Source organism: Streptomyces lydicamycinicus, from assembly GCF_000829715.2.
Classification (GTDB): domain Bacteria; phylum Actinomycetota; class Actinomycetes; order Streptomycetales; family Streptomycetaceae; genus Streptomyces; species Streptomyces lydicamycinicus.
On sequence record NZ_BBNO01000004.1, the window covers coordinates 565459 to 623129 of the forward strand.

The window sequence follows — 57671 nt, forward strand, 5'->3', positions numbered from 1 at the left end:
GCGCGGCCGCCGCGACCACCAGCTTGAAGGTGGAGCCGGGTGGCAGCGGCTGCCGCAGCGCCCGGTTGACCTCGGGGTCCTCGCTGTCGCCGGACATCTTCCGCCACGCCTTCTGGTCGGCGCCGTCGGAACCGGCGAAGGTCCCCGGGTCGTACGACGGGGTGCTCACCATGCCCAGGATCCGCCCGGTGGCCGGGTCCATGGCGACGGCGGCGCCCTTCTTGTCGCCCAGCGCCCGGTAGCCGGCCTTCTGCACCGCGGCGTCGATGGTGGTGGCCACGTCGCCGCCCTTGGCCCGTTTGCGGGTCAGCGCGTCGGCGGGGGTCTGGAGCCGGCTGTCGGAGCCGTCCAGGAGGTCGCCGTAGAGGCTCTCCAGCTGGTTGCTGCCGAAGATCTGCGAGGTGAAGCCGGTGACCGGCGCGTACAGCGGGCCGTCCTTGTAGGTCCGCTTGTACTTCAGCGTGTCGGAGGTGGCGGCGGAGCCGGTGACCGGCTCCCCGTCGACGAGGATGTTGCCCAGCGGCGCCGAGTACTTGCCGATCGTCACCCGCGGATTGTGCGGGTCCTCCTTGTAGTCGCCCGCCTTCGCGCCCTGGAGCCAGGTCGCCCAGCCCATCAGCGCGACGATCAGGGCCAGACAGAAGACCGCGGCCCGTCGCAGGGGTTTGTTCATCGGGCGCGGCTCCTCAGGTACGGGACGTGCGGGGCTGCCGCCACTACGGCATTCCGGACCACCGTGCCTCGGCCAGATGAGAGCGCGATGAGAACGCCCCGCCCGCCGCCCGGACCGCCGCCCGAGCCCCGCCCACCGGGGCCCGCCCTGCGCGGACGTGCCCAACAACGGCGCAGGCCCCCCGCCCGTACGGACGAGGGGCCTGCGAGGTCTGCCGCCGTTACGCCTTCGGCAGGGCCGCCAGCTGCGCGGTGATCCGGACGATGTCCGCCTCCGCGGCCTCCAGCCGGCCGCGGATCTTGTCCACGACCTTCTCCGGCGCCTTGGCCAGGAACGCCTCGTTGCCGAGCTTGGCGGTGGCCTGCGCCTTCTCCTTCTCGGCCGCGCCCAGGTCCTTCGTCAGGCGCTTGCGCTCCGCCTCGACGTCGATGGCGCCGGACAGGTCCAGGGCGACCGTGGCGCCCCCGACCGGCAGCGAGGCAGTAGCGCTGAAATCGTCACCGGCCGGCTGAAGCCGCAGCAGCGAGCGCATCGCGGCCTCGTGCGCGGCCAGCGCCGTACCGGACAGGTCCAGCCGCGCGGGGACCTTCTGGCCCGGCTGGAGCCCCTGGTCGGAGCGGAACCGGCGGACCTCGGTCACGACCTGCTGAACGGTCTCGATCTCCCGCTCGGCCGCCGCGTCCCGGAAGCCGGAGTCCTTCGGCCAGTCGGCGATCACGACCGACTCACCGCCGGTCAGCGCCGTCCACAGGGTCTCGGTGACGAACGGCACGATCGGGTGCAGCAGCCGCAGGGTGACGTCCAGGACCTCACCCAGCACCCGGCGCGAGGCGTCGGCGGCCGGGCCGCCCGCCATGAAGGTGGTCTTGGACAGCTCGACGTACCAGTCGAAGACCTCGTCCCAGGCGAAGTGGAAGAGGGTGTCCGACAGCTTCGCGAACTGGTAGTCGTCGTAGTACGCGTCGACCTCGGCGACGACCGAGTTCAGCCGGGACAGGATCCACCGGTCGGTCGCCGACAGCTGCTCGGCGGGCGGGAGTTCACCCTCCACCGTCGCACCGTTCATCAGCGCGAACCGCGTGGCGTTCCAGATCTTGTTGGCGAAGTTGCGGGACCCCTGGACCCAGGCCTCGCCGATCGGGACGTCGACACCGGGGTTGGCGCCACGGGCGAGCGTGAACCGGACGGCGTCCGAACCGTACTCGTCCATCCAGTCCAGCGGATTGACCGCGTTCCCGAAGGACTTGGACATCTTCTTGCCGAACTGGTCGCGGACCATGCCGTGCAGCGCGATGGTGTGGAACGGCGGGGTGCCGTCCATCGCGTACAGCCCGAACATCATCATCCGGGCGACCCAGAAGAAGAGGATGTCGTAGCCGGTGACCAGGACGGAGTTCGGATAGAACTTCTCGACGCTCGGGGTCTGCTCGGGCCAGCCGAGCGTGGAGAACGGCCACAGCCCGGAGGAGAACCAGGTGTCGAGGACGTCGGTGTCCTGGTGCCAGCCCTCGCCGCTCGGCGGCTCCTCGTCCGGTCCGACGCAGACGACCTCACCCTCCGGCCCGTACCAGACCGGGATCCGGTGGCCCCACCACAACTGCCGCGAGATGCACCAGTCGTGGAGGTTGTCGACCCAGCCGAAGTAGCGGGACTCCATCTCCTTGGGGTGGATCTTGACCTTGCCGTCGCGGACCGCGTCACCCGCGGCCTTCGCCAGCGGGCCGACCTTGACCCACCACTGCATCGACAGCCGCGGCTCGATGGTGGTCTTGCAGCGCGAGCAGTGCCCGACGGAGTGGGTGTACGGGCGCTTCTCGGCGACGATCCGGCCGTCGGCGCGCAGCGCACCGACGATCGCGGAACGGGCCTCGAAGCGGTCCAGGCCCTGGAAGGGGCCGTGCGCCGTGATGACACCGCGCTCGTCGAGCACGGCGAGGTTGGGCAGCCCGTGCCGGCGGCCGATCTCGAAGTCGTTCGGGTCGTGGGCCGGGGTGACCTTGACCGCGCCGGTGCCGAACTCCGGGTCGACGTGCTCGTCGGCGACGACCGGGATCCGGCGGCCGGTCAGCGGCAACTCGATCTCGGTGCCGACGAGATGGGCGTACCGCTGGTCCTCCGGGTGGACGGCGACCGCGGTGTCACCCAGCATCGTCTCGGCCCGCGTGGTGGCGACGACGATGGACGAGTCGCCCTCGCCGTACCGGATGGAGACGAGCTCGCCGTCGTCTTCCTGGTACTCCACCTCGATGTCCGAGATGGCGGTCAGACAGCGCGGGCACCAGTTGATGATGCGCTCGGCGCGGTAGATCAGCTCGTCGTCATGGAGCCGCTTGAAGATCGTCTGAACGGCCTTGGACAGGCCCTCGTCCATCGTGAACCGCTCACGCGACCAGGCGACACCGTCGCCCAGGCGCCGCATCTGGCCGGAGATCTGTCCGCCGGACTCGCCCTTCCACTGCCAGACCCGCTCGACGAACGCCTCACGGCCCAGGTCGTGCCGGGAGACGCCCTCCTTGGCGAGCTCCCGCTCGACGACGTTCTGGGTGGCGATACCGGCGTGGTCCATGCCCGGCTGCCAGAGGGTCTCGTAGCCCTGCATGCGCTTACGGCGGGTGAGCGCGTCGATGAGGGTGTGCTCGAAGGCGTGCCCCAGGTGCAGGGAGCCGGTGACGTTCGGCGGCGGGATGACGATGGTGTACGGCGGCTTGTCGCCCTTCTCGTCCGCCTCGAAGTAACCCCGCTCTACCCAGCGCTCATACAGCGGCCCCTCTACATCGGCCGGCGTGTACTGAGTCGGCAGTTCGGGGGCGCTGTGCTTGCTCTGCTGAGAGTTCTCGGTCACGCCGGACAGTGTACGGGCGCGGATGTAGCAGCTTCGAATCGGTTTCGCCCCCGGGGCAACGGCTGTCAGCGGCGTCGTACAGGATGTCGGCAGCGCTTCAACAGCACCCAGAACTTCACACGCAGAACTCAACTGAATTCAGTTGTCACGAGGGGAACCGCTCCATGAGCTTCAACCAGCCGCCTCCCGGCCCGTACGGCCAGCAGCCCCCGCAGCCGGGCCCGTACGGCCAGCCGCAGCAGCCACCGGCCCCCCAGCCTGGTTACGGCTACCCGCAGCAAGGCGGCCAGGTGCCTCCGCAGCAGGGCTACGGGTACCCCCAGCAGGCCGGCCAGGCGCCCCCTCAGCAGGGCTACGGCTACCCCCAGCAGGCCGGCCAGCCCTACGGCCAGCAGGCCCCGTACGGCGGCCAGCAGACGCCCTACGGCGTGATCCCGCAGGGCCCGGAGGAGAGCGGCGGCAACGGCAAGAAGATCGGCCTGATCATCGGCGCGGTCGCGGTCGTCGCGGCGATCGGTGTGGGCGCGTACTTCGTCTTCGGCTCGGGCGGGGATGTGAAGCCGTACACCATCTCGCTGCCGGAGAAGCTGCTGAGCGCGGAGTACAGCAAGGTGCCGGACCGCGCCGGCGGGAAGCCGCAGAAGGACTTCTCCGACGACAAGGAACTGCGGGCGATGGGGATCACGGACGCCACCGCCGTTCAGGGCGGGTACATGAACGCCGCCAAGCAGCAACTCGTGGTGGTGGGTGTCTACGGCACGGTGAACGACCCGGAGACCGCCGTGGACCAGACGTTCGCCAAGCTCGAGGAGAACCAGAAGAAGGACCCGAACGCCTCGCGCGCCAAGATCGAGACGGTCACGCCGGTCACCGAGTACTCACCGGAGGGCTTCGACGGCGCCGTGATGAAGTGCAAGGTGCAGAAGGCGACGGTCACGATGAGCGGCGTCAGCGCGTCCCAGCAGGTCTCCGTCTGCATCTGGGGCGACAACAGCGCGATCGGCATCGTGCAGTCCCAGCCCGCCCCGGCGACCAATGGTCCCGCCGGCTCCGAGCCGCTGACCGCCGAGCAGCTCTCCGAGAAGACGGCCAAGCTCCGCGACGAGGTCCGCAAGGAGAAGTAGGCACCGCAGCCGCCCCGGAAGCCGAGGCGCTCGACCAGCACCCCGCGTCGAGCGCCTTTCGCTTGCCCGGCGGCCTGTCCTGCGGCGTGCCCCCCCCCGCTCCCGTGCATGCGGCCTCTGGAGCGGCTCGGCGTCAAGGCGTCTCATGCCGAGGAAGCCTGCAACCGCGCGCAGTCCTGACACGCCGCATCAACACACCACCGCCCGGCAGCGTTCCCGCTGCCGGGCGGTTCGGTATCAACTACGAGCGCGTCTTACGCGCTCTTCTCCTGCGGCTCCCCCGACTCGCCGCGGTTGCGCGGGACCAGGGTCGGGTTGACGTTCGAGTGGACGACATCCTCGGTGATGACGACGCGGGCCACGTCCTTGCGGGACGGGATCTCGTACATCACCGCCTGGAGGACCTCCTCCATGATGGCGCGCAGACCGCGGGCGCCGGTGCCGCGGAGGATGGCCTGGTCGGCGATGGCCTCCAGGGCCGGGCGGTCGAAGTCCAGCTCCACGCCGTCGAGTTCGAAGAGCCGCTTGTACTGCTTGACCAGCGCGTTGCGCGGCTCGACCAGGATCTGGAGCAGGGCCTCGCGGTCGAGGTTGTGGACCGAGGTCAGGACGGGGAGACGGCCGATGAACTCCGGGATCATCCCGAACTTCACCAGGTCCTCCGGCATCACGTCCTGGAGCTGGTCCTTGGACTCGATCTCCCGCTTGGAGCGGATCGTGGCGCCGAAGCCGATGCCCTTGGCGCCGGACCGGGCCTCGATGATCTTCTCCAGCCCGGCGAAGGCACCGCCGACGATGAAGAGGACGTTGGTGGTGTCGATCTGGATGAATTCCTGGTGCGGGTGCTTGCGGCCGCCCTGGGGCGGGACCGAGGCGGTGGTGCCCTCCAGGATCTTCAGCAGCGCCTGCTGGACGCCCTCGCCGGAGACATCGCGGGTGATCGACGGGTTTTCGCTCTTCCGGGCGACCTTGTCGATCTCGTCGATGTAGATGATGCCGGTCTCGGCCTTCTTGATGTCGAAGTCCGCGGCCTGGATCAGCTTGAGGAGGATGTTCTCGACGTCCTCACCGACATAGCCGGCCTCCGTCAGCGCCGTGGCGTCGGCGAACGCGAAGGGGACGTTGAGCATCCGGGCGAGGGTCTGCGCGAGCAGCGTCTTGCCGGAGCCGGTGGGGCCGAGCAGCAGGATGTTGGACTTGGCGAGCTCGATGCCCTCATCGCCGCGGCCGGGGCCGTTCTCGCCCGCCTGCACACGCTTGTAGTGGTTGTAGACGGCGACCGACAGCGCCTTCTTGGCGGGGTCCTGGCCGACGACATAGCCGTTCAGGAATTCGTAGATCTCCCGCGGTTTGGGGAGCTCCTCCCACCGCACCTCGGAGGTCTCGGCGAGCTCCTCCTCGATGATTTCGTTGCAGAGGTCGATGCACTCGTCGCAGATGTACACACCAGGTCCCGCGATGAGCTTCTTCACCTGCTTCTGGCTCTTCCCGCAGAATGAGCACTTGAGCAGGTCGCCGCCGTCACCGATGCGTGCCACGAGGTGCTTCCCCTTCGCCTGGGATCCGTATTGCTCCACGGACCCGGGTGCTTGCCTATCGACGGTACCTTGCCGGGCCCCCCGTACGGGCCCCCCTTGGACGGACTCGGTTCACTCCGTCCCGAACCGGTCCAAGGGGGCAACGCTCCGGCTCATTTCGCGAAAGATCGCTAGCCGATCGAGACCGACGACTTCCGCGTCGAGACGATCTGGTCGACCAGACCGTACGCCAGGGACTCCTCGGCAGTCAGGATCTTGTCACGCTCGATATCGTCCCGGATCTTCTCGATCGGGGTGGTGGAGTGCTTGGCCAGCAGCTCCTCCAGCTGCGAACGCATCCGCAGGATCTCGTTGGCGGCGATCTCCAGGTCGGAGACCTGACCGCGGCCGGTCTCGCTGTACGGCTGGTGGATCAGGACCCGGGCGTTCGGCAGCGCCATCCGCTTGCCGGGGGTGCCGGCGGCGAGCAGCACGGCCGCGGCGGAGGCCGCCTGGCCCATGCAGACCGTCTGGATGTCCGGCTTCACGAACTGCATCGTGTCGTAAATGGCGGTGAGCGCCGTGAAGGAACCGCCCGGGGAGTTGATGTAGATCGAGATGTCCCGGTCCGGGTCCATCGACTCCAGGCAGAGCAGCTGCGCCATGACGTCGTTGGCCGACGCGTCATCGATCTGCACGCCGAGGAAGATCACGCGCTCCTCGAACAGCTTCGCGTACGGGTCGTACTCGCGCACACCCTGCGAGGTGCGCTCGACGAAGCGCGGGACGATGTAGCGGGACTCGGCGCGCGGGCCGGAAAACTCGGACTCGGCGCCCTGCGAGAGGCCGCTGCCGGGGAAGTTGTTCATCGTGGTGTTCACCGTCCTGGTGGCGATCAAGTGGGCTGGGGGCTGAAGGGCGAGTGGTACGGGGCCTCAGGCGCCCGTGCCGCCCCCGCCCGGAACGCCGGCGGCGGAGGTCATGACATCGTCGATCAGGCCGTATTCCTTGGCCTCATCGGCGGAGAACCAGCGGTCGCGGTCGGAGTCCTGGGTGATCCGCTCGACGGTCTGACCGGTGTGGAAGGCCGTCAGCTCCGCCATCCGCTTCTTGGTGTGCAGCAGCCGCTCGGCGTGGATCTTGATGTCGGACGCGGAGCCGGCCAGACCCGCGGAGGGCTGGTGGATGAGGATCTCGGCATTCGGCAGCGCGAAGCGCTTGCCCGGGGTGCCGGCGCTCAGCAGGAACTGTCCCATGGAGGCGGCGAGGCCCATCGCGATCGTCACCACGTCGTTCTTGATGTACTGCATGGTGTCGTAGATCGCCAAGCCGGCCGAGATCGAGCCGCCCGGGGAGTTGATGTAGAGGAAGATGTCCTTGTCCGGGTCCGCGGCGAGGAGAAGCAGCTGCGCGGTGATCTTGTTGGCGATGTCGTCGTCGACCGGCTGGCCGAGGAAGATGATCCGCTCGCCGAGCAGCCGGTTGTAGACCTGGTCGCCGAGGCCACCGAAGGTCGGCTCAGCGGCGGCGGAAGGCATCGGGATCGTCACGTGTCCACCTGCTCGTTGTCGGACGGCTCCAGGCCGTCTCAGCGTCGTCTTCTGGGGCGCGGGGATCGGCGCCGTGTGTCGCCCCGGCGCGGTTTCAGGGACTCCCCTGCCCTCGTATCTACGGACCCTAACGCGCAGGTCGGACAACGCCATCCCGCATCGATAACTGTTCGCTGTGAGCGCAGGCTCACCGGTCCGGTACGAGTACGGGCCCGAACACGCGGACGTGCGTGTTCGGGCCCGTGATCAGCGGTCTTCGCGCGAGGCGACCGGGGCTCAGGCCTCGGGCTTCTCGTCGGCGGCCTCGACCTCGGTGCCCTCGGCCTCGGCGACGACGGTCTCGGCGGTCTCGTCCTCGTCGTCGAGGTCGATGACCTCGCCGTTGCTGTCCTTGACCGTGGCGGCCTCGACGACGACCGCGAGGGCCTTGCCGCGGGCGACCTCACCGACGAGCATCGGCACCTGGCCGCCCTCGACGACGGCCTGGGCGAACTGGTCGGGGGACATGCCGGAGGACTGCGCGCGGCGCATGAGGTGCTCGGTGAGCTCCTCCTGGCTGACGTTCAGCTTCTCCTTGTTGACCAGCTCGTCCAGGATGAACTGGGTCTTGATGCCCTTCTCGGCCTGCTCCTTGGTCTCGGCGTCGAACTCTTCCTCGCTCTTGCCCTGGATCTCCAGGTACTTCGCGAGGTCGAGGCCCATCTGGCCGAGCTGGTGGTTGACCAGGTTGTGCTTGCGGGTCTCGATCTCGTCCGCGAGCAGCTTCTCCGGCATCGGCACCTCGACGAGCTTGAGCAGCTCGTCCAGGACCTTCTCCTGCGCCTGGGTGGCCTGGTCGTACTTCTTCATCTGCTCAAGGCGCTTGCGGCTGTCCGCGCGCAGCTCCTCGAGGGTGTCGAACTCGCTCGCCAGCTGCGCGAAGTCGTCGTCCAGCTCGGGCAGTTCGCGGGACTTGACCTCGGTGACCTCGACCTTGACCTCGGCCTCCTTGCCCTCGGCGGAGCCGCCCTTGAGCTCGGAGGTGAAGGTGGCCTCGCCGCCGGCCGCGACGCCGGTGACGGCCTCGTCGATGCCGTCGAGGAGCTCACCGGAGCCGACGGTGTAGGTGACGCCCTCGGCGACACCGTCCTCCAGGACCTCGCCGTCCACCTTGGCCTCGAGGTTCAGCGTCAGGACGTCGCCGTCCTGGGCGGCGCGCTCGACCGGGGCGGTCGTGGCGAAACGCTCCCGCAGCTGCTCGACGGACTTGTCGATGTCCTCGTCCGACACCTCCACGGCGTCGACCTCGACCTCGATGCCGGAGTAGTCCGGGATCTCGAGGGCGGGACGGATGTCGACCTCGGCGGTGAAGGCCAGCAGCTCGCCGTCCTTCAGCTCGGTGATGTCGACCTCGGGCTGGCCGAGGACGTTGAGCTCACCCTCGTTGACCGCCTCGGTGTAGAACTTCGGGAGCGCGTCGTTGACGGCCTCCTCCAGCACGGCACCGCGGCCGAACCGCTGGTCGATGACGCGCGCCGGGATCTTGCCCTGGCGGAAGCCCTTCACCGTGACCTGCTGGTTGATCTTCTTGTACGCCGCGTCGAGGCTGGGCTTGAGCTCCTCGAAGGGCACCTCGACAGTGAGCCGAACCCGAGTCGGGTTCAGGGTCTCCACGGCGCTCTTCACGGTTCGGTCTCCTTGGGGCTGACTTCTGGGGTTCTGCTTGAGATCTTCCCGTATCCGGCTGTTCCGGTACCGGCCGATCACGCCCGGTACACAGACACACGGGCACGCAGCTTGCATAGTAACCGCAAGGAGGATGACGCCCACAACGCGATCTTGAACAGCGGCCGATCATGCGGCGGCGCGAGAGTGGGCCGGGGTGGTGCCCGACGGTGCCGTCGGGCTGACCTGTCTACTGGTCGGGGTGGCCGGATTCGAACCGACGACCTTCCGCTCCCAAAGCGGACGCGCTACCAAGCTGCGCCACACCCCGTCGGTGCGACACGTAGGGTACATGGCCGACGGCGCTCCAGCTGCCAGTTATCGGGGCGCCCGGTGGCGGGACATGGGGGCGTACGCGGCGACGCGCACCGTCCTCGGGAAGGGATGTGCGGCGCACCGCCGCGACCCGCTAGGATGCACTGCGTGCCGAGGTCCGAGCGACCTGTGGCGCTTGCGCGGGCGTAGCTCAATGGTAGAGCCCCAGTCTTCCAAACTGGCTACGCGGGTTCGATTCCCGTCGCCCGCTCGTATGAGGAAACCCCAGGCCGGACGGCCTGGGGTTTTCCGCTTTCCGGAGAGCGCCGCCGGATGCCGGCACACCTCTTCGCTCCGCGGTCGCGGGTCAATAGGGTGGTCCGCATGGAGATCTGGCTCAATCCCGCGTGTTCCAAGTGCCGTTCCGCCGTGGAGATCCTCGACGAGGCGGGCGCCCACTACACCGTGCGCAAATACCTGGAGGACCCGCCGAGCGCCGGTGACCTGCGGGACGTGCTGACGCGGCTGGGCCTGGAGCCCTGGGACATCACCCGGACCCAGGAGGCCGAGGCCAAGGAGCTGGGGATCGGGGACTGGGAGCGCACCGACGCCGCGCGTGAGCGGTGGATCGCGGCGCTGGCGGCACACCCCCGGCTGATTCAGCGGCCGATCATCACCGCGGACGACGGTTCGGCGCTGGTCGGACGCAGCGAGGACGCCGTACGCGAGGCGGTGGCGCGGGCCGGGGGCGAGACCTCGTAGGACGGGGACTTTGCGCGGCGCCTGGCGGAGGGCCGGCGGACCACCTAGAAGGTGATGTGGTTGATGGTGTCCGCCAGGGAGTTGAGGAACTTGTTGATCGACGGCGCCACGCCCGTGGAGGCGAGGAAGAAGCCGAACAGTATGGCGACGAGCGCCGGGCCCCCCTTGATCGACTTCCCTCTGATCAGCACGATCAGGATGATCCCCAACAGCAGCACAACTGACAGCGAAAGAGCCACAACTGATCACACCCTCGGTCGGAACGCCTCACCGGCCCGGGGGCATGCCGCGCACACCCCCCTGCACTCATCGTGCCACCAACTCCATGCCCATCGCAGGCCGGTGACGAATCATCGGCCAACGCTTTGCCCGATTCCGGCCGCTGGTGGCCGAGGGGTTACCGCGGGGTGGCGTACAGGTGGCGAGCGGACGACGGTGCGGGGGCCGCGTGGGGCCGGGACGTAGTTGGTACGAGGCCGGGGAATTTCCCCGCCTGACACCTCGTCGGTAATTTCTGCCGATCATTCCTCGGCGGCATTCTGATCATTTTCCCGGCCCGCGGGAATAGGGAATTCGTGGCATCCGTCACTGCTTTACGGGCCACTTCGAAGGCTTATTAGCATTCGGACATAAGACTAAGGAATGGGACATTCCCTCAGAGTCGTTTGCGGGGGATACGACCCGATTTGACGGGATGAAAGGGGGCGAATCGGGCAGCGTGGTGGAGGTTCTGCCCCGGCGATTGCGGATTTTATCCGGGCGCCCTCCGGAGCGGCACCCAATGAAATAACGAAGGGGCCGCACACGGTTTTACGCGCCCGCCGACCGCCGCTATCGTGCCTCAAATGTTTCCCGCTGCCCCGACACCCCGACGCGCCCTGCCCCCTGCCCAGCGGGCGGCGGGTACGGACCGGACCGGGCCCACGGCTCAGCCGTCCGGCGTGCCGGAGGGCGCGGCGGTGCCCGCCCCGAAGACCGGTGGCCGTAACCCGTTCTTCGACAACGCGAAGTACCTGGCCATCGTGCTGGTGGCGATGGGGCACGCATGGGAGCCGCTGACCGACAAGAGCCGGGCGGCCGAGGCGTTCTACATGACCGTCTACACCTTCCACATGCCGGCCTTCATCATCATTTCCGGTTACTTCTCGCGCAGCTTCGACATGCGCAAGGACCGGTTGCAGCGGCTGGTCACGGGGGTCGCGGTCCCCTACATCCTCTTCGAGACCGCCTATGCCTTCTTCAAGCGCTGGGCGGACGACGATCCCGGGCACCCCATCAGCCTGCTCGACCCGTGGTTTTTGACGTGGTTCCTGGTGGCCCTGTTCATCTGGCGGCTGACCACCCCGCTGTGGCAGATCGTGCGCTGGCCGATTCCGCTCGCGGTGGCCATCGCCGTACTCGCCTCCGTGTCACCGGACATCGGTGACGATCTGGACCTCCAGCGGGTGCTCCAGTTCCTGCCGTTCTTCGTCCTGGGGCTGGCGCTGCGGCCCGAGCACTTCAAGCTGGTGCAGCGGCGGGCGGTGCGGATCGCCTCGCTGCCCGTCTTCGCCGCGGCGCTGGTGATGGCCTACTGGGCGGCGCCCCGGATGTCCTCGGCGTGGTTCTACCACCGGGACAGCGCCCAGGAGCTGGGCACCACCTGGTGGATCGGCGCGGTGATGACGCTGGCGCTCTTCGGCTGCTCGATGGTGATGGTGGCCTGCTTCTTCGCCTGGGTGCCGACGCGGCAGACCTGGTTCACGGTGCTGGGCGCGGGAACCCTCTACGGCTATCTGCTGCACGGCTTCCTGGCCAAGGGCTCGCGGTTCTGGGGCTGGTTCGACGACTACGCCTGGCTGCACACCCCGCTCGGCGAGATCGCGGTGACGCTGATCGCCGGCGGCATCGTGACGGCCCTGTGCACCCCGCCGGTCCGCCGGGTGTTCCGCTTCGCCATGGAGCCGACGATGGCCTGGGCGTTCCGGAAGGATCCGGCCGATACGGCGCGGGCCCGCGTCAGCGCCTGAGAGCCCGCGCTTTCCGGCCGGAGCGTGACGCGGTCGGTTCACGCCATGCCGGGGGCGGCGCACCGGTCCCCGCGGCGCGCTGGGAACGGCCGCGGAAACGGCCGAAGTACGCCCTCGGGGAGAGCGGCCGACGGGCCGCGGCCCCCTCCGGCACCGTCCCCGTTACGTGTCCCGGCAGATCAGCAGCAGCGCCCGGTCGTCATTGACGTCCTTGGCGACGGCCTCGATCAGATGCCAGGCGGCGCCCGCGAAGCCCCCGGCGACATAGCGGTCGGCCTCGCCGGTCAGCCGGTCGATGCCCTCCGCGATATCGCGGTCGGCGGCCTCGACCAGGCCGTCGGTGAACAGCATCAGCACGTCGCCGGTCCGCAATGTGCCCTTGACCGGGTGGAACTGGGCGCCGTCGTAGACGCCGAGCAGCGGCCCGTCCCCCGCCTTCTCCTCCCAGCGGCCGGTGCCGGCGCTGAGCTGGAGGGCCGGCAGATGTCCCGCGGAGAGGAGTTCGTAGTCGCCGGACTCCAGGTCGAGGACGAGGTGGATGGAGGTCGCGAACCCCTCGTCCCAGTCCTGGCGCAGCAGATAGCCGTTGGCGGCGGGCAGGAAGCCGTGCGGCGGCAGCGAGCCGAGCAGGCCGCCGAAGGCGCCGGACAGCAGCAGGGCGCGGGAGGCCGCGTCCATGCCCTTGCCGGAGACATCGGTCAGCACCACTTCGAGGATGGTGCCGCCATGGGTGCGGGAGGCCACCACGAAGTCGCCGGAGAAGGACTGTCCGCCGGCCGGGCGCAGCGCCATCTCGTGGTGCCAGCCCTGCGGCAGCTTGGGCAGCTTGCTCTGGACGCGGATGCGTTCGCGCAGGTCGAAGAGCATGGTGCCGCCGCGCCGCCAGGGCACCCCGACCCGGCTGCGGAACTGCGCGATGAGCAGCCCGAAGAGCCCGACCGCGGCGACGACCAGGACGGTGCCCGGAGTGATCCGTTCCGGCCCCTCCTCGTACGGGCCGAACAGCGCGGACTCGACGACCAGCGCGGTCGCCGAAGCGCCGTACAGGACGAGGAGATTGGCCGGCCGCAACAGCAGACCGCCGGCGATGACCGGGAGGACCAGCGCCGTCGGGGCGATCCATTCCGGCCACCAGAGTGTGCCCGCGGCGATGGCGGGTATGGCGATGAGCAGGGCGGCCAGCGCGAACCGGTCGGAGCCCTCGCCGCGGAAGTAGTCGACACCGGCCTTGCGCACGCCGATGCGGGCCCGGTGCAGTCCTTTGTGCATCCGGGCCGTCAGGGTTTCCGTTCCCTGGCCGCTGCTCATTGCTCTGGGACCTTATCCACCCGTTCGGCGGTGCGTCGATTCGCCGCACGTCGGCCCGGAAAATTCCCGGGAAACCCCGTTCGAAATGCGGTCGCGCCGCTATGGAGCGTGCGCTAGGGATGTCGTATGGCCACGGAATTACGGATGTTGCGGGACGTCGAATGGGACGCCTGGTCGGACACGCTGAACCGGGCGTTCGGCGAGCCGCCCCCGAGCCCTGAGCAGCGGGCCCTCAGGCGGGAGCTCACCGAGACCGGCCGCTCGTTCGGCGTCTGGGACGGCGCGGACTGTGTCGCCACGGCGGGGGCGTTCTCCTTCGGGCTCACCGTGCCGGGCGGCGCCGAAGTGCCGGTGGCCGGCGTGACGATGGTCAGTGTGCAGCCGACGCACCGCCGCCGCGGGCTGCTGCGGGCCATGATGCGGCACCAGTTGGCGGATGTCCGGGAGCGCGGGGAGCCGCTGGCGGTGCTGACCGCCTCGGAGCCGGCGATCTACGGACGGTTCGGCTACGGTGCGGCGGCCCTGGACATGCAGCTGACCGTGGACACCCTGCGGCTGGCCGCCCCCGAGCTGCCCGGCACGGACGAGGTGCGGCTGCGGCTGGTGGACCCGGCGGCCGCGCTGGCGGAGTGCGAGCGGGTCTATGCCCGGCTGGTGCCCGCCCGGCCGGGGATGCTGGCGCGGCGGCCCGGCTGGGACCGGCTCGCGGTGCTGGACCTGCCGGGCGAGCGGGCGGGGGCCGGGGAGCTCCAGTGTGTGCTGGCCGAGGTGGACGGCGAGGTGCGGGGCTATGCGCGCTATGCCGTCAAGGTGGTCTGGGAGGACGCCGGACCTGCGGGCGTGGTGCGGGTGCGGCACGTGGAAGCACCGGATCCGGTGGTGTACGCGGCGCTGTGGCGCTTTCTCTTCGGGATCGATCTGACGTCGTCGGTGACGGTGCGCACCCGGCCGGTGGACGATGCGCTGCCGCATCTGGTCGGGGACATGCGGCGGTGCGTTCCCGTGCTGCGGGAGTCGCTGTTCGTCCGGCCGGTGGAGGTGGGCGCGGCGCTGGCGGCGCGGACGTACCGGACGCCGGTGGACGTGGTGCTGGAGGTCGCCGACCCGTTCTGCCCGTGGAACGAGGGCCGCTGGCGGCTGACCGGCGACGCGACGGGCGCGGTCTGTGCGCGGACCACGGACCCGGCCGAGCTGGCGCTGTCCGTACGGGAGCTGGGGTCGGCGTATCTGGGCGGGTTCACCCTGAGGTCGCTGGCGGCGGCGAGCGCCGTCCGGGAGCTGCGGCCCGGTGCGCTGGCGGCGGCTTCGGTGGCGTTCGGGTCGGACGTGGCGCCCTGGTTGCCGCACGGGTTCTGAGGCCCCCCGTCCCGTGCGGCCACCAGGGCGGCAACGGGACCGTCAGCCGCCGCCGGTGCCCGGCTGGCAGCCCGGGCACCAGAAGAGGTTGCGGGCGGCGAGGCCGGCGGTGCGGATCTCGCTGCCGCAGATGTGGCAGCCCTGGTGGGCGCGGCGGTAGACGTAGACCTCGCCGCCGTGGTCGTCGACCCGGGGCGGGCGGCCCATGGCCTCCGGCAGATGCTCCGGGCGGACGGTGTCGATCCGGTTGTGCCGGACGCCCTCGGCCATCAGGAACACCAAGTCGGCCCAGAGGGCGTCCCATTCGGCGCGGGTGAGGTCACGGCCGGCGCGGTAGGGGTCGATCCGGTGCCGGAAGAGGACCTCGGCGCGGTAGACGTTGCCGACGCCGGCGATCACCTTCTGGTCCAGCAGCAGCGCCGCGATGGTCGTCCGGCTGCGGGAGATCCGCTGCCAGGCGCGGCTGCCGTCGTCCTCGGGGCGCAGCGGGTCGGGGCCGAGCCGGTCGTGTATCGCGTGCTTCTCGGCGTCGGTGATCAGTGCGCAGGCGGTGGGGCCGCGGAGGTCGGCGTACGCGGTGGCGTTCACCAGCCGCAGGCGCACCGTGTCGGTGGGCGGCGGGGCGGGGGTCGCGCCGAAGCCGAGCTTGCCGAACAGGCCGAGGTGGACATGGACCCAGCGGTCCTGGCCGAAGCCCAGGAAGAGGTGCTTGCCGTGCGCCTCGGCGCGGGTCATGACGTGGCCGTCGATGAGGGCGGCACCGTCCGCGAACTTGCCCTGCGGACTGCTCACCCTGACCCGTTCGCCCTCGAAGCGGGAGCGGTGGTCCAGGGCGAGGCGGTGGATCGTATGCCCCTCGGGCACGGAGGTCCTCCAGTGGGCGCGCCCGCCCGCCCCGGCGGCCGGGGCGGGCGGGCGACGGGATGAACGAGGGTCAGCCCTGCGGGTGGTGGGCCGGGATGGCGGGCAGCTCGCCGGTGGTCTCGTAGGCCGAGAGCATCTCGATACGGCGGGTGTGCCGCTCCTCACCCGAGTAAGGGGTGGCGAGGAAGATCTCGATGAACTTGGTCGCCTCTTCCTCGGTGTGCATCCGGCCGCCCACGGAGATGACGTTGGCGTTGTTGTGCTCGCGGCCGAGCTTGGCGGTCTCCTCGCTCCAGGCCAGCGCGGCCCGGACGCCCTTGACCTTGTTGGCGGCGATCTGCTCGCCGTTGCCGGAGCCGCCGATCACGATGCCGAGGCTGTCCGGGTCGGCGGCGGTCTTCTCCGCGGCGCGCAGGCAGAACGGCGGGTAGTCGTCCTGGGCGTCGTAGATGTGGGGACCGCAGTCGACGGGCTCGTGGCCATGGGCCTTGAGCCACTCGACGAGGTGGTTCTTGAGATCAAAACCGGCATGGTCGGAACCGAGGTACACGCGCATGCGATGAGTGTGACACGCCCGCCGCCGGGTAGGCGCGGCTGGGTCTGCCCAGGGGTCGTGCACGGAACGCCACCCCCCGCCTTCCGTCCGCAAGCGGATTGCGTAACTATCCAGGGTTTCCCACAACAATCCGGCCGAAGACCTTCCAATCCACGGCCAACGAAGATCTAATGCGAGAGATCCCATCCGCGAACCACGAAGGACGGTGCTCATGGGCGCGCACCCGCCTACTACCACCAAAACGGTCCCTATCACCGGTGAACCCGGCAGCGGATCCACCGGGGGACCGTCACAGGACGGGCTGCAAGCAGGACTCAAGAACCGTCATCTGTCGATGATCGCCATCGGCGGGGTCATCGGCGCCGGTCTGTTCGTCGGCTCCGGCGCCGGGATCGCGGCCGCAGGCCCGGGCATCCTGCTCTCGTACGCGCTGACCGGCCTGCTGGTCGTGCTCGTCATGCGGATGCTGGGCGAGATGGCCGCGGCCTCTCCCACGTCGGGGTCGTTCTCCGCCTACGCGGACCGGGCGATGGGCCGCTGGGCCGGCTTCACGATCGGCTGGCTGTACTGGTTCTTCTGGTCGGTCGTGCTGGCCGTCGAGGCGACCGCGGCCGCCGCGATCCTCACCGGCTGGGTGCCGGCCGTCCCGCAGTGGGCCTGGGCGCTGCTGGTGATGATCGTGCTGACCGGCACCAACCTGGTCTCGGTCGGCTCGTTCGGTGAGTTCGAGTTCTGGTTCGCCGGGATCAAGGTCGTCGCGATCGTCGTCTTCATCGTGGTCGGTGCGCTGGCGATATTCGGGCTGCCGCCGGGCGGTGCCCCGGTCGGCACGGAGAATCTGACCGGGCACGGCGGCTTCCTGCCGAACGGTCCGGGGGCGATCCTCTCCGGCATGCTGCTGGTGGTCTTCTCCTTCATGGGCAGCGAGATCGTCACGCTGGCGGCGAGCGAGTCGCCCAACCCGGTGCAGGCCGTCCGCAAGGCCGTGAACAGCGTCATCTGGCGGATCGCGCTCTTCTACCTCGGCTCGATCGCGGTGATCGTGACGCTGCTGCCGTGGGACTCCAAGGCGGTGGCGAAGAGCCCGTACGTGGCCGTGCTGGAGTCGCTGGACATCCCGTACGCGGGCACCGTGATGGATGTCGTGGTGCTGACCGCGGTGCTGTCGTGTCTGAACTCCGGGCTCTACACCGCCTCCCGGATGGCGTTCTCGCTCGGCCAGCGCGGGGATGCGCCGAAGTCGTTCGCCACCGTCAACAAGGGCGGCGTCCCGGCGGTCGCGATCTATGCGTCGGTCGCCTTCGGCTTCATCGCGACGATCTTCAGCTACACCTCGAAGGACACCATCTTCGAGTTCCTGCTGAATTCGTCGGGCGCGGTGGCGCTGTTCGTCTGGCTGGTCATCTGCTTCTCGCAGCTGCGGATGCGCCGGACCATCGAGCGGGAGACGCCGGAGCGGCTGACGGTGCGGATGTGGCTGTACCCGTGGCTGACGTACGCGACGATCGGGCTGATCCTCTTCGTCATCGGCTACATGTTCTACGACCCGGACGGCCGCAAGCAGATGGTGCTGTCGGTGGTCGCGGCCGTGGTGGTGCTGGCGGTCGGACTGATCCTGGACCGCCGCCGCCCGCGGGAGCGGGACGCGGTCGAGGCCGAGCGCGTGTAGCGCCGTACGGCGGCAGAGAAGAGGGCGGGGCCCGCACCGATTGGGTGCGGGCCCCGCCCTCGTGCGGTGCGCGATCTCAGCCGCGGCGCCCGGCGAGCTTCCAGGCCGTGGGCAGCGCGCCCATCGCCAGAGCGGCCTTGAGGGCGTCACCGATGAGGAACGGGACCATGCCGACGGCGACCGCCTGGCCGAGGGACATCCCGGTGCTCAGCGCCAGGTAGGGGACGCCGACGGCGTAGATCAGGGCCATTCCGGCGGCCATGGTGGCGGCGGTGCGCAGCACTCCGCGGTCGCCGCCGCGGCGGGCCAGCGCGCCCACGGCGGTGGCGGCCAGCAGCATGCCCACGATGTAGCCGAAGGTGGCTCCGCCGGCGCCCGAGGCACCGCCGGCGAACCACGGCATGCCCGCGATCCCCGCCAGGGCGTACAGCGCCAGCGACAGCAGACCGCGGCCCGCCCCGAGGGAGGCGCCGACCAGCAGGGCGGCGAAGGTCTGGCCGGTGACCGGGACCGGGGAGCCGGGGACCGGGACGGCGATCTGGGCCGCGACGCCGGTGAGCGCGGCTCCGCCGAGCACCAGCGCGGCGTCGCGGACGCGGGCGCGGGACGCGGTGGCGGCCGGCAGCAGATCGGCGAGGACGGCGCCGGGACGGTGGAGAGCGGCAGTGCTCATCGGGACTCCGCGAGTGTGAGGACGGATATGGGACGGGACGCGATGACGTTAGTCCAGCGGACGGCCGGCGATCATCGTGTAGCGGCGACAAAGCCGTACCGGCCCGCTTGGAGAGTTCCGAACAACTCCCACCCTGCCCGGGTCTGTTGGGGCGTGTGGCGTCTTTGCAGGTCACGTGATGCTCATCACGGCCGGGGCCGCGTTGTGAGGCCGGTTTTGTGGTAGCGCGCGAGGTGCGGCGACACTGGGTCCGCCCCGCGGTGACCTGTGGAGTTCCCCCAAACGCGCCGGCGGCCCCCGCCGCCTCGGCCCTTGCGAGAGTACGAATCCATGCACGACGCAACGACCCAAGCCGGTGAGCCCGCCCTCGGTGCGGGCACCGGCGCGAAAGAGCCGCTGTCCGCGGGGCTCAAGCAGCGCCATCTGACGATGCTGGGCCTGGGCGGGGTGATCGGCGCGGGCCTGTTCGTGGGCTCCGGCGCCGGGATCGCGGTGGCCGGCCCGGGGATCGTGCTGTCGTATCTGATCGCGGGCGCGCTGGCGACGCTGGTCATGCGGATGCTCGGCGAGATGTCGGCGGCGATACCGGCTTCCGGTGCGTTCTCGGTGCATGCGGAACGGGCACTGGGGCGCTGGGCCGGGTTCAGCGTGGGCTGGCTGTACTGGTTCCTGCTGGTCGTGGTGCTCGCCGTGGAGGCCACCGGGGCGGCGCAGATCGCCCACGGCTGGGTGCCGGCGGTGCCGCAGTGGGGCTGGGTGCTGATCTTCATGATCGTCTTCACCGTCGCCAACCTGTCCGCGGTGAAGAACTTCGGCGAGTTCGAGTTCTGGTTCGCGGCGCTGAAGGTCACCGCGATCGTGCTGTTCCTGGCCCTGAGCCTGCTGGCGGTCTTCGGCGTGCTGCCGGACACCGAGCCGGTCGGCCTGACGAACCTCACCGAGCACGGCGGCCTGCTGCCCCACGGCTGGGGCGGGGTGATCTCCGGTGTCCTGGCGGTGGTGTTCGCGTTCGGCGGCCTGGAGGTCGTCACCATCGCCGCGGCCGAGTCGGACGACCCGGCGCGTGCGGTGGGCCGGGCGGTGCGCAGCGCGGTGTGGCGGATCCTGTTCTTCTACGTCGGTTCGATGCTGGTGATCGTGACGCTGCTGCCCTGGTCGTCGATGCAGCCGGGCAAGAGCCCCTACGTCGCGGTGCTGGAGCACATCGGGGTGCCGGGCGCCGGCCAGATCATGAACATCGTGGTGTTCGTGGCGCTGCTCTCCGCGCTGAACGCCAATCTCTACGGCTCGTCGCGGATGGTGTTCTCGCTCGCCGAGCGCGGTGAGGCGCCGCGGGCGCTGCTGAAGGTGTCGGGCGAAGCCGGGAGTGGAGGAGGGGTGCCGCGCCGGGCCGTGCTGGCGTCGGTGGCCTTCGGGTTCGTCTCCGTGCTGCTGAATCTGAAATGGCCGGATTCGGTCTTCCTGTACATGCTCAACGCGGTCGGCGCGGTGCTGCTGTTCGTCTGGGGGCTGATCGCGGTCTCCCAGCTGCGGCTGCGTCCGCGTATCGAACGCGAGGCGCCCGGGAAGCTGACCCTGCGGATGTGGGCGTTCCCGTATCTGACCTGGGCGGCGCTGCTCGCCATGGGCGGCGTGCTGGTGCTGATGCTGACCGACGACACGGCCCGGCCGCAGCTGCTGTGGTCGGCCGGGGCGACCGGCGCGGTGCTGCTCGTCGCGGGCGTCCGGGAACTCCGCGCGCGCCGCGCCCGACGCTGAATCCCCCGGTGCCGGCGGTGACACCGTGTCGTATCCGACGATGAATCAGACACACACCGTCACGATCACGTCTGAATACCGAACATTCGCTGCACAACTGTTGCCCTGAGCGGACACCGGCACTCAAACTGAGCCCGCTTTGCCGAGGACCCCGGAGTTGTGCCGTCGGCAGGCCCTTCGCGACCTGCTGCCCCGGCGGGGGTCCAGGGGCCCGGCAGCACCGTCGCACCGGTCGCGTCCCCGGGAGAACGCAGTAACGCCTTGCTCCGCTCTCACCTACTGGGACAGGTACGACATGAATCGGACACCCTCGTCCGCCACCCCCGCGCGCGAGCAGACCGACGCGGTTCAGGGCGCGGGCCCCGAAGGCGGCTCCACGCTGTCCAACGGACTCAAGCAGCGCCACCTCTCGATGATCGCCCTGGGCGGGGTGATCGGCGCGGGCCTGTTCGTCGGCTCGCGCGAGGGCATCGCGGCGGCCGGCCCCTCGATCGTGCTGGCCTACGCCGTCTCCGGCGCCCTGGTCATGCTGATCATGCGGATGCTCGGTGAGATGGCCGCGGCCAATCCGGCCTCCGGCTCCTTCTCCGTGCACGCCGAGCGCTCCATAGGCTCCTGGGCCGGGTTCACGGTCGGCTGGATGTTCACCGCGCTGCTGTGTGTGGCGGTGGCCGCCGAGGCGATGGGCGCCGCGGACGTCATGGTCCAGTGGTTCCCGGGCTCCGAGCCCTGGATGTGGGTCCTGCTCTTCATGGTGATCTTCACCGGGACCAACCTGGCCGCGGTCAGCAACTTCGGTGAGTTCGAGTTCTGGTTCGCCGCCCTGAAGGTCGCGGCGATCGGCATCTTCCTGGTCCTGGGCGTGCTGGCCATCTTCGGCCTGCTGCCCGGCACTTCCGCACCCGGCACCACCCACCTCACCGGTGACGGCGGTTTCCTGCCCAAGGGCGTCGACGGCCTGATGGTCGGTCTGCTGGCCTCGGTGTTCGCCTACGGCGGTCTGGAGACGGTGACCATCGCGGCCGCCGAGTCCAAGGACCCGGTCCGCGGAGTGGCCGCCGCGGTGCGCACCGCGATGTGGCGGATCGCCCTCTTCTACGTCGGCTCGATGGCCATCATCGTCACGGTCATCCCCTGGAGTGCCCCCTCCATCGCCAAGAGCGGCCCCTACGTGGCGGTCCTGGACTACCTCAAGATCCCGGCGGCCGGCCAGGTCATGAACGTCGTCATCCTGGTCGCCCTGCTCTCCGCGGTGAACGCCAACCTCTACGGCTCCTCGCGGATGGCGTACTCGCTCATCTCCCGCGGCCAGGGCCCGGCCTTCCTCGGCAAGGTCAGCGGGGGCGTGCCGCGCCGCGCCGTCCTGCTGTGCGCCACCTTCGGCTTCTTCGCGGTCGTGCTGAGCTTCCTGTGGCCCGACACGCTCTTCCAGTGGCTGCTGAACATGGTCGGCGCGGCCGTCCTGGTGGTGTGGGGCTTCATCGCCGTCGCCCAGCTGCGGATGCGCCGGACGCTGGAGCGCGAGGCGCCCGAGAAGCTCGTGGTGAAGATGTGGGCCTTCCCGGTCCTGACCTGGGTGGCCCTGGCGGGCATCGTCGCCGTGCTGCTGCTGATGCTGCGCGATGAGAACCAGCGCATCCAGCTGCTGTTCACCGGCGGATTCGGCGGGGTGCTGACGGTGATCGGCCTGATCCGGCAGCGGGCGCTGGGCCGGGACGCGGGCCTGTCCAAGGAGTAGCGCTCCCCCACTCCCCACACGGCGGGGCGGGACCTCATTCCGAGGTCCCGCCCCGCCTCCGTCTTTGGGACCAGGTCGGTCCCCGCAACCGGCCGGTGATCACTCCTGCTGATAGCGTGCTCTTGCACATTGATTGCAACTACTGCTTGTAAGCAGCTTGGAGGCGGGATCGGCATGGCGACCTACACACTTCCGGAACTCCCCTACGACTACGCGGCACTGGCCCCGGTCATCAGCCCCGAGATCATCGAGCTGCACCACGACAAGCACCACGCGGCCTATGTGAAGGGGGCGAACGACACCCTGGAGCAGCTCGCCGAGGCGCGCGACAAGGACCAGTGGGGCAGCATCAACGGCCTGGAGAAGAACCTCGCGTTCCACCTCTCCGGCCACATCCTGCACAGCATCTACTGGCACAACATGACCGGTGACGGCGGCGGCGAGCCGCTGGAGAAGGACGGTGTGGGCGAGCTGGCCGACGCGATCGCCGAGTCCTTCGGCTCGTTCGCGAAGTTCAAGGCCCAGCTGACGAAGGCCTCCGCCACCACCCAGGGTTCCGGCTGGGGCGTCCTCGCCTACGAGCCGGTCACCGGCCGGCTGATCGTCGAGCAGATCTACGACCACCAGGGCAACGTCGGCCAGGGCTCGGTCCCGATCCTGGTCTTCGACGCCTGGGAGCACGCCTTCTACCTCCAGTACAAGAACCAGAAGGTGGACTTCATCGAGGCCATGTGGCAGGTCGTGAACTGGCAGGACGTCGCCAAGCGGTACACGTCCGCCAAGCAGCGCGCGAACAACCTGCTGCTGGCCCCGTAACGGCGTTACAGACGTCCCGCCTCGTGATCGTCTTCTCACCTTTCGCCTGGCGGGCGGATTGACGGAGCGCCCCCGCACGTCCGATACGTGCGGGGGCGCTCCCATGTGTCTCAGCCGCAGGTGTCTCAGTCGAAAATCGGGCCCTGCGTCCGCGTCCGCTTGATCTCGTAGAAGCCCGGGATGGACGCGACCATCAGCGTCCCGTCCCACAGCTTGGCGGCCTCCTCGCCCTTGGGGGCCGGGGTGACGACCGGGCCGAAGAAGGCGATCTGCTCGCCGTCGTGACCGGGCACGGCGATGACGGGCGTGCCGACCTCCTGGCCGACCAGGTCGATGCCTTCCTTGTGGGAGGCGCGCAGCTCCTTGTCGTAGGCGTCGGAGTCCGCCGCGTCGGCCAGCTCGGCGGGCAGGCCGGCCTCCGCGAGGGCGTCCACGATCGTCTCGCGGGTCCGCTCCAGGCCGCGGTTGTGGAAGCGGGTGCCGAGCGCGGTGTAAAGGGGGCCGAGCACCTCGCTGCCGTGCTGCTGCTCGGCGGCGATGCACACCCGCACCGGGCCCCAGGCGGTCTTCAGCAGCTCGCGGTACTCCTCGGGCAGCTCGTCGAGCCGGTCCTCGTTCAGCACCGCCAGGCTCATCACATGCCAGCGCACCTCCACCGGGCGCACCTTCTCCACCTCCAGCATCCAGCGGGAGGTCATCCACGCCCACGGGCACAGCGGGTCGAACCAGAAGTCTGCGGGGGTCTTCGCGGTCTCGGACACGGGGTCTCCTCTTCATGGCTGTGCACGTCGGTCGACGGTGTTGTTCCTGGAAGGTTCAACCAAGGGCGGGCGTGCCATGATTCCCCGTGTTCGATATTCGAGACGAGGACGAAGGAGTCACGTCGTGCCAGGTGAGAATCTGTCCCGGGACGAAGCACGTGAGCGGGGCCGGCTGCTGAGCGTCGACGCCTACGACGTGGCGCTGGATGTCCGCTCAGCGGTCGCCGGTGACGCCTCGGCCGAGACCTTCCGCTCCCGCACGACGCTCCGCTTCCGCTGCGCCGAGCCCGGCGCCTCGACCTTCGCGGACCTGCTGGCTCCCTCGGTCACCTCGGTCACCCTCAACGGCCGGGAGCTGGACCCTGCGACGGTGTTCGACGGCACCCGGATCACGCTGGACGGGCTGGCCGCCGAGAACACCCTCGTCGTCGACGCCCAGTGCGCCTACAGCCGGACCGGTGAGGGCCTGCACCGCTTCGTGGACCCCGAGGACGGCGAGGTCTACCTCTACACGCAGTACGAACCGGCCGACTCCCGCCGGGTCTTCGCCAACTTCGAACAGCCCGATCTGAAGGCCCCGTTCACCTTCGAGGTGACCGCGCCCGAGGGCTGGCTGGTGGTCAGCAACGGCGCGCAGGAGGGCGGGGCCGAGGACGGCCGGCACCGTTTCGCGACGACGAAGCCGATCTCGACGTACATCACGGCCGTGGTCGCCGGCCCGTACCACTTCGTCTCCGACACCTACCGCCGCACCTTCGAGGACGGCACCGAGCTGGAGATTCCGCTGGGCGCGCTGTGCCGCAAGGGGCTGGCGAAGCACTTCGACGCGGACGACGTCTTCACCGTCACCAAGCAGGGCCTGGACTTCTTCCACGACCACTTCGACTTCCCGTACCCGTTCGGGAAGTACGACACCGCCTTCGTCCCGGAGTACAACCTCGGGGCGATGGAGAATCCGGGCTGTGTCACCTTCCGCGAGGAGTTCATCTTCCGCGGCAAGGTCACCGAGGCGTCCTACGAGCGCCGGGCCAACGTCATCCTGCACGAGATGGCGCACATGTGGTTCGGCGATCTGGTCACCATGCAGTGGTGGGACGACCTGTGGCTGAAGGAGTCCTACGCGGACTTCATGGGCGCCTTCGCGCTGGTGGAGGCGACGCGCTTCCGGGGCGGCTGGATCACCTTCGCCAACCGCCGCAAGTCCTGGGCCTACCGCGCCGACCAGCTGCCCTCCACCCATCCGGTCACCGCCGACATCCGTGACCTGGAGGACGCCAAGCTCAACTTCGACGGCATCACCTACGCCAAGGGCGCCGCGGTCCTCAAGCAGCTGGTGGCCTACGTGGGGCAGGAGGCGTTCCTGGAGGGCGCCCGGCGCTACTTCAAGCGGCACGCCTACGGCAACACCCGGCTGACGGATCTGCTGACGGTGCTGGAGGAGACGTCCGGGCGGGACCTGGCGAGCTGGTCACGTGCCTGGCTGGAGACCGCGGGCGTCAACTCCCTCACCCCGCAGGTCACTTACGACGCGCAGGACCGGATCACCGAGCTGAGCATCCTCCAGGAGGCCGCCGAGGAGCGGCCGGAGCTGCGGCCGCACCGGGTCGCGGTGGGGCTCTACCGACGCCAGGGCACGGACCCGGCGCTGGTGCGCTACGCCCGTGCCGAGGTGGATGTCTCCGGGCCGCGGACGGCCGTGCCGGAGCTGTCCGGGGCCGAGCGGCCCGAGCTGATCCTGGTCAACGACGACGATCTGACGTACGGCAAGGTCCGTTTCGACGAGGGGTCGCTGGCCACCCTGCGGGCCCGGCTCGGCGACCTGGCCGACCCGATGGCGCGGGCGCTGTGCTGGGCCGCGCTGTGGGGGCTGACCCGGGACGGGCTGATGCCGGCCCGCGACTACCTCGACCTGGTGCGGCGGTTCGCGGGCCAGGAGACCGACATCGGGGTGCTCCAGTCGCTGCACGGGCAGTCCCGGACGGCGCTGGAGTACTACTCCGCGCCGGACCGCCGGGAGCCCGCCGCGCGGGAGCTGGCCGAGGGCGCGCTGCACGAGCTGCGGCTGGCCGAGCCCGGCAGCGGCCATCAGCTCACCTGGGCCCGGCACTTCGCCGCCCTCGCGGCCACCCCCGCCGATCTCCAGCTGCTCCAGGGCCTGCTGGACGGTACGGCGAAGATCGACGGCCTGGACGTGGACCAGGAGCTGCGCTGGACCCTGCTGGAGCCGCTGGCCGCCCACGGCGTCGCGGACGAGGCACAGCTCGCCGCCGAGCTGGCCCGGGACGACACCGCGTCCGGCAAGCGCCACCAGGTGCGCTGTCTGGCCGCCCGCCCCTCGGCCGGGGTCAAGGCGCAGGCGTGGGCGGACGTGGTGGACTCCGACGCGCTCTCCAACGCCCTGGTGGAGGCGTCGATCGCCGGGTTCGCGCAGCCGGGGCAGCGGGAGCTGCTGGCCCCGTACGCCCCGCGCTACTTCGCGGAGATCGAGCGGGTGTGGCGGGAGCGTTCCATCGAGATCGCGATGGATGTGGTGCGCGGGCTGTTCCCGGCCTCGCTGGTGGAGCGGTCCACGCTGGAGGCGGCGGACCGCTGGCTGGCGGAGCACGGGCAGGCGGCGCCTGCCCTGCGCCGGCTGGTGCTGGAGGAGCGGGACGATCTGGCCCGGGCGCTGCGGGCACAGGCTTGTGACGAGGCGGCCGGGGCGCGGCCGTAACCCCCGTGTCGACCAGCCTCTTTCGGCAGTCGAACGCCCGTACTTTAGTACAGGGTTGTCCGGTTTGTGATACGGGCGTGTAACAGCGGTTAGGGGGCGGAGCGGGGGCGGGAATCGACCCGTCATGAACCACGACACCCCGCTCTCCCCCCTCCCCCTCCAGCACCTGACCGCCTCCCGGTGCCGGGTGATGACCACCCGTCAGCTGCGCGAGCACGGCATCGCCGCCGCGGAGACCACCGAACGCTGCCGCCCCGGCGGCGGCTGGCAGCAGGTGCTCCCGGGCATCTATCTGCTGCACCCGGGCCCGCCCACCAGCGAGGAGCGGCTGCACGCGGTCCTGCTGTACGCCAGTCACCGGGGGCCGGGTGTCCCCCGGCAAACCGGTCCGTCGGGAGACGCCCCGGAGGCGATGATCACGGGTCTGGCGGCGCTGGCCCTGCACGGCTTCACCGAGGCGCCCCCGCTGCTCGCCCTGAACCGCATCGAGGTGCTGGTCTCCCGCACCCGGCGGCTGCGCTCCACCGGCTTCGCGCGGATCCTGCGGGCGGTGGAGCTGCCCGTCCCCCAGGACCTCACCGGGGTGCCGGCCGCGCCGGTGCCGCGGGCGCTGGCCGACGCGGTCGGCGCGCTCACCGACGCCGCGACGGTGCGCCGGCTGCTGACCGAGGCGGTACGCGGCGGCCACTGCGAGGCGAGCGCGGTGGTGCGGGAGCTGAGCCGGGCCCGGCTGCTGACCCGGCCGCATGTGGTCGACGCGGTGGACACCCTGCTGGCCGAGGGCCGGGCACTGGCCGAGCAGCAGCTGTACGCCATGGTGCGGGCGCACGGGCTGCCCGACCCGCTGTGGAACGTCGATCTGCGGCTGCCGGGCGGGCCGCAGCTGGGCGGTGTGGACGCCTTCTGGCCGGAGCACTCGGTGGCCCTGGAGATCGACACCCGGGCGCCGCGCGCCGAGGAGGACCCGCTGCACTCCCCGTTCTTCCAGAAGCGCGAGCATCTGGAGCGGCTGGGCATCACCGTCGTCCGCTGTCTGCCCCGCACCCTGCGGCAGTCCCCGGAGCAGCAGGCCGCGGTGGTCCGGACGGCTCTGATGGCCGCCGGGGACCGGGAGCCGGGTGCGTATGTGGTGGTGCTGCCGCGCTGACGGCCGCGGGCCCGTCAGCGCTTGAGCAGCAGCTCGACGTTGCGGTCCCGGGCCGTGCCCGCGAGGTCCGTACGGGACTGGGGCGCGTTGAAGGACAGCTCGCGGTAGAGCGCGGCCAGGCCGGTCTGCGAGAGGTCGGTGAAGTCCGTGCGGTGCGGGGCGGCCGACTCGACCAGGGTGGTGAACAGCGACAGCGTGCCGTCGTGGTTGTCCACCAGCTCGATGACCCGGGCCAGTTGCGGGAAGTCGATGTGCGAGGCGGTGGAGATCTCCCAGAAGCCGTCGTGCGCGATGATCTCGTTCTTGTGGCTGTGGCCGTTGATCCAGCCGACGACGCCGGGGTGGGCGGCCAGCACCTCGACCAGCTCCGCTCCGGTGTGCCGCTTCTCCTGCGGCCGGGCCGGGTCGGGGCGGGTGTTGTTCATCGACTTGCTGGTGTGGTGGCTGAAGACCAGCACATGGGCCTTCTCGCCCTTCTCGTTCTCCTTGAGGGTCCGCTCCAGCCAGCGCAGCTGGGCGTCGCCCACCGAGCCGGTGTAGTGGCCGCCGGGGTCGGTGGTGTCCAGGCTGATGCCCAGGACGTCGTCGGAGATCCGGAAGCTGTAGTAGAGGCGGTTCCCGTCCAGGTGTGCGGCGGTGTAGCCGTGGCCGTGCGGGCCGTGGCCGGTGTGCGCCGGGTCCAGGTGGGCGCGCAGGTATTCGGTCCGGGTGAAGGGGGCGCGCCGCTCGTCGGGGGTGACCCGCCGGGCCTGCTTGGCGTGTGACGTCAGCAGCCGCTTGAAGTCCTCCCCCTTGGGGTCGAGGCCGTCCTTGACCGCTTTCCACACCTTCGCGGCCTCGGCGGCGGGCAGCGACTCCAGCTTGCGTTCCCCGGTGGCGATCTCGGCCCAGAAGGGGTCACCGGGCGCGTAGCAGCCGCCGGGCAGCGAGTCGTGGTTGCCGACCGTGGAGTACCAGGGCAGCCGCAGACCGGGGCTGTGCACGGTGCGGATCGCCGCCTCCAGGAACCCGTCCAGCCGCGGGAAGCCCAGCTCCTTGTCGGCGTCGCGCATCGCGCTGTCGGGCTGCCAGTACAGCTTCAGCCCGCTGTCCTGGACGCCTTCGTAGCGGCGCCGGTCGCCGGAGTTGGGGGTGATCTTTCCGCCGCTCATCGCGGTCAGGTACCACTCCAGCTCCAGCTTGGAGTTGTTGTCGGTGTTGTCGCCGGTGGTCATCACGAAGGACAGCGGGGCGCCGGTGGCGGGCCCCCCGGGCAGCGCGTTGACCCGCTCGATCAGCGAGACGACCCCGGCCACGGACAGCGCCTCCTGCGGCCGCCAGGCGCTGGCGGTCTCGGCGCGCAGGTACTCGTAGCGCAGCGGGCTCTGCACATCGACCAGGTGCAGATCGGTGAACTGCACGAACGAGGCCAGCGCGGTCCGCCGGCCGTCCCGCCCGCCGTGCGCGGTGCCCAGCTCCGTGCGGACCACCCGGTCCCAGGCGGGGCCGTCGCCGAGCCGGCGGTAGCCTCCGCTGCCGCGCGGGGCGGACACGCTGCCGAGGGTGGTGCCCCGGGTGTAGGGGACGCGGGGGACGGCGGGCGCCTCGACCGGCACGGGCGCGGCCGGGGCCGGGCCGGGGCTGACGGTGGCGGCCTGTGCCGCCCGGTCCGGACCGAAGGCGAGCCCCAGCCCGGTGGCGGCACCGACGGCTCCGGTGGCGGCGAGGAACGTACGGCGGTCGAGAGTGGCGGCGGCGGACCGTATACGGGACATACGCGGGCTCCCCGGGTGCGAACGCGAAGGCGGCCGGGCAGCACAACTGCCCTGTCACCTTGGATCGTTGGCACCGGGGGTGACCTGCGCGTGAACGCCACCGCAACGCGGAGAGCCCATCACCGGACAGGGATCTGCCGGCCACCGGCCGGTCACGGAGCCCTGCCCGGGGGTGCGGCCGGAGGTCACCGGAAGTTCACCCCGCGGGGTAGCCGGACCATCCAGTTTGCCGGGCAGGGACCCGCTGTAAGCGGAACGCTACGCTCCGTATTCATCCCGCCGTCGACCCGCCACGGAATGGAACGGATTGGACAAGGCGACGGGTATCACACACATGATGGAGGCAGTACTGAGCAGGTGTTCCGAGCAGACACCCGAGCCAGGCCAGAAAGAAGGAGTCCCATGAGGATCGGAATCGTCGGAGCCACCGGACAGGTCGGCGGCGTGATGCGAGGCATTCTCGCCGAGCGGAACTTCCCGGTCGAGCAGCTGCGGCTGTTCGCTTCGGCCCGGTCCGCCGGACGCACCCTGCCCTGGCAGGACACCGAGATCACCATCGAGGACGCGGCCACCGCCGACTTCTCCGGGCTGGACATCGTCCTCTTCTCGGCCGGCGGCGCCACGTCCAAGGCGCTGGCGGAGAAGGTCGCCGACGCCGGCCCGGTCGTGATCGACAACTCCTCGGCCTGGCGCCGTGACCCCGAGGTCCCGCTGGTCGTCTCCGAGGTCAACCCGCAGGCCATCACGGACCGGCCCAAGGGCATCATCGCCAACCCGAACTGCACGACCATGGCCGCGATGCCGGTGCTGCGTCCGCTGCACGACGAGGCCGGGCTGGTCTCGCTGGTCGTCGCCACCTACCAGGCGGTCTCCGGCAGCGGTCTGGCCGGTGTGGAGGAGCTGGACGGCCAGGTCCGCAAGGTCATCGAGCAGGACGCCACCAAGCTGACGCACGACGGCGCGGCCGTGGAGTTCCCGGAGCCGGACAAGTACGTCGCCCCGATCGCCTTCAACGTGCTGCCGATGGCCGGCTCGATCGTCGACGACGGGCTGAACGAGACCGACGAGGAGCAGAAGCTCCGCAACGAGAGCCGCAAGATCCTGGAGATCCCGGACCTGAAGGTGTCCGGCACCTGCGTCCGCGTCCCGGTCTTCACCGGCCACTCGCTCCAGGTCAACGCCCGCTTCGCGCGTCCGCTCAGCCCCGCGCGGGCCCAGGAGCTGCTGGCCGGCGCCCCCGGCGTCACCCTCGCCGACGTACCCACCCCGCTCCAGGCCGCCGGCCAGGACGCGTCCTTCGTGGGCCGGATCCGCGAGGACGAGACCGCCGAGAACGGTCTGGCGCTGTTCGTCTCCAACGACAACCTCCGCAAGGGCGCGGCGCTGAACGCCGTCCAGATCGCGGAGCTGGTCGCCGCGGAGCTGCGCGGCTGACCGCGGCACCGCACGACGGCGGGTGCCCGTACGGAGACTCCGTACGGGCACCCGCCGTTTTCGGTGTCAGGGCCGCCGGACCTCGAAGTGGAAGCAGCCGTACTCCAGGGCGCGTACGTGCACCAGTGCCACCTCCGGGTCCGCGAACGCCGCCCCGAGGGCCTCGTCGAACGCCGCCGGGGCGTCCTCCGGGACCTCCAGGAGCCGGCCGCCGACGATCTCTCCCTGGGCGTTGTAACGGCGCAGCACGCGCAGCGCACCGGCCCTCGTGGCCGGATACCGGCCGGCCGCGCCGTCCGGCCCGCCGCACGGCTCGGCGTGGAGGAACACCGGGCCCTGCTCGTCGTAGGCCCCGGGCCGTGCCCCGGTCGCGTCCGCCCAGCGGCGCAGCGGGGCGTACGAGACCAGGGCGACCCGCTCGCCGACGCGGGCATCGCGCAGACAGCAGCGCAGCAGACTGCCGACGGCGTCCAGCGGCACCCCGTCCGCACGGGCGGTGAACGGCTCGGCGGGCCGGCCGGCGTCGTCGGTCGTGCAGAGCTCCTTGTGGGCGGTGTGCGGGAGGGGACGTGCGGTGTAGGTCGTCATGGGCCCAGCGTCGTCCGCGCGGGCCGCGTGCGCTGGCGGGAATCGGACGCGGTGATCGGCGCGTGCCCGGAGCGCCGGGAGCCGGCGCGGCACGGGCGCTGCCGCACTCCTTCGATCACCACCCCGCGGGGGCCGGACCACATGGAAGGATGGCCGAAGAGTCCGATGTGATGACCCATGCGAAGGAGATGGCCGGGTGCCTGGCACAAATCTGACCCGCGACGAGGCGCAGGAGCGGGCGCGCCTGCTGACCGTGGACGCGTATGAGATCGACCTCGACCTCTCCGGTGCGCAGGAGGGCGGCGCCTCCGGGTCGGGTGAAGACGGGAGCACAGGGGGCACGTACCGGTCTGTGACAACCGTGCGGTTCGACGTCGCCGAGGCGGGCGCGGACTCCTTCATCGATCTGGTCGCGCCGGCCGTGCACGAAGTGGTGCTCAACGGCGAGGCGCTGGACCCGGGCGCGGTGTTCAAGGACTCGCGGATCGCGCTGGCGGGGCTGCGGGCCGGCCGTAACGAGCTGACCGTCGTCGCGGACTGCGCCTACACCAACACCGGTGAGGGACTGCACCGTTTTGTCGACCCGGTGGACCAGCAGGCTTATCTGTACACCCAGTTCGAGGTGCCGGATGCCCGGCGGGTGTTCGCGTCCTTCGAGCAGCCGGATCTGAAGGCGACGTTCCAGTTCACCGTGAAGGCCCCGGAGGGCTGGACGGTGATCTCCAACTCGCCGACGCCGGAGCCGAGCGACAACATCTGGCGCTTCGAGCCGACCCCGCGGATCTCGACCTACATCACCGCGCTGATCGTCGGCCCGTACCACAGCGTGCACAGCACGTACGAGAAGGACGGTCAGACGGTGCCGCTGGGCATCTACTGCCGGCCGTCGCTGGCCGAGCACCTGGACGCCGACGAGATCTTCGCGGTCACCCGGCAGGGCTTCGACTGGTTCCAGGAGAAGTTCGACTACGCCTACCCGTTCGCGAAGTACGACCAGCTCTTCGTGCCGGAGTTCAACGCCGGCGCGATGGAGAACGCGGGCGCGGTGACCCTCCGCGACCAGTACGTCTTCCGGTCCAAGGTGACGGACGCGGCGTACGAGATGCGGGCGGAGACGATCCTGCACGAGCTGGCGCACATGTGGTTCGGCGACCTGGTCACCATGGAGTGGTGGAACGACCTGTGGCTGAACGAGTCGTTCGCCACCTACACCTCGATCGCCTGCCAGGCCTACGCCCCGGGCTCGAAGTGGCCGCACTCCTGGACGACGTTCGCCAACTCCATGAAGACCTGGGCGTACCGGCAGGACCAGCTGCCGTCCACCCACCCGATCATGGCCGAGATCAATGACCTCGACGACGTCCTGGTCAACTTCGACGGCATCACCTACGCCAAGGGCGCCAGCGTCCTCAAGCAGCTGGTCGCCTATGTCGGGTTGGACGAGTTCTTCCAGGGCGTGCAGGCCTACTTCAAGGCGCACGCCTACGGCAACACCCGGCTGTCGGATCTGCTGGGCGCGCTGGAGGAGACCAGCGGGCGGGATCTGAAGACCTGGTCGAAGAAGTGGCTGGAGACCGCCGGGATCAACATCCTGCGGCCGGAGATCGAGGTGGACGGCGCGGGCGTCATCACCTCCTTCGCGGTGAAGCAGGAGGCTCCGGCGCTGCCGGCCGGCGCCAAGGGCGAGCCCGTGCTGCGGCCGCACCGGATCGCCATCGGCGCCTACGAGCTCCAGGACGGCAAGCTGGTGCGGACCGAGCGGATCGAACTGGACGTGGACGGTGCGCTGACCCCCGTACCGCAGCTGGTGGGCAAGCAGCGGCCGGCCGTCGTCCTGCTCAACGACGACGATCTGTCGTACGCCAAGGTCCGGCTGGACGAGGAGTCGCTGAAGACCGTCACCGAGCACCTCGGCGACTTCGCCGAGTCGCTGCCGCGCGCGCTGTCCTGGGCGTCGGCCTGGGACATGACGCGGGACGCCGAACTGCCCGCCCGGGACTATCTCTCGCTGGTGCTGTCGGGCATCGGCAAGGAGTCGGACATCGGTGTCGTCCAGTCGCTGCACCGCCAGGTGAAGCTGGCACTGGACCTGTACGCGGCGCCGGACTGGCGCGAGACGGGTCTGGCGACCTGGACCGCGGCGGCGCTGGAGCAGCTGCGGGCGGCCGAGCCGGGCAGCGACCACCAGCTGGCGTGGGCCCGCGCGTTCGCCGCCTCGGCCCGTACCGACGCTCAACTGGATCTGCTCCAGGGCCTGTTGGACGGTACGGAGGAGATCTCCGGGCTCGCCGTGGACACCGAGCTGCGCTGGGGGCTGCTCCAGCGGCTGGCGGCCACCGGCCGGGCCGACGAGAAGGCCATCGCGGCGGAGCTCGACCGGGACAAGACCTCCGCGGGCGAGCGGCATGCCGCGACGGCGCGCGCGGCGCGTCCCACGGCGGAGGCGAAGGCCGAAGCCTGGGCCTCGGTCGTGGAGTCGGACAAGCTCCCCAACTCCCTTCAGGAGGCCGTCATCGGCGGCTTCGTCCAGCCGGACCAGCGGGAGCTGCTGGCGCCGTACACCGCGAAGTACTTCGCCGCGGTGAAGGACATCTGGAACTCCCGCAGCCATGAGATGGCGCAGCAGATCGTGGTGGGCCACTACCCGGCGCTCCAGGTCTCGCAGGAGACCCTGGACGCCACGGACGCCTGGCTGGCCTCGGCCGAGCCGACCCCGGCGCTGCGCCGGCTGATGACCGAGTCGCGGGCCGGGATCGAGCGGGCGCTGAAGGCACAGCAGGCCGACGCGGCGGCCTGACCGGCGCGCACCGGCCGCCACGGCCGGTGGTGACGCCCGGCGGGCGGGCGCCCGGTGCGCTCCGTCCGCCGGGCGGCCGGGGGGTCCGCCGGGCCCCGCCCCCCTCCCGCGGGGCCCGGCGGAAACGGGGGTGCGGCTCAGCCGTTGAGGGCGTCGAAGCGGCGGCGCAGTGCGGCCCGGCCGGCCTCGGTGAGGGATCCGTGCAGCCGCATCCGCGCGAGGCCGCCGTCGGGGAAGACGTCCAGCCGGATGTGCGTGGCGGTGACGGCGGCCGGCAGGGCGAAGCGGTGCGGGGTGTCGGGCTGGAGCTTCGTCTTCGGCAGGATCTCGAACCAGGAGCCCTCGTCGGCCGGGTCGCCGTCGCATCCGGACAGGGCGGCCCAGCCCGCGGAGTTGCCCTTGAGGTAGGCGGTGTCGATCTCCACCGCCCGGATCTCGCCCTGCGCGGCGAGGCGGAAGCGCACCCAGTCGTTCGTGCCCTTGACCCGGCGGCGGCGGTTCTCCCAGCCGTCGTCCATCTTGCGGGAGAGATCGGGCCGGATGATCTGGGTGGGCGAGGAGTAGAAGCGGTCCGAGGCGTCCTCGACGGTGCCGCCGTGCAGGACGGAGGCCAGGTCGAGGGTGCCGAGCACATCGAGCCACGCCGGGTCCGGCACGACCTCGCCGTGGACCCGGAGGCGGGCTATGCCGCCGTCGGGGTGCTGCTTGAGGCGCAGATGCGTGAAGCGGCGCTCGACGGTGACCTCGAAGCCGTTGGCGGCATGGCCCCGCACCGGCGTGCGCGGGACCAGCTCCTCCCACTTCACGTCGCCGGCGAGCAGTTCCTCGGGGCCGGGGCTGCCGGGCAGCGAGGTGGCCTCGACGGAGACCTGCTGGGGGTAGTTGCCGCGGAAGTGGGCGGTGTCGACGATGATGCCGCGGATCACGCCAGGGGCGGCGAGCCGGATCAGCGCCCAGTCGTGGTCGTCGTCGGTGGGGAAGGGGTGGTCGCCGTCGGTGCCGCGGCGGCGCCGGGTCTCCCAGCCGTCCATGATCTTGCCCTTGTGGCCGAAGTGCTCGGGGTCGAAGACCGCCGGAGCCGGCTTCAGCAGGTTCTCGCGCTCGGCGAAGAACTCGTCGTTCGCGGCGATCACCCCGGCGCCGAGGCGGCGGTCGGCGAGGTCGACGAGCGAGGTGAAGGGGAAGTCCCCGCCGCGGTAGTCGGCGTAGGGGTCTCCGCCACCGTACGGATGGGCGTCGTTGGCGTGCGGATCGGTGGTGTCGGCGGCCGGGTTGGCGGTCATCGCTGCCCTTCGATGGGTGGAAGTGCGGACCACTTCACGGTCGCAGCGCAGCACCTCACAGGTCCATCGAAAGTTTTCGACGAATATGTTCAGCAGAACTGAAAGGTCTGAAGGGGCTGGTTACTCTCCCGGGGGCTGCGCGGCGGCCGCCTGCCGGAGTGCCGCCAGTACCCGGGCCAGGCCCGGCGCTCCTTCCGAGCCGCGCCGGGCGGCGGCGATCACATGACGGCGCGGCTGCTCACCGGACAGCACCCGCAGCGCGACCCCCTCGCGGCCGCCGCGTCCGGCCGGCGCCGCTCCCCCGCGCCCGAAGGCGCCGATGCCGCCCGCCATCGCCATCCGGGGCACCAGCGCCACCCCCATCCCCGCCGCGACCATCGCCCAGATCGCGCTCCAGTCGGCGGCGGCATGCGCCTGCTCGGGCACGAACCCGGCGTTCTCGCAGGCGGCCGTGGTGATCTGCGACCAGGGCCCGCTGCTGCCGAAGATCCAGGGCTCGCCCGCCAGATCGGCCAGCCGCAGCCCCGGTTCGGCGGCCAGCCGGTGGCCGGCCGGCAGCGCCACGTCCAGCGGGTCGGCCAGCAGCGCCACCCGGCTGAACTTGGGGTCGCGCGGGGTGGGGGCGTGCGCGGCCAGCGACAGCGCCAGATCGACGCTGCCCTCCGCCAGCAGCTCGTACGCCGCCTCCGCCTCCGCCTCCCGGACGACGACCGACAGCCCCGGGTGCGTACGGCGCAGCTCCTGTACGGCGGGGACCACCAGCGCGGGGATGGCGGTGGAGAAGGCCCCGACCCGGACCTGGCCGGCCTCCCCCTGGAGGTAGCCGAGCAGCTCCGCGTCGGCGCGCTCCAGCTGCGCGAAGACCTCCTCCGCGTGCCGCAGCACCAGCTGGGCGGCGTCGGTCAGCCGCACCCGCCGGCCGTGCGCCTCCAGCAGCGTCACCCCGAGCGCCTTGGCCAGCCCGGTCAGCTGCTGCGAGACCGCCGAGGGAGTCATGTGCAGCGCCTCGGCGGTCGCGGTGACCGTGCCCAGCTCGTGGAGGGTGCGCAGGATGCGCAGCTTTTTGAGGTCCCAGTCGGCCATGCGGGCAGCGTACGCATCCGCCGCCCCGGTCACCGCCGCCGTGGACGGTGACGCGGAACGGCCGTGCCGCCTCAGCCGCGGTTGGCCTTGCGGCGGGCGAGGATGGCCGCCTGGCGCTCGTCGAACTTCCGTGCCTGGCCGTCGAGGCCGTCCATGAACAGCCCCAGCTCCTCCTGCGCCGCCAGCCCGGCCGGGCCCAGCCCGCCGATCTCCAGCACCTTCAGGAAGCGCAGCACCGGCTGGAGCACATCGTCGTGGTGGATGCGCAGGTTGTAGATCCCGCCGAGGGCCATCCGGGCGGCGGACCGCTCGAAGCCGGGCATCCCGTGGCCGGGCATCCGGAAGCCGGTGACGACATCGCGTACCGCGCACATCGTCTGGTCGGGCGCCATCTCGAAGGCCGCACCGAGGAGGTTGCGGTAGAAGACCATGTGGAGGTTCTCGTCGGTGGCGATCCGGGCCAGCATCCGGTCGCAGACCGGGTCACCGGAGTGGTGGCCGGTGTTGCGGTGCGAGATGCGGGTGGCCAGCTCCTGGAAGGCGACGTACGCCACCGAGTGCAGCATGCTGTGCGAGTTGTCGGACTCGAAGCCCTCCGACATGTGGGCCATGCGGAACCGCTCCAGCTCGTCCGGGTCGACGGCCCGGCTGGTGAGCAGGTAGTCACGCATCACGATGCCGTGCCGGCCCTCCTCGGCGGTCCAGCGGTGCACCCAGGTGCCCCAGGCGCCGTCGCGGCCGAAGAGGGTGGCGATCTCGTGGTGGTAGCTGGGGAGGTTGTCCTCGGTGAGGAGGTTGACCACCAGGGCGATCCGGCCGATGTCGCTGACCTTGGACTGCTCGGGGTCCCAGGCGTCGCCGTCCAGCGGCCCGGGGAAGTTACGCCCGTCGCTCCACGGCACGTACTCGTGGGGCATCCAGTCCTTGGCGACCTTCAGATGGCGGTTGAGTTCCTTCTCGACGACCTCTTCGAGCGCGTAGAGCAACTGGGCGTCGCTCCAGGCGGCCTGGCCGAGCTCTCCGTTATGGCGGGCGGGGGCGATGGTCACGGGGGGAACTCCTGGGGACGATGACCTACGGGACCGTAGGTTTGACCTACGGCTGCGTAGGTTACGTCATCGTAGGTTAGGGCCGGTTAAATACAGCCCCCGCGCAAACCGGCCGAAAAACGCGCGATAGCCGCCTCGCAACCCCTTTTTCACCTGCGGAAATATCCGGGTACGACAAAGGGCGCCCATCGGTTCTTGTAACCGATGGGCGCCCTTGCGGCGTCACTGGTGCCCGGTGTCAGCCCTTGGACCCGGCCTGCTTGTGGGACTTGTCGCCCACCATGACCAGCCCGGCGATGACCAGGAAGAGAACGATGGGCAAAGCGACGTAGAGGCCGAGCGTCTCGATCACGCTCAGACCCGGACCCGGGTCGTCACCATCGTCGCGGGTGAGCGCAAACGCGGGGGACGACATCAGCAGCATCAGCGCGGTGCCGGCGGTGATGGTTCCGGCGCGCAGGACATTCTTATTGACCTTGTTGCTCACGAAGTCAACGTATCGGACGCCCCGGCGCCCCGCGCGCCCGGGGTGGCACAACCGGCGGCCCCGCCCTCCCGCGGCCTCAGCCGCCCGCGTCCCGACTGCGGTGCGGCGTCACCGGCGCCACCCGGCCCGTCCCGCGGGACTGCCGGACGGTGACCCGCACGGCGTCCGCGGTCACCGGCAGCGGCAGCGGCAGCGGCAGCGGCAGCGGCAGCGCGAGGATCCGCCGGTGCCCGATGGTGGTGCCGCGCGCGCGTCCGCCGGGTGCCGCCGCTGCGCGCTCACCGCGGGCGCCGCGCTCGCCTAGAAGCTCCCCTCCCCCAACTCCCGCATCAAGGCGTGCAGTCGGGGCGAGGCGGCCAGCTCTTCGAGGGTGTGCGGACGGCCGTCGGGGCCGGCGATCGGCAGGCGCCAGTTCGGGTATTCATCCCATGTCCCGGGGAGGTTCTGCGGGCGCCGGTCCCCCACCGCGTCGGGCAGCCAGACGCCGACCATCCGTGCCGGGGTGCGCAGCAGAAAGCGGTGGACGGCCTTGACCGCGGCCTCCTCGTCGCCCGGCCCCTCGGGCAGCAGCCCGCGCCGCACCAACTCCCGCAGCCATTCGGTGCGTTCCTGGGTGGCGCGGGAGCGCTCCCGCTCCGGCGGCCCGGCGAGCAGGCCGAGCCGTTCGCGCAGGGCCACGTCCTCGCCGGTCAGCCGGGCCGCGGTGGTCGGCAGATCGTGGGTGGTGACGGTGGCGAGACAGCCGCTGCGCCACTCCTCGGGTGCCAGGATGCGGGCCGCGGCGCCGGATGCGGGGGCGGCGTCCCGGACCGTCTCGCCCTCCCCCGCCGGGCCCGCGCCGGCGCCCTCGGCCACCGCCTCCGGCGCCGGGGCCGCTCCGGGGCCGTCCACCGCGGCCGCCCGCGCCGCCGCGTCCTCCGTGTCCTCCGTGTCCCGCTCCCCGTTCCCGTAGTCCCGCTCGAACCACAGCACCGAGGTCCCCAGCACACCGCGGGCGGCGAGCGCCTCGCGGACGCCCGGTTCAACGGTGCCCAGATCCTCGCCGATCACCGCGGCCCCGGCCCGCCGCGCCTCCAGGGCCAGCACGGAGAGCATCGCCTCACCGTCGTAGCGGACATAGGCGCCCTCCGTCGGGGGCCGGCCCTCCGGGACCCACCACAGCCGGAACAGCCCCATCACATGGTCGATCCGCAGCGCCCCGGCGTGCCGCAGCAGGCCGCGCAGCAGCTCTCGGTAGGGGGCGTAGCCCGCGGCGGCCAACGCGTCGGGGCGCCAGGGCGGCAGGCCCCAGTCCTGGCCGCGGGCGTTGAAGGCGTCCGGCGGGGCCCCGATGGACATACCGGCGGCGTAGGCGTCCTGCTGCGCCCAGGTGTCGGCGCCGGAGGGGTGGACACCGACGGCGAGATCGTGCACCAGCCCGACGGCCATCCCGGCGTCCCGCGCGGCCCGTTGCGCCGCGGCCAGCTGCTGATCGGTGAGCCAGGCCAGCCGGCAGTGGAAGTCGATCCGGTCCAGCAGCCGGTGCCGCAGCCGGGCGGTGCCCGGGGACCGTGGATCGCGCAGGCCGGCGGGCCAGCCGCGCCAGTCCGGGCCGTGCCGCTCGGCGATCGCGCACCAGGTGGCGTGGTCCTCCAGCGCCTGGCCCTGCTCGGCGAGGAAGTCGCAGTACGCGGCCCGCCGGCCCGGGCTGAGCGGCACCGCCCACAGCAGCTCCAGCGCCTCCCGCTTGAGCGCCCAGACCGCGTCCCGGTCGATCAGCGCGCCCCGTTCCAGCACCTCGGAACGGAGCGCATCGGCGCGGGCGGCCAGTTCGTCGGCCCGTAAGCGGGCGGTGCCGGTGAGGTGGGCGTACTCCGGGATGTGTGCGATCCGCAGATGGACCGGGTCGGGAAAGCGGCGCGAGGAGGGCCGGTACGGCGACGGGTCGGTGGGCGGGCCGGGGACGGCCGCGTGCAGGGGGTTGAGCTGGAGGAAGCCGGTGCCCAGGGCGCGCCCGGACCAGGCGGCGAGATCGGCGAGGTCCCCGAGGTCGCCCATGCCCCAGGACCGCCGGGACAGCAGCGAGTAGAGCTGCACCAGAAAGCCGTGGCTGCGGCCGGGGGGTGCGGGCACCCGGTCGGGCGCCACGATCAGCGGGGCGCGGGCGGTGCGGCCGCCGGGGGCCCGGGCCTCCAGTACATGGACACCCAGGGGCAGCCGGGCGAGCGCCGCCGGATCGGGCGCCCCCAGGTCCGCCGTCTCCCCGTCCCCGGTCTCGACCCGGAGGACGGTGCCTTCGGGGAGACGCGCGAGGTCGGGTGGCCGGTCCGGCCGGGCGACGACGGTGCGGGGCAGCAGGGCACGGCGCGCGTCGTCCTCGTACGCGGCCAGGGCGGTGCGTACGGCGTGCGGGGTCGAGGCGTCGACTCCTAATGCGGCGAGCACGGCGACAACGGTGTCGTCGGCGATCTGGACGCTCGTGCCCGGCGAGGGTGCGTACGACGTGGCGACGCCGTGCAGCCGGGCGAGCCGCGCGCGGCCCATGGGTCCTCAGACCTCCATGGACTCCGTGCCCATGCCCGCGGCCGTCGGCTCGCTGGTCAGCGGCAGCTCGGCGGCGATCGGAACCTCGCTGGTCAGTGGTGCGGCGTCGGCGAGCGGGGGCTCGCTGGTCAGCGGCGGCTCGACGAAGCTGTAGGAGCCGGAGCCGTCGAGGCCGGAATCGGGGTCGGACACCCCGTCGAAGAGATCGGGCTCCATCGTCGCACCTCCCGGTTTGGAGGACAGAGCGTCGAGGAGCAGTTGAGCGGATGCGGCCACGAGGGCCTCCCGTTCATCGGTAGTGGGACACGTGGGCCCTACCCACTCGACACGATCGCAGACGTATCTGCTCACGAAACGTGACCCACGTCTCATTATCCCCCACGCAGGCGATTTCACTGCGCCGGACACCGGCGGGCGCAGAGAACGCGGAGAAAGCGGGCCCTGCGACGAAAGTTCTGCGGACCGTCCAGCCCCGCGATCCCCCGTCGGCGGCACCCGGCGAAAGCCGTACGTATGCCCTCGTAGGGGACGCCGCCATGGCCTTATTGACACCCTCACCGCCACAATGGTGGGCTCACGGCCGAAGGTCTGTCCGAACGGGCATCGGCGGGGAAATGGGGCGCCGGTGCGGACCGGCGAGTGATGGACGGGGACGAGGAGCAGCCGTGCGAGGCCGGGGCGTATGGAGCGGCGGAAAGATCGGTAGGGGCGGCAAGGGGAGCGGCGCGGGCGCCCGCGCGCGGGTGGCGGGGACCACCGCCCTGGCCGCTGCCGTCATCGGGGGGCTGCTCGGCGGGGCGCCCGGCGCCCAGGCCGCGCCCGCGGACCCCGCCATCGGCACGCCCGACCAGCCGGACCGCCCGGCCGGCGCGGGGCGCACACCCGCGGTCTGGCCGCGCCCCCAGTCGATGCGGGATCTCGGCGCCCCGGTGCCCCTCACCGGCGAAGCGGCGCTGGTGGCGGCGCCGGACACCGACCCCTACGCCCTGGACGTGCTGCGCGGGCTGCTGCGCGACGCCGGGGTGCGCACCGTGCGGACCCTGGCGCCCGGCGACCGGCTGCCCGCGGCCGGGCCGGTGATCCGGGCCGGCGGCGAGCAGGCCGCGGACGCGCTGCGGGCGCTGCGGGCGCCGGCCCGCGGGGACCTGCCCTCCGGCGGCTACCGGCTGGCCGTGGGCCAGGTCGCGGGCCGGGACACGGTCGCCCTGGACGGCGTCGGCCCGGACGGCCTCTTCCACGCCGCACAGACGCTGCGGCAGCTGGTCACGGAGGGTACGGACGGGCGGCGGCAGCTGGCCTCGGTCGCCGTACGGGACTGGCCCGGTACGGCCGTGCGCGGCACCACCGAGGGGTTCTTCGGGCAGCCGTGGAGCCGGCCGCAGCGGCTGGCCCAGCTGGACTTCATGGGGCGCACCAAGCAGAACCACTATCTGTACGCGCCCGGCGACGACCCGTACCGCCAGGCCCGGTGGCGCGAGCCCTACCCGGCCGCGCAGCGCGACGACTTCCGGGCGCTGGCCGAGCGGGCCCGCGCCAACCACGTCACGCTGGGCTGGGCCCTCGCGCCCGGCCAGGCGCTGTGCTACTCGTCCGAGGAGGACCTGCGGGCGCTGCGGCGCAAGGTGGACGCGATGTGGGCGCTGGGCGTGCGCTCCTTCCAGCTCCAGTTCCAGGACGTCAGTTACAGCGAATGGCACTGCGACGCCGACGAGGACACCTTCGGCTCCGGCCCGCGGGCCGCGGCCACCGCGCAGGCCAAGATCGCCAACGCGCTCGCCGCGCACCTGGCGGAGCGGCACCCGGAGGCCGGGCCGCTGTCGCTGATGCCGACCGAGTACTACCAGGACGGTTCGACGACGTACCGCAGCGCGCTCTCCGACGCGCTCGGCGACGGGGTGGAGGTGGCCTGGACCGGTATCGGGGTGGTCCCGCGCACCATCACCGGCGGGGAGCTGTCCACCGCCCGCCAGGCGTTCGGCCACCCGCTGGTGACCATGGACAACTACCCGGTCAACGACTACGCCCAGGACCGGATCTTCCTCGGCCCCTACCGGGGCCGTGAGCCGGCCGTCGCCACCGGCTCCTCGGCGCTGCTCGCCAACGCCATGGAGCAGCCGCTCGCCTCCCGTATCCCGCTGTTCACGGCCGCCGACTATGCCTGGAACCCCCGCGACTACCGCCCGGCGGAGTCCTGGGAGGCGGCCGTCGACGATCTGGCGGGCGGTGATCCGCGGGCCCGGGCCGCGCTGCGGGCGCTGGCCGGCAACGACTCCTCCTCGGTGCTGGACCGGACCGAGTCGCGGTATCTGCGGGTGCTGATCGACCGCTTCTGGGCGGCCCGCGAGGCGGCGACCAACCACGGCCGGCCCGGCCAGGACGCGGACCTCGCCAAGGCGGCCCGCAAGCTGCGGAGCGCGTTCCGGACCATGAGCAGCGCACCCGACCACCTGAACCCGGATCTGGCCGCCGAGATCGGCCCCTGGGCCCAGCAACTGGCCCGCTACGGCACCGCCGGCGCGCACGCCGTGGACACGCTGATGGCGCAGGCCCATGACGACGGCGGCACCGCCTGGTCCGCCCAGCGCACGGCGCAGCAGCTGCGCAAGGAGATCGCGCGCAGCCCGGCGACGGTCGGCAAGGGGGTGCTCGCACCGTTCCTGGAGCGGGCGATGACCGAGGCCGACGCCTGGACCGGCGCCCGCCACGAGACCCCCGAGCCCGACGAGGACACCGGCCCGAGGTCCCTGACCGTCCCCTTCGAGCGGGCCCGCCGGCTGGCCGCGGTCACCGCCCTGACCGAGCCGGGCGCCGCCGCGCGCGCCGTGTCCCTGGAGGCGCACGTCCCCGGCGAGGGCTGGCGCCGTCTGGGCCGGCTCTCCGCCACCGGCTGGACGGAGTCGCACACCCCGCGGCTGCGTGCCGACGCGGTACGGCTGACCTGGGCGAACGGCACGGAAGCGCCGTCCGTCAAGGCGCTCACCCCCTGGTTCGCCGACACCGAGCGGGCCGGGCTCGAACTGTCCCGCAAGGAGGCGGACGCCCAGCCCGGCGACAGCACCACGGTGGACGCCCGGATCTACTCCCGCCGCCCCGCCGACGTTCACGAGAAGCTGACGGTCAAAGCGCCCAAGGGCTTCACCGTGCACGCCCCCGACGAGGTCACCGCACCACGCGGCGGCACCGCCACGGTCCGCATCACGGTCGACGTCCCCGAGGACGCCCCCTCCGGGACGTACGAGATCCCGGTGGACTTCGGCGGCGCGCAGCAGACGCTGACGGTGCGGACCTATCCGCGCACCGGCGGCAAGGACCTGGCGCGCGGCACCGTCGCCACCTCCTCCGGGGACGAGACGCCCGACTTCCCGGCGTCCGCGGCCACCGACGGCGATCCGGGGACCCGCTGGTCGTCCACCGCCGAGGACGGTGCCTGGCTCCAGTTCGCGCTGGCCCACCCGACCCGCCTCGGCCGGCTCGTCCTGCACTGGCAGGACGCCTACGCCGCCGGCTACCGCGTCCAGGTCTCCCCCGACGGCCGCACCTGGCGCACGGCGGCCACGGTCCGGGACGGCAAGGGCGGCCGGGAGTCCGTCCGGATGGATGCCAAGGACGCCCGGTTCGTCCGCATCCAGGGCGACAAGCGGGCCACCCGCTTCGGCTACTCGCTGTGGTCGGTGGAGGCGTACGCGGTGCAGGAGCCGCACGGCAAGGACGCGCGAGGCAAGGACGCGCACTGAACGCGTCCGGGGGCCGTGGGGAGCCGCGCACACGGCGCTGCCCCCACGGCCCCCGGACGGAAAATCCCGGACCTCAAGCCGATACGGCGTCGATCCGGGCCAGGGCGTCATCCGCGCCGTACGGCTGCAAATACGGCAGCCAGCGCGGGTCACGATGGCCCGTACCGATGATCCGCCATGCCAGTCCTGACGGCGGGGCGGGCTGGTGCCGGAGCCGCCAGCCGATCTCGGCGACATGGCGGTCGGCCTTGACGTGATTGCAGCGCCGGCAGGCGGCGACGACGTTCTCCCAGGTGTGCTGACCTCCGCGGCTGCGCGGGATGACGTGGTCGACGCTGGTTGCGACGCCACCGCAGTACATACAGCGCCCGCCGTCACGGGCGAACAGCGCCCGGCGGGTCAGGGGCACGGGGCCCCGAAAGGGCACCCGCACGAACCGCTTCAAGCGGACCACGCTCGGAGCAGGGACGACGCGGGTCGCACTGTGCATCAGGGCGCCGGACTCCTCGAGGCTGACAGCCTTCTCATTGAGGACGAGGATGAGCGCGCGGCGGAGCGGTACGACGCCGAGCGGCTCGTACGACGCGTTGAGGACCAGGACATGCGGCACGGGTGCCTCCTTGTACGCCGGCGGCGCGTGGCTCGCGCCGGGACGATCTCCCCACAGTGTCCCCCGCTGCCTGGTCGGAGCGCCACCATGACCGAGTAACGGCCCGGAGGTGTTTTCCACCACACCCTCGCGCCGCTGTCCGGATCCCGCTCTTTCCGGCCCGCGCAAAACCTGCCCGTTCGAACAAGAGCGCGGAGCGTTCTCATTGCCCCGTTAGTGTGGTTGGTCTGCCCGGTCCCTGGGGTCCCACCGAGGCCCGGGTCTGCTGTCCCACACGGAAGGTTCGACTGTGTTCTGGTCCGCTTCGCCGGCCGCTGCCGCGCACCTGAGCGCCGCCACACCCGGCTCCTCCGGCCCGACTTCGCTCGACGACGCCACGGAGAAGGCCACCAACGCCGCCGGCTGGGTGCAGGAGAACTGGGGGACGTGGCTCACGTCCGGCCTGCAAATCGTGCTGATTCTGGTGATCGCGGTGGTGCTGCGGCATGTGATTCGCCGCACCATCACCAAGTTCATCGAGCGGATGAACCGCACCGCGGCCGCCGCCCAGGGCACCGCGCTGGGCGGACTGCTCGTCAACGCCGAGAGACGCCGGCAGCGCTCCGAGGCCATCGGCTCGGTACTGCGCAGCGTCGCCTCCTTTGTGATCATGGGCACGGCCGCCCTGACGGTGCTCTCCGTCCTGAAGATCAACCTGGCGCCGCTGCTGGCGAGCGCCGGTGTCGCCGGTGTCGCCATCGGTTTCGGCGCCCGCAACCTCGTCACCGACTTCCTCTCCGGCGTCTTCATGATCCTGGAGGACCAGTACGGCGTCGGCGACGAGATCGACGCCGGGGTCGCCACCGGCACGGTCATCGAGGTCGGCCTGCGCGTCACCAAGCTGCGCGGCCCCAACGGCGCGATCTGGTACATCCGCAACGGCGAGGTCAAGCGGATCGGCAACCTCAGCCAGGGCTGGTCCACGGCCGCCGTCGACGTGGTGATCGCCGCCGACCAGGATCTCCAGCGCGCCCGCGACACCATCACCACCGCCGGTGAGGAGATGTCGAAGTCCGAGCCCTGGAACGAGCAGCTGTGGGAGCCGGTGCAGGTGCTCGGCCTGAGCGAGGTGCACCTGGACACGGTCACCATCAGCGTCGCGGCCAAGACCATGCCCGGCAAGGCCCTCGGCGTGGAGCGCGAACTGCGCTGGCGCATCAAGCACGCCCTGGACGCGGCGGGCGTCGACCTCGCCCCGCGCCCGCTCCCCGAGGACGAGGAAGCGGAGGCCACCGACCCCGCCGCCGGCATGGCCGCCCCCTCGGCCCTCAACAACCCGCTGTCCCCCCAGTCCCTGGCGACGAACCCGATCGCGTCGCCGTCCAAGCTGGGGAAGTAGCCGGTCGCGGAGTGGCGACCGCCTGAGGGCTCCTGCGAGAGGCGGAGGGGCGTACCGACGAGTTCGTTGGTACGCCCCTCCGCCGTTTGTTGTCCGGGGGATACGGCATTTTGTTGTCCGGGGGATCCGGGGGGGGAGGGGCCGTTTGTTTTCCGGAGCGAGCGGGCCCCTTGTTGTCCGGAGGGGCTGGGCCGCGGGCGGTTCTGGTGGGCGCCGGGCTGTCCGCGGTGCGGGTGGGCGGGCTGACGGGGTCGGCCCGCCGTATGTGTCGGCGCAGGCCGCCCCGGCCCTTGAGTTGCTGCCCCGCTCGGCCCATTGACGCTTCGACGGGCCGCGGCCTACCTTCCTGTCGGACCGATAGGAAGGTTTCTTAACAGAGGCTGCGGTCGCTCTTCCCGGCCGCCGGTGAACGGGGTGAGGTCATGTCCGGTGGGCAGTCGGGGCCGCGGATCCCCGGGACGCCGCGGGTGCTGCGGGCCATGAACGACCGGGCCGCGCTCGATCTGCTGGTGTCGCAGGGCCCGTTGACCCGTACCCGGATCGGGGAGCTGACCGGGCTGTCGAAGCCCACCGCCTCGCAGCTGCTGGCCCGGCTGGAGGCCGCGGGGCTGGTGCGGACCACCGGCAACGAGACCGGGCGGCCGGGCCCCGGTGCGCAGCTGTACGCGATCAACCCGGCGGCGGCGCACGTAGCCGCACTGGCCGTCGATCAGCTGGGAGTCACCGCCGCGGTCGCCGACATCACCGGGCAGGTGCTCGGCGAGGCACGGGCCGGCCTCGGCGAGGCACAGGCCGGCAGCGACGCGATCACAGGCGACGCGCCGGACCGGACCGCGCAGCTGGTCGCGCGGGCCGTCGACGGGGCGCTGGCCAGGGCCGGGCTGGAGCGCCGGCGGCTGCACGGGGCGGTCATCGGCACGCCCGGCGCACTGGACCCGCGGACCGGCCGGCTGCGCTACGCACCCCACCTGCCGGACTGGCACGCGCGGGCCCTGAAGGAGGAGTTGGCCGAGGCGCTGGGTATGCCGGTCACGCTCGAAAATGATGTGAATCTTGCGGCGGTCGCCGAACGGCACGACGGGGCCGCCCAGGGCTTCGACGACTTCGTACTGGTGTGGGCCGACAAGGGAGTGGGCGCCGCCCTCGTGCTGGGCGGGCGACTGCTGCGCGGCGCCACCGGCGGCGCGGGCGAGATCGGCTATATGCCGCTGCCCGGCGCCCCGCCGGCCCGGGGCGGCACCCGCGACGCCGCCCGGCCGGACGCGGGCGGCGGCTTCCAGCGGCTGATCGGCGCACCGAGCGTCATCGAACTGGGCCAGGAGTACGGGTCCTGCGACGTCCGTACGGTCACCGAAGCACTGGCGCTCGACACGGTGCGTGCCGAGGTCGCGCGGCGGCTGGCGACCGGCCTGGCCGCCGTGGTGGCGGTCGTCGACCCCCAACTCATCGTGCTCTCCGGCGAGGTGGCCCGGGCCGGTGGCGAGGCCCTGTGCGCCCTGGTCGAGGAGGAATTCACCGGGCTCGCACTGCCCTGCCCCGCCCTGCGCCTCAGCCACCTGGACGACAATCCGATCCTCCTCGGCGCCCTGCGGACCGCACTCGCCGCGGCGCGCGACGCGGTGTTCGACACGGGCTGACGGCCTGGCCGGGTCCGCGTCCGTTGGCTGGGCCGGCCTCGCGCCTCGACGACCGCCGGCCTGGACGGCGAGTGCTCACCGGCCCCCGAACGCCGAGTACTCGCCGCCCACGGCCGACCGCCGATCGCCCGCCGCCGACCCGACCACCGGCCGACCGCCGACCGCGTGAGGAGAGCCCGCGACGCCTCCCCGACTCCCGCCGCCGTGAAGGAAGTCCGCCATGCCGCTCGTCCGGAGACTCATCCGGCTTTCCGAGGCATCGACCGGCACCGCACCGCTCGTTCCGCATGCCTTCGTCGAAGGCGCCACACTCACCGGAGTGAAGGGCTGATCTGTATGCCGTCTCCCCAGGAACGCACCCCGCACCCCCGTATCAAGCTCGCCGTGGTCGGCGGCGGCTCCACCTACACCCCCGAACTCATCGACGGTTTCGCGCGGTTGCGTGATCTGCTGCCGCTGGAGGAACTCGTCCTCATCGACCCGGATACGGAGCGGCTGGAGCTGGTGGGCGGACTGGCCCGGCGCATTTTCGCCAAACAGGGGCACCCGGGCCGGATCTCCTGGACCGGTGACCTCGACGCCGGTACCGACGGGGCCCACGCCGTCCTGCTGCAACTGCGCATCGGCGGCCAGGCCGCCCGCAACCAGGACGAGACCTGGCCGCTGGAGTGCGGCTGCGTCGGCCAGGAGACCACCGGCGCCGGCGGCCTCGCCAAGGCGCTGCGCACCGTCCCCGTCGTCCTCGACATCGCCGAACGGGTCCGCCGCCGCAACCCCGCGGCCTGGATCGTCGACTTCACCAACCCCGTCGGCATCGTCACCCGGGCCCTGCTCACCCACGGCCACCGGGCCGTCGGCCTGTGCAACGTCGCCATCGGCTTCCAGCGCACCTTCGCCACCTTGCTGGGGGTCGCCCCCGACCAGGTCGAGCTGGAGCACATCGGCCTCAACCACCTCACCTGGGAACGGTCCGTACGCGTCGCGGGCGAAGATGTCCTCCCCGAGCTGCTGTCCGCACACGGCGATGCCCTGGCCGCCAAACTACGGATGCCCCGCGTCCTCCTGGAACACCTCGGCGCCATCCCCTCCTACTATCTGCGCTACTACTACCAACACGACGCGGTGGTAAGAGAGTTGCGCGGCAAACCGTCCCGCGCCGCGGAGGTCGCCGCCATCGAACGGGAGCTGCTCACCCTGTACGGCGATCCGGCGCTCGACGAGAAACCGGAACTGCTGTCCCGGCGCGGCGGCGCCTACTACTCGGAAGCCGCGGTGGCACTGACCTCGTCGCTGCTGCGCGACACCGGCGACACCCAGATCGTCAACACCCGCAACGACGGCACCCTCCCCTTCCTCCCCGACGACGCGGTGATCGAGGCCCCCGCGACCGTGCACGCGACGGGCGCCGCGCCCCTCCCCGTGCGCCCCCTGGAACCGCAGTACGCCGGACTGATCGCCCACGTCACCGCCTACGAGCAGCTCGCCCTGGAAGCAGCCCTGTTGAGCGGCACCGGCCGCAACACCGGCCGCGCCGAGGGACGCCGAGCCGTCTACTCCGCCCTCCTCGCCCACCCCCTCATCGGCCAGCTCGACCACGCGGACCAGCTCACCGACGAACTGATCGCGCACAACCGGGAGCACCTGCCATGGGCCTGACCGGCACGGCGCTCGCCATCGACGCCGGCAACAGCAAGACCGATGTGGCGCTGGTCGCCACGGACGGCAGCATCCTCGCAACGGCCCGCGGCGGCGGCTTCCGGCCGCCAGCGGTGGGCGTCGAACGGGCGGTCGACGTGCTGGCGCCGCTGGTGGCTTCTGTACTGGCAGAGGCCGGGGTGGTGGGGGTGGCGGGGCCCGTCGGAGCGGCTGAACGGGCCGAGTCGCTTGCAGCGGCTGGAGGGGCCGGGCTCGTTGCAGTGGCCGGAGGGGCGGGGCCCGTCGGAACCGCCGGAGGGGCGGTGCCCGTCGGAACGGCTGGAGCGGTCGGGACGGTGGGGCCCGCCGAAGCCGCTGGAGTGGTTGGGCCCGTCGACCGTCTCTCGGCCTTTCTCGCCAACGCCGACCTCCCCATCGAAGAGGCCCGGCTGACCGCCGAGATCGCGCGCCGGGGGTGGGCGGGAACGGTGACCGTCCGCAATGACACCTTCGCCCTGCTGCGGGCCGGACTGCCGGACGACGGGGAACGGGTGGGCGTCGCCGTCGTCTGCGGGGCCGGCATCAACTGCGTCGGCGTCGGACGCGACGGAGCCACCGCGCGCTTCCCCTCCATCGGAAAGATCTCCGGTGACTGGGGCGGCGGTGCGCACCTCGCCGACGAGGCACTGTGGTGCGCGGCCCGCGCTGAGGACGGCCGTGGCGCACCGACCGAGCTGGCCCGCGCACTGCCTGCCCACTTCGGCCTGACCACCATGCGGGAACTGATCGAGGCACTCCACCTGCACGAGATCCCCGGCCACCGCCGCCACGAACTCCCCCCGGTCCTCTTCGCCGTCGCCACCGCCGGCGACCGCCTCGCCCGCACCCTCGTGACCCGCCAGGCGGAGGAGATCGCCCTACTGGCCCGCGTCGCCCTGGACCGCCTCGGCCTCCTCGACGAACCCACCCCCGTCATCCTCGGCGGCGGCGTCCTGACCGCCCGCCACCCCCTCCTCCACAACCACCTCACCCAACTCCTCACACAGCACGCCCCCCAGGCCCTCCCCCACGTGGTGACCGCCCCACCCGTACTGGGCGCCGCCCTCGACACCTTGGACCGAGCAGGAGCGGGGCCGGGGGCCTATGAGCGGGTCAGGGGGGCTTGGGGGTAGGGAGTGCGGGGTTGGTGGACCTTGGGGTAGGGAGTGCGGGTTGGGGAGGGGGGCGGGCGTTGAGGCTCGGGCGTTGAGACCGCTCCCCTTGGGGGCCTCCCCCTCCCCCACCCCTCCCCAGCCCCCGCCTCCACCTCACCCCACCCGCACGCTGTCCCCCCGCCAAGTCTCCGCGCGCTCCCCGGGGGCAAGCACGAGGTCCCGACCCAGGCCGCGCCCCGACGCAGGACCGCCGTGGCCCAGCGCAGGGGCCTGGCCCAGCGCAGATGCCTGGCCCGATGCGGGGGCCCGTCCCAGCCCAGGAGCCCGGCTCGATGCCGGGGCCTGCCCCGCCGCAGCGGCCGCACCCGACGCAGGCGCGTCCTGGTTCACGATCAGAGGCGGATCATGGTGATCACGACCGTGATCACGACCGCGACCGCGCCCCTCATCCCGACCGCACCCCTCATCCCGACCGCGCTCCGTAACCACGGTGACGTACTGATCCGTGTCGTTGACGATGAGCGTGGCAGAGCCATCCAGGCGGTGAGTGAGGGGATAGCTGCCCTGAGGGTCGACGTATGTGGTGCCTCCGATGGTCAGAAAGCCCCTGGCCAAAGGAGAGTTGTCCGAGGTGGCGCCACCGCCGGTGGTGGTGGCGGCGCGGCCGCCGAGGAGCCTTTTCACGCGTCGCATGGCGCTACCTCCGGATGTGTCGGGCACGGGTGAACCCGTGCCGGTCGCTGAGCGAGGATCAACCTTCGTCACTCAGCGTAGCCAGAGGTGGGTGAGCGGCGCAGCGGCGCGTGGGAGTGAACCGGGGGGCGCGACGAGGTGGTGCGCACGCCGCTGTCGGGGACGCGCAGTCAGTGGCCGGGGTCAGTCGTCCAGTGGGAGGGCGAGGTCCCGTACGTGGCCGGCGAGGAGGAGGACGGCGGCGTCCACGGCGGCCTGTGGGTCCTGGGCGCGGATGGCCTCGGCCAGGCGGGAGTGCGGGTCGGCGGGGGCCGCGGTGGCGGTGTCCAGGCAGGCGGCGCGGCGGAGTTCCTCGCGCAGGGCGGCGCTGAGGGAGCGGTAGATGTCGGCGAGGACGGGGTTGTCGCTCGCCTCGGCGACCAGGACGTGGAACTCGGCGTCGGCGGCGGTGAACGCCTCGCTGTCGTGCGCGGCGAGGGCGGCCTTGCGGCGGGCCAGTGCGGCTTCGATGCCGGCGAGTTGGGCGTCCGTACGGTGTTTGGCGGCCTGGCGGGCGGCGACCACGTCGAGGCCCTGGCGGACCTGGGTGACATGGCTGAGTTCGGCGCGTTCGAGGCGGCGGCGGAGGGCGACCGCGCTGTCGTCGTCGGAGATCACGAACGTACCGTCGCCCTGCCGGGGCTCCAGGAGGCCGGCGTGCACCAGCGAGCGGACGGCCTCGCGGACCGAGGCGCGGCTGACGCCAAGGGTTTCGGAGAGCGCGCTTTCGGGCGGGATGCGGCTGCCCACCGGCCAGGTGCCGTTCACGATCTGGCCGCGGATCTCGTCGGTCGCGGTCTCCACGAGCGACACCCTGCCCTTGCGGACCGACTGCACGAGATCACTCCCCCTTCGGCGCGACACCCGGGGTCCGGTAACACCTGATGTCTGATGACTCTCCCGCCCACTGTAATGCGGGGCGCGCGGTGGTGCGGCGGGCCCGTTCACGGATCGCGATCCGAACAAGATCGGGGCATTAGCGGTGTGGGTGTCAGCGGCTACGGACATACTGCTGCCCGTGCACCAGTCCTTTTCGTGAGCGCTCCCGGGCGCTGTGCGCGGGGGCCGGTCCCGCCGTCAGCGCCCCAGGGGGAGGTTCAGGTTCCGTGTCGACCAGCAGCGTGTCACCGCCCGCCGCGGGGCGCCGGACGGCCTGGGCAGAGGGGCTGGACGAGCTGCGTGCCGCGGCGACGACCGAGCCGGGCCGGCTGCGGGTGATCGGGGCCGTACTGGCCCTGCTGGTGGTGCTGTTCGGTGCGGTCACGGCCTGGCAGGCGGCGGACCGGGCGGCGGCCGCGGAGGATGTGGTGGAGCACAGTCAGCCGCTGACCGCGGACGCGGCGAGTCTCTACCGTTCGCTGGCGGATGCCGACACGACGGCCGCGGCGGGCTTCCTGGCCGGTGGCGAGGAGAGCCGGGCGACGCGTGACCGGTATGCCGCCGATATCAGGACGGCGTCCGCGCTGCTGGTCAAGGCGTCGGCGAACAGCGCGGGTTCGGGCGGGGCGGGCGCGCAGATCGCGAAGCTCAACGGCGGGCTGCCGCGCTATACGGGGCTGGTGGAGACGGCACGGGCCAACAACAGGCAGGGGCTGCCGCTGGGCGGTGCGTATCTGCGCTATGCCCATGAGCAGATGCGGACGGAACTTCTCCCGGCGGCGCGGGCGTTGTACGACGCGGAGACGGACCGGCTGGCCGGGGACTACGCCACGGCCAAGGCGTGGCCGTGGTGGGCCCTGGCGGCCGGGGTGGTGGCGCTCGGTGCGCTGGGGTGGGCGCAGCGGCGGCATTACCGGCGGACCAACCGGGTGTTCAACCGGGGCCTGTTGGCCGCGACGGCCGCGTCCTTGGTGGTGTTGGGGTGGCTGGTGGCGGGGCATACGGTGGCGCGTGGGGAGCTGACGGGGTCGTATGAGCACGGTGCGCGCTCGTTGCGGGTGCTCAACGAGGCGCGGATCGCGGCACTGCGGGCGCGGGGGGACGAGAATCTGACGCTGGTGGCGCGGGGTGCGGTGCTGACGGACGGCCGGCAGGATTTCTACGACGCCGGTTTCCGCGCGGGGATGACGGAGCTGGTGGGTGCGGGGGACCACGGTGCGGCGGCGGCGCGGAGCAGGCTGGGGGCGGCGCTGGCGCTGGCGGACGACGAGGCGGGGCGGCGTCCGGTGCGGGTGGCGCTGACGCAGGTCCGGCAGTGGCAGGCGCGTCACGCGCAGGCGCGGGCGGCGGACGAGGGCGGTGACTACGACCGGGCGCTGGCCAAGGTGATCGGCGCGGAGGGGTCCACCGGGGAGTCCTTCGACCGGGCGGCCGCCGGGCTGGAGCGGGCGCTGGTCCATGAGCAGGCGGAGTTCCGGTCGGCGGCGGACGGGGGGCGTGCGGCGCTGCGCGGGCTGCCGGTGGGGGCCGGGGTGCTGGCGGGGCTCGGGGCGCTGGGCGCGGTGCTGGGGATCGGGCGCAGGCTGGCGGAGTACCGGTGAGGGAGCCGGGTGAGGGGGACATGGGGATGCGCGCGCGAGGGCTGCTGAATCTGCGTGCCGTCCTGGCGCCGGTCGCAGCGGGGATGTGTGTGATGGCGACGGCCGCGGCGGTGCTGGTGCCGGCGCTGGGCGGGGACGCCGGGGAGGCCGGGCGCGGCCGTGGTGGTGCGGCGGCGCCGGCGGTGACGCACCGGGCGTACGGGCCGGGGGCCGGGCCGGCGGTCGCGGAGTGCACGGCGCAGAACGCCGCGGAGAGTCTGCGGCCGTCGCCGGAGGACGGTCCGGCGGTGTCGCGGATCAAGGAGAAGGGCCAGTTGGTCGTCGGCGTCGACCAGAACACCTACCGGTGGGGGTACCGCGATCCGGTGACCGGTGAGCTGGCGGGCTTCGACATCGATCTGGCCCGGGCGGTCGCCGAGGACATCCTGGGCCCGCACCCCAAGGTGGTCTTCAAGGCGGTGCCGACCAGCCAGCGGATTCCGGCGCTCCAGAAGCGCACGGTCGACCTGGTGGTGCGGACGATGACGATCAACTGTGCGCGCAAGGAACAGGTGGCCTTCTCCACGGCGTATTTCCAGGGGGGACAGCAGGTGCTGGCCCCGAAGGCGTCGGAGATCGCGGCGTTCGACGATTCGCTGCGGGGCAAGCGGGTGTGCACGGCGGCGGGTTCGACGGGCGAGAGCGAGCTGGCGGCGCAGCGGCACGGTGCGAAGGTGCTGACGGTGCCCAATCAACTGGACTGTCTGGTGCGGCTTCAGCTGGGTGAGGCGGATGCGGTGGTCACGGACAATGCGCTGGCCGCGGCGCAGGCGGCGCAGGATCCGGCGGTGGAGCTGAAGGGCCGGCCGTTCACGGACGAGCCGTACGGCGTGGCGATGAACCAGGGCGACACGGATCTGGTGCGGCGGGTCAACAAGGTCCTGGACGACTACCGGGGCGACGGGGGCGCGGACAGCCCCTGGATGCGGGCGTACCGCAAGTGGCTTCAGGCCGATCTGCCGGGCATATCGGGGCCGCCGTCGCCGGAGTACAGCGACTGATCGCCCCAAGGAGCGGTGTGCGCGACCGATCGCCCCATGGAGCGGCCGGATGAGGTCACTATGGAGGTGCATACGGGAGGAGCAGACCGCAAAGCGGCTACGGGGTCGCCGCAACCGCCGTGCATCGTACGCGTATTGGAGAGGTGATCGATGGGGGTCCCTGGACCCTTCCCCGGCTCTCCGGGGAGGCCCGATGCCCCGGTGCCGGACCGGGAGGAGGTGGATCGCGCTCTGGAGCGGCTCGGTGCCGAGTACGAGGCGATCGAGACCTCGCTGCTCGCGTTGCAGGATCACGCGGGGCGCCGCCTGCTGGAGGGCGCCGAGCTGTCCGGTACCACCAAGGAACGCTGGGCCGCCGCGGAACGGTCGATCACGGTCCTGTGGTCGCTGTTCGACGCGTACACCGCCGCCCTGGAGTCGGCGCGTGAACTGCGCGAGCGGCGCCGCTGGCCGTCCGCGGAGGATCTGGCGGAGCTGATGGAGCTGCTGCACGGCGAGGGCGTGACGGTGCCGGGTGCGGCCGCGGCGGACGGTGCTCCGGAGGACGGCCCGGCCGACGAGCGGTTCAGCCTGGAGGGGCTCGTCGAGCGGATGAACGGGCTGTACGCACGGTCGCTGGACGTCATCGTGGCCGCCGACGCGGTCTGGTCGGCGCTGCCGGCCCGTATAGACCTGCTGTCGGCCGAGTTGCAGCGGACGCGTTCGCTGGCGCATTCGGTGGGGGTGCGGCCCGGGGAGCATCCGGCGGGGGACGATCTGGAGCGGATCACGGAGGAGCTGTTGCGGCTGCGGGAGCGGGTGATCGCGGATCCGCTGGCGTTCTGGGTGTCGTCGTCGACGGGGAGTTCGGCGCCGGGCGGAGGGCGGCCGGACACCGGGCGTTATGACCGTGCGGCCCGTGCGCTGGAGGACATCCGGCGGGAGGTGGCGGCGGTGCTGGACGTGCGGCAGGACGCGGAGCGGCGGCTGATGCAGCTGCGGGACGTGCTGTCGCGGGCGGACCGCACGCTGACCGAGGCGCGGCAGGCCCGGGGCGAGGTGCTGGCGAAGATCGCCGCGTCGGAGGTGCCCGCGGTCAGCGGCCCGTCGACGGCGCTGCACGAGCAGTTGGCGGCGGCGGCCGACTACCGCAGGCGGGCGCAGTGGCACCGGCTCTCACCGTTGCTGGACAGTCTGGAGGAGCGGGCGGAGGACGAACTCCACCGGGCCCGCGAATCGTTGACGGCGGTGACCGCGCCGCTGGCGGTGCGGGCCGAGCTGCGGGGCCGGCTGGACGCGTACCGGGCGAAGGTCGCGCGCCACGGCATGGCGGAGGATCCGCTGCTGACGGAGCGGTACGACCTCGCGCGCCGGATGCTGTGGAGCGCGCCGTGTGATCTGCGGGCGGCGGAGCAGGCGGTGTGGCGCTATCAGCAGGCGGCGGCGGAGGCGTTGGTGCCACAGCAGCCGGAGGGGCGGGGGGAGTCGTGACGGAGCGGGCCGGCGAGCGCTGCCAGCGGCGGGACTGCGCGGGCAGTTACGAGGATGTCGGCGGCGGGGAGCGCTACTGCGATCTGTGCGGTCTGGCGCCGGTGGTCTCGCCGGGCGGTCTGCTGTCGTCGTCGCCCACGGGCCTGACGGGCCGGGTGTCGACGGGCGGGACGGCCGCGCGGGAGGCGGCCGGGGCGTTGCTGACGGTCCCCTCCCCCGCGCCGGACGGCAGCGCGCCGTCCGGACGGGGTTCCGGGGGCAGTGCGCCGTCGGCCCGCCCGTCGGCGTCCCGGCGGTCGGTGTCCGGACGGCTCTCGCGTGCGGGCTCCGGGGGGCGGGTGCGCGGGGTCTCGGCGGTGTCGGGGCGCGGCTCGGGGCCCGGCCCGGGCAGCGGTGCGTCCTCCGGGCCGTCGCGCGGGCGGCTGGGCGCCGGGCTGGTGGCGGTGCCGGAGGTGCCGCGGCCCGATCCGCGGACGGCGGTGCTGGAGCGTCCGGAGGTCCCGGAGCGCAAGCGGTTCTGCAGCCGCGCGGACTGCGGGGCGCCGGTGGGCCGGACGCGCGGTGCGGAGGAGGGCCGTACGGAAGGGTTCTGCGCCAAGTGCGGCCATCCGTACAGCTTCGTGCCCAAGCTGCGGCCCGGTGACATGGTGCACGACCAGTACGAGGTCGTGGGCTGTCTGGCGCACGGCGGGCTCGGCTGGATCTATCTGGCGACGGACCATGCGGTCGCCGACCGGTGGGTGGTGCTCAAGGGGCTGCTGGACACCGGTGATGCGGAGGCGCTGGCGGTGGCGGTGTCCGAGCGGCGCTTCCTCGCCGAGATCGAGCACGCCAACATCGTGCGCATCTACAACTTCGTGGAGCATCTCGACCGGGCGACGGGCAGCCGCGACGGCTACATCGTCATGGAGTACGTCGGCGGCAAGTCGCTCAAGGACCTCGCCAACGAGCGGCGCACCCCGCTGGGCAGGCGCGATCCGCTGCCCGTCGAGCAGGCCTGCGCGTACG

43 protein-coding genes and 2 tRNA genes (2 of these 45 only partly in view) are annotated in these 57671 nt (G+C 71.7%); 22 read left to right on the forward strand and 23 right to left on the reverse strand.

Annotated features, from left to right (window positions below):
- On the reverse strand, positions 1-673 hold the start of the coding sequence (locus TU31_RS15800) for a peptidoglycan D,D-transpeptidase FtsI family protein (RefSeq protein WP_042154781.1). It extends 785 nt beyond the left edge of the window; only the first 673 of its 1458 coding nucleotides appear in the window; its start codon is at positions 671-673; its stop codon lies off the left edge, out of view.
- Positions 674-893: 220 nt separating this feature from the next.
- On the reverse strand, positions 894-3515 hold the full coding sequence (locus TU31_RS15805; RefSeq protein WP_042154783.1) for a valine--tRNA ligase: 2622 nt from the start codon (positions 3513-3515) through the stop codon (positions 894-896).
- A 164-nt stretch (positions 3516-3679) separates the two neighbouring features.
- Between TU31_RS15805 and TU31_RS15810 the strand changes: the two genes are divergently transcribed.
- On the forward strand, positions 3680-4639 hold the full coding sequence (locus TU31_RS15810; RefSeq protein ID WP_042154785.1) for a hypothetical protein: 960 nt from the start codon (positions 3680-3682) through the stop codon (positions 4637-4639).
- Positions 4640-4893: 254 nt separating this feature from the next.
- Here TU31_RS15810 and clpX read toward each other — a convergent pair whose 3' ends face one another.
- The 5 genes from clpX to TU31_RS15835 form a co-directional block, all read right to left on the reverse strand.
- Complete coding sequence (gene clpX / locus TU31_RS15815) at positions 4894-6177, reverse strand: ATP-dependent Clp protease ATP-binding subunit ClpX (RefSeq protein ID WP_006605628.1); 1284 nt, start codon at positions 6175-6177, stop codon at positions 4894-4896.
- A 170-nt stretch (positions 6178-6347) separates the two neighbouring features.
- Complete coding sequence (locus TU31_RS15820; RefSeq protein WP_026169394.1) at positions 6348-7025, reverse strand: ATP-dependent Clp protease proteolytic subunit; 678 nt, start codon at positions 7023-7025, stop codon at positions 6348-6350.
- Between the two features lie 66 nt (positions 7026-7091).
- On the reverse strand, positions 7092-7694 hold the full coding sequence (locus TU31_RS15825; RefSeq protein ID WP_030283915.1) for an ATP-dependent Clp protease proteolytic subunit: 603 nt from the start codon (positions 7692-7694) through the stop codon (positions 7092-7094).
- Positions 7695-7982: 288 nt separating this feature from the next.
- Positions 7983-9371 (reverse strand): trigger factor, encoded by a 1389-nt coding sequence (gene tig / locus TU31_RS15830; protein WP_042154788.1) that lies wholly within the window; start codon positions 9369-9371, stop codon positions 7983-7985.
- Positions 9372-9604: 233 nt separating this feature from the next.
- Positions 9605-9681, reverse strand: a tRNA-Pro gene (locus TU31_RS15835).
- A gap of 184 nt (positions 9682-9865) precedes the next feature.
- Here TU31_RS15835 and TU31_RS15840 point away from each other — a divergent pair.
- Positions 9866-9936, forward strand: a tRNA-Gly gene (locus tag TU31_RS15840).
- A gap of 113 nt (positions 9937-10049) precedes the next feature.
- Positions 10050-10427, forward strand: a complete 378-nt coding sequence (locus TU31_RS15845) for an arsenate reductase family protein (RefSeq protein WP_042154790.1) — start codon at positions 10050-10052, stop codon at positions 10425-10427.
- Between the two features lie 44 nt (positions 10428-10471).
- On the opposite strand, the gene TU31_RS15850 is transcribed toward TU31_RS15845, so the two are convergent.
- A complete protein-coding gene (locus TU31_RS15850) occupies positions 10472-10666 on the reverse strand; it encodes a hypothetical protein (RefSeq protein ID WP_042154793.1) in 195 nt (64 codons plus the stop codon).
- Between the two features lie 606 nt (positions 10667-11272).
- Between TU31_RS15850 and TU31_RS15855 the strand changes: the two genes are divergently transcribed.
- On the forward strand, positions 11273-12436 hold the full coding sequence (locus TU31_RS15855) for an acyltransferase family protein (protein WP_245698558.1): 1164 nt from the start codon (positions 11273-11275) through the stop codon (positions 12434-12436).
- 162 nt (positions 12437-12598) lie between these two features.
- On the opposite strand, the gene TU31_RS15860 is transcribed toward TU31_RS15855, so the two are convergent.
- On the reverse strand, positions 12599-13744 hold the full coding sequence (locus TU31_RS15860) for a PP2C family protein-serine/threonine phosphatase (RefSeq protein ID WP_042154797.1): 1146 nt from the start codon (positions 13742-13744) through the stop codon (positions 12599-12601).
- Between the two features lie 126 nt (positions 13745-13870).
- Here TU31_RS15860 and TU31_RS15865 point away from each other — a divergent pair, with 126 nt between their 5' ends.
- Positions 13871-15100: a GNAT family N-acetyltransferase gene (locus TU31_RS15865; RefSeq protein ID WP_042154798.1), complete on the forward strand. Its 1230-nt coding sequence runs from the start codon at positions 13871-13873 to the stop codon at positions 15098-15100.
- A 42-nt stretch (positions 15101-15142) separates the two neighbouring features.
- Here the strand turns inward: TU31_RS15865 and TU31_RS15870 are convergent, their stop codons facing one another.
- Positions 15143-15964, reverse strand: a complete 822-nt coding sequence (locus tag TU31_RS15870; protein ID WP_042154801.1) for an Fpg/Nei family DNA glycosylase — start codon at positions 15962-15964, stop codon at positions 15143-15145.
- Between the two features lie 70 nt (positions 15965-16034).
- The gene (locus TU31_RS15875; protein ID WP_042154804.1) at positions 16035-16520 is read right to left on the reverse strand and encodes a ribose-5-phosphate isomerase; all 486 of its coding nucleotides are present in this window, start codon (positions 16518-16520) and stop codon (positions 16035-16037) included.
- Positions 16521-16731: 211 nt separating this feature from the next.
- On the opposite strand from TU31_RS15875, the gene TU31_RS15880 reads away from it, so the two are divergent.
- Complete coding sequence (locus TU31_RS15880; protein WP_042154806.1) at positions 16732-18189, forward strand: amino acid permease; 1458 nt, start codon at positions 16732-16734, stop codon at positions 18187-18189.
- A gap of 76 nt (positions 18190-18265) precedes the next feature.
- On the opposite strand, the gene TU31_RS15885 is transcribed toward TU31_RS15880, so the two are convergent.
- Positions 18266-18862: a biotin transporter BioY gene (locus tag TU31_RS15885; protein ID WP_042154807.1), complete on the reverse strand. Its 597-nt coding sequence runs from the start codon at positions 18860-18862 to the stop codon at positions 18266-18268.
- A 330-nt stretch (positions 18863-19192) separates the two neighbouring features.
- Here TU31_RS15885 and TU31_RS15890 point away from each other — a divergent pair, with 330 nt between their 5' ends.
- The 3 genes from TU31_RS15890 to TU31_RS15900 all read left to right on the forward strand — a co-directional run bounded on the left by TU31_RS15890 (position 19193) and on the right by TU31_RS15900 (position 23174).
- Entirely contained in the window at positions 19193-20620 is a 1428-nt protein-coding gene (locus tag TU31_RS15890) for an amino acid permease (protein ID WP_042154809.1), read from the forward strand.
- 295 nt (positions 20621-20915) lie between these two features.
- On the forward strand, positions 20916-22358 hold the full coding sequence (locus TU31_RS15895; RefSeq protein ID WP_042154810.1) for an amino acid permease: 1443 nt from the start codon (positions 20916-20918) through the stop codon (positions 22356-22358).
- Positions 22359-22532: 174 nt separating this feature from the next.
- The gene (locus TU31_RS15900) at positions 22533-23174 is read left to right on the forward strand and encodes a superoxide dismutase (RefSeq protein ID WP_042154812.1); all 642 of its coding nucleotides are present in this window, start codon (positions 22533-22535) and stop codon (positions 23172-23174) included.
- A gap of 125 nt (positions 23175-23299) precedes the next feature.
- Here TU31_RS15900 and TU31_RS15905 read toward each other — a convergent pair whose 3' ends face one another.
- Entirely contained in the window at positions 23300-23935 is a 636-nt protein-coding gene (locus tag TU31_RS15905) for a mycothiol-dependent nitroreductase Rv2466c family protein (RefSeq protein ID WP_042154814.1), read from the reverse strand.
- Positions 23936-24059: 124 nt separating this feature from the next.
- Here TU31_RS15905 and pepN (TU31_RS15910) point away from each other — a divergent pair, with 124 nt between their 5' ends.
- Both pepN (TU31_RS15910) and TU31_RS15915 read left to right on the forward strand, forming a co-directional pair.
- Positions 24060-26648, forward strand: a complete 2589-nt coding sequence (gene pepN, locus TU31_RS15910) for an aminopeptidase N (RefSeq protein ID WP_042154816.1) — start codon at positions 24060-24062, stop codon at positions 26646-26648.
- A 124-nt stretch (positions 26649-26772) separates the two neighbouring features.
- Positions 26773-27795: a hypothetical protein gene (locus TU31_RS15915; RefSeq protein ID WP_042154818.1), complete on the forward strand. Its 1023-nt coding sequence runs from the start codon at positions 26773-26775 to the stop codon at positions 27793-27795.
- Between the two features lie 14 nt (positions 27796-27809).
- Here the strand turns inward: TU31_RS15915 and TU31_RS15920 are convergent, their stop codons facing one another.
- The gene (locus TU31_RS15920; RefSeq protein WP_042154820.1) at positions 27810-29549 is read right to left on the reverse strand and encodes a TIGR03767 family metallophosphoesterase; all 1740 of its coding nucleotides are present in this window, start codon (positions 29547-29549) and stop codon (positions 27810-27812) included.
- Between the two features lie 402 nt (positions 29550-29951).
- Here TU31_RS15920 and TU31_RS15925 point away from each other — a divergent pair, with 402 nt between their 5' ends.
- Positions 29952-30983, forward strand: coding sequence for an aspartate-semialdehyde dehydrogenase (locus TU31_RS15925; RefSeq protein ID WP_042154822.1), 1032 nt, complete (start codon positions 29952-29954; stop codon positions 30981-30983).
- Between the two features lie 66 nt (positions 30984-31049).
- Here the strand turns inward: TU31_RS15925 and TU31_RS15930 are convergent, their stop codons facing one another.
- Positions 31050-31571 carry a DUF1203 domain-containing protein gene (locus tag TU31_RS15930; RefSeq protein ID WP_042154825.1) on the reverse strand — a complete coding sequence of 174 codons (522 nt, stop codon included), beginning with the start codon at positions 31569-31571 and terminating at the stop codon, positions 31050-31052.
- A 196-nt stretch (positions 31572-31767) separates the two neighbouring features.
- Between TU31_RS15930 and pepN (TU31_RS15935) the strand changes: the two genes are divergently transcribed.
- Positions 31768-34368, forward strand: a complete 2601-nt coding sequence (gene pepN, locus TU31_RS15935; protein ID WP_042154827.1) for an aminopeptidase N — start codon at positions 31768-31770, stop codon at positions 34366-34368.
- A 137-nt stretch (positions 34369-34505) separates the two neighbouring features.
- Here the strand turns inward: pepN (TU31_RS15935) and alc are convergent, their stop codons facing one another.
- The 6 genes from alc to TU31_RS15965 form a co-directional block, all read right to left on the reverse strand.
- Entirely contained in the window at positions 34506-35651 is a 1146-nt protein-coding gene (gene alc, locus TU31_RS15940; RefSeq protein WP_042154829.1) for an allantoicase, read from the reverse strand.
- Positions 35652-35771: 120 nt separating this feature from the next.
- Positions 35772-36734, reverse strand: coding sequence for a LysR family transcriptional regulator (locus TU31_RS15945; protein ID WP_042154831.1), 963 nt, complete (start codon positions 36732-36734; stop codon positions 35772-35774).
- Between the two features lie 71 nt (positions 36735-36805).
- On the reverse strand, positions 36806-37783 hold the full coding sequence (locus tag TU31_RS15950) for an acyl-ACP desaturase (protein WP_042154833.1): 978 nt from the start codon (positions 37781-37783) through the stop codon (positions 36806-36808).
- Positions 37784-38021: 238 nt separating this feature from the next.
- Positions 38022-38270 carry a hypothetical protein gene (locus TU31_RS15955; protein WP_042154835.1) on the reverse strand — a complete coding sequence of 83 codons (249 nt, stop codon included), beginning with the start codon at positions 38268-38270 and terminating at the stop codon, positions 38022-38024.
- A gap of 300 nt (positions 38271-38570) precedes the next feature.
- Positions 38571-40793, reverse strand: coding sequence for a 4-alpha-glucanotransferase (gene malQ / locus TU31_RS15960; protein ID WP_042154837.1), 2223 nt, complete (start codon positions 40791-40793; stop codon positions 38571-38573).
- Positions 40794-40799: 6 nt separating this feature from the next.
- Positions 40800-41069: a hypothetical protein gene (locus TU31_RS15965; protein WP_042154838.1), complete on the reverse strand. Its 270-nt coding sequence runs from the start codon at positions 41067-41069 to the stop codon at positions 40800-40802.
- A gap of 467 nt (positions 41070-41536) precedes the next feature.
- Here TU31_RS15965 and TU31_RS15970 point away from each other — a divergent pair, with 467 nt between their 5' ends.
- Complete coding sequence (locus TU31_RS15970; RefSeq protein ID WP_042154840.1) at positions 41537-44527, forward strand: glycoside hydrolase family 84 protein; 2991 nt, start codon at positions 41537-41539, stop codon at positions 44525-44527.
- Positions 44528-44600: 73 nt separating this feature from the next.
- Here the strand turns inward: TU31_RS15970 and TU31_RS15975 are convergent, their stop codons facing one another.
- On the reverse strand, positions 44601-45137 hold the full coding sequence (locus TU31_RS15975; protein WP_018538909.1) for an HNH endonuclease: 537 nt from the start codon (positions 45135-45137) through the stop codon (positions 44601-44603).
- 289 nt (positions 45138-45426) lie between these two features.
- Here TU31_RS15975 and TU31_RS15980 point away from each other — a divergent pair, with 289 nt between their 5' ends.
- The 4 genes from TU31_RS15980 (at position 45427) to TU31_RS15995 (ending at position 50959) form a co-directional block, all read left to right on the forward strand.
- Positions 45427-46515, forward strand: coding sequence for a mechanosensitive ion channel family protein (locus TU31_RS15980; protein ID WP_181018610.1), 1089 nt, complete (start codon positions 45427-45429; stop codon positions 46513-46515).
- A gap of 422 nt (positions 46516-46937) precedes the next feature.
- Positions 46938-48152, forward strand: a complete 1215-nt coding sequence (locus tag TU31_RS15985; RefSeq protein ID WP_370682737.1) for an ROK family transcriptional regulator — start codon at positions 46938-46940, stop codon at positions 48150-48152.
- A 372-nt stretch (positions 48153-48524) separates the two neighbouring features.
- Positions 48525-49808, forward strand: coding sequence for a 6-phospho-beta-glucosidase (locus TU31_RS15990; protein WP_042155511.1), 1284 nt, complete (start codon positions 48525-48527; stop codon positions 49806-49808).
- Entirely contained in the window at positions 49799-50959 is a 1161-nt protein-coding gene (locus TU31_RS15995; protein ID WP_042154842.1) for an N-acetylglucosamine kinase, read from the forward strand. The genes TU31_RS15990 and TU31_RS15995 overlap by 10 nt, the downstream gene beginning before the upstream one ends.
- Positions 50960-51817: 858 nt before the next feature.
- On the opposite strand, the gene TU31_RS16000 is transcribed toward TU31_RS15995, so the two are convergent.
- Positions 51818-52510, reverse strand: a complete 693-nt coding sequence (locus TU31_RS16000) for a FadR/GntR family transcriptional regulator (protein WP_042154844.1) — start codon at positions 52508-52510, stop codon at positions 51818-51820.
- Between the two features lie 269 nt (positions 52511-52779).
- Here TU31_RS16000 and TU31_RS16005 point away from each other — a divergent pair, with 269 nt between their 5' ends.
- The 4 genes from TU31_RS16005 to TU31_RS16025 all read left to right on the forward strand — a co-directional run.
- Positions 52780-54153, forward strand: coding sequence for a GlnX family signal transduction membrane protein (locus TU31_RS16005; RefSeq protein WP_042154846.1), 1374 nt, complete (start codon positions 52780-52782; stop codon positions 54151-54153).
- A 26-nt stretch (positions 54154-54179) separates the two neighbouring features.
- Positions 54180-55193: a glutamate ABC transporter substrate-binding protein gene (locus TU31_RS16010; protein WP_042155513.1), complete on the forward strand. Its 1014-nt coding sequence runs from the start codon at positions 54180-54182 to the stop codon at positions 55191-55193.
- Between the two features lie 150 nt (positions 55194-55343).
- The gene (locus TU31_RS16015) at positions 55344-56663 is read left to right on the forward strand and encodes a hypothetical protein (RefSeq protein ID WP_042154848.1); all 1320 of its coding nucleotides are present in this window, start codon (positions 55344-55346) and stop codon (positions 56661-56663) included.
- Positions 56660-57671, forward strand: partial view of a serine/threonine-protein kinase gene (locus TU31_RS16025; protein ID WP_078885801.1) — the beginning only. The gene runs 1604 nt beyond the window's last position; the window shows 1012 of its 2616 coding nt (coding positions 1-1012); its start codon is at positions 56660-56662; its stop codon lies off the right edge, out of view. The genes TU31_RS16015 and TU31_RS16025 overlap by 4 nt, the downstream gene beginning before the upstream one ends.

What these genes read in the sequence shown, in the direction of transcription:
- TU31_RS15895 (WP_042154810.1), top strand. Translation starts at nt 20,916, where the DNA reads ATGAATCGGACACCCTCGTCCGCCACCCCCGCGCGCGAGCAGACCGAC.
- TU31_RS15920 (WP_042154820.1), bottom strand. Translation starts at nt 29,549, where the DNA reads ATGTCCCGTATACGGTCCGCCGCCGCCACTCTCGACCGCCGTACGTTC.
- TU31_RS15985 (WP_370682737.1), top strand. Translation starts at nt 46,938, where the DNA reads ATGTCCGGTGGGCAGTCGGGGCCGCGGATCCCCGGGACGCCGCGGGTG.
- TU31_RS15860 (WP_042154797.1), bottom strand. Translation starts at nt 13,744, where the DNA reads ATGAGCAGCGGCCAGGGAACGGAAACCCTGACGGCCCGGATGCACAAA.
- TU31_RS15865 (WP_042154798.1), top strand. Translation starts at nt 13,871, where the DNA reads ATGGCCACGGAATTACGGATGTTGCGGGACGTCGAATGGGACGCCTGG.
- TU31_RS15945 (WP_042154831.1), bottom strand. Translation starts at nt 36,734, where the DNA reads ATGGCCGACTGGGACCTCAAAAAGCTGCGCATCCTGCGCACCCTCCAC.
- TU31_RS15845 (WP_042154790.1), top strand. Translation starts at nt 10,050, where the DNA reads ATGGAGATCTGGCTCAATCCCGCGTGTTCCAAGTGCCGTTCCGCCGTG.
- TU31_RS15820 (WP_026169394.1), bottom strand. Translation starts at nt 7,025, where the DNA reads ATGAACAACTTCCCCGGCAGCGGCCTCTCGCAGGGCGCCGAGTCCGAG.
- TU31_RS15930 (WP_042154825.1), bottom strand. Translation starts at nt 31,571, where the DNA reads ATGACGACCTACACCGCACGTCCCCTCCCGCACACCGCCCACAAGGAG.
- TU31_RS15925 (WP_042154822.1), top strand. Translation starts at nt 29,952, where the DNA reads ATGAGGATCGGAATCGTCGGAGCCACCGGACAGGTCGGCGGCGTGATG.
- TU31_RS15885 (WP_042154807.1), bottom strand. Translation starts at nt 18,862, where the DNA reads ATGAGCACTGCCGCTCTCCACCGTCCCGGCGCCGTCCTCGCCGATCTG.
- TU31_RS16015 (WP_042154848.1), top strand. Translation starts at nt 55,344, where the DNA reads ATGGGGGTCCCTGGACCCTTCCCCGGCTCTCCGGGGAGGCCCGATGCC.
- TU31_RS15825 (WP_030283915.1), bottom strand. Translation starts at nt 7,694, where the DNA reads ATGCCTTCCGCCGCCGCTGAGCCGACCTTCGGTGGCCTCGGCGACCAG.
- TU31_RS15810 (WP_042154785.1), top strand. Translation starts at nt 3,680, where the DNA reads ATGAGCTTCAACCAGCCGCCTCCCGGCCCGTACGGCCAGCAGCCCCCG.
- alc (WP_042154829.1), bottom strand. Translation starts at nt 35,651, where the DNA reads ATGACCGCCAACCCGGCCGCCGACACCACCGATCCGCACGCCAACGAC.
- TU31_RS15995 (WP_042154842.1), top strand. Translation starts at nt 49,799, where the DNA reads ATGGGCCTGACCGGCACGGCGCTCGCCATCGACGCCGGCAACAGCAAG.
- TU31_RS15900 (WP_042154812.1), top strand. Translation starts at nt 22,533, where the DNA reads ATGGCGACCTACACACTTCCGGAACTCCCCTACGACTACGCGGCACTG.
- TU31_RS15855 (WP_245698558.1), top strand. Translation starts at nt 11,273, where the DNA reads ATGTTTCCCGCTGCCCCGACACCCCGACGCGCCCTGCCCCCTGCCCAG.
- TU31_RS15890 (WP_042154809.1), top strand. Translation starts at nt 19,193, where the DNA reads ATGCACGACGCAACGACCCAAGCCGGTGAGCCCGCCCTCGGTGCGGGC.
- malQ (WP_042154837.1), bottom strand. Translation starts at nt 40,793, where the DNA reads ATGGGCCGCGCGCGGCTCGCCCGGCTGCACGGCGTCGCCACGTCGTAC.
- TU31_RS15915 (WP_042154818.1), top strand. Translation starts at nt 26,773, where the DNA reads ATGAACCACGACACCCCGCTCTCCCCCCTCCCCCTCCAGCACCTGACC.
- TU31_RS15875 (WP_042154804.1), bottom strand. Translation starts at nt 16,520, where the DNA reads ATGCGCGTGTACCTCGGTTCCGACCATGCCGGTTTTGATCTCAAGAAC.
- TU31_RS16010 (WP_042155513.1), top strand. Translation starts at nt 54,180, where the DNA reads ATGCGCGCGCGAGGGCTGCTGAATCTGCGTGCCGTCCTGGCGCCGGTC.
- TU31_RS15880 (WP_042154806.1), top strand. Translation starts at nt 16,732, where the DNA reads ATGGGCGCGCACCCGCCTACTACCACCAAAACGGTCCCTATCACCGGT.